Origin of the sequence: Bacillus sp. MUM 13 (genome assembly GCF_001866725.1) — a bacterium.
Taxonomy (GTDB): domain Bacteria; phylum Bacillota; class Bacilli; order Bacillales; family DSM-1321; genus Peribacillus.
Window position 1 is genome coordinate 1 of the sequence record NZ_MLYQ01000018.1, and the last position, 57,671, is coordinate 57,671.

61 protein-coding genes (1 of these 61 running past the window's edge) are annotated in these 57,671 nt (G+C 43.7%); 9 read left to right on the forward strand and 52 right to left on the reverse strand.

Going from position 1 to position 57,671, the window contains the following annotated elements; all coding sequences use genetic code 11:
* Nucleotides 1-44: 44 nt before the first annotated feature.
* On the reverse strand, nt 45-1,853 hold the full coding sequence (locus BIV59_RS05905; RefSeq protein ID WP_071350539.1) for a M3 family oligoendopeptidase: 1,809 nt from the start codon (nt 1,851-1,853) through the stop codon (nt 45-47).
* 154 nt (nt 1,854-2,007) lie between these two features.
* Between BIV59_RS05905 and BIV59_RS05910 the strand changes: the two genes are divergently transcribed.
* Entirely contained in the window at nt 2,008-2,349 is a 342-nt protein-coding gene (locus tag BIV59_RS05910) for a hypothetical protein (RefSeq protein WP_071350540.1), read from the forward strand.
* A gap of 519 nt (nt 2,350-2,868) precedes the next feature.
* Here BIV59_RS05910 and sigK read toward each other — a convergent pair.
* The 14 genes from sigK to BIV59_RS05975 all read right to left on the reverse strand — a co-directional run bounded on the left by sigK (nt 2,869) and on the right by BIV59_RS05975 (nt 15,052).
* Nucleotides 2,869-3,582 (reverse strand): RNA polymerase sporulation sigma factor SigK, encoded by a 714-nt coding sequence (gene sigK, locus BIV59_RS05920; protein WP_071350542.1) that lies wholly within the window; start codon nt 3,580-3,582, stop codon nt 2,869-2,871.
* A gap of 167 nt (nt 3,583-3,749) precedes the next feature.
* Nucleotides 3,750-4,361 (reverse strand): NAD(P)H:quinone oxidoreductase, encoded by a 612-nt coding sequence (wrbA, locus tag BIV59_RS05925; protein ID WP_071350543.1) that lies wholly within the window; start codon nt 4,359-4,361, stop codon nt 3,750-3,752.
* 501 nt (nt 4,362-4,862) lie between these two features.
* Nucleotides 4,863-4,997 carry a YrzI family small protein gene (locus BIV59_RS22710; RefSeq protein WP_083392063.1) on the reverse strand — a complete coding sequence of 45 codons (135 nt, stop codon included), beginning with the start codon at nt 4,995-4,997 and terminating at the stop codon, nt 4,863-4,865.
* 102 nt (nt 4,998-5,099) lie between these two features.
* Entirely contained in the window at nt 5,100-5,240 is a 141-nt protein-coding gene (locus BIV59_RS24370; RefSeq protein WP_083392064.1) for a YrzI family small protein, read from the reverse strand.
* 54 nt (nt 5,241-5,294) lie between these two features.
* Complete coding sequence (locus tag BIV59_RS23545; RefSeq protein WP_170846094.1) at nt 5,295-5,432, reverse strand: YrzI family small protein; 138 nt, start codon at nt 5,430-5,432, stop codon at nt 5,295-5,297.
* 418 nt (nt 5,433-5,850) lie between these two features.
* Nucleotides 5,851-6,090 (reverse strand): YrhC family protein, encoded by a 240-nt coding sequence (locus BIV59_RS05935; RefSeq protein ID WP_071350545.1) that lies wholly within the window; start codon nt 6,088-6,090, stop codon nt 5,851-5,853.
* Nucleotides 6,091-6,519: 429 nt separating this feature from the next.
* Nucleotides 6,520-7,488: a sugar phosphate isomerase/epimerase family protein gene (locus tag BIV59_RS05940; protein WP_071350546.1), complete on the reverse strand. Its 969-nt coding sequence runs from the start codon at nt 7,486-7,488 to the stop codon at nt 6,520-6,522.
* Nucleotides 7,489-7,508: 20 nt separating this feature from the next.
* The gene (locus BIV59_RS05945) at nt 7,509-8,549 is read right to left on the reverse strand and encodes a Gfo/Idh/MocA family protein (RefSeq protein ID WP_071350547.1); all 1,041 of its coding nucleotides are present in this window, start codon (nt 8,547-8,549) and stop codon (nt 7,509-7,511) included.
* Nucleotides 8,550-8,572: 23 nt separating this feature from the next.
* Nucleotides 8,573-9,601, reverse strand: coding sequence for a Gfo/Idh/MocA family protein (locus tag BIV59_RS05950; RefSeq protein WP_071350548.1), 1,029 nt, complete (start codon nt 9,599-9,601; stop codon nt 8,573-8,575).
* A gap of 35 nt (nt 9,602-9,636) precedes the next feature.
* Nucleotides 9,637-10,362, reverse strand: coding sequence for a ThuA domain-containing protein (locus BIV59_RS05955; RefSeq protein WP_071350549.1), 726 nt, complete (start codon nt 10,360-10,362; stop codon nt 9,637-9,639).
* 18 nt (nt 10,363-10,380) lie between these two features.
* Entirely contained in the window at nt 10,381-11,208 is an 828-nt protein-coding gene (locus BIV59_RS05960) for a carbohydrate ABC transporter permease (RefSeq protein WP_071350550.1), read from the reverse strand.
* 24 nt (nt 11,209-11,232) lie between these two features.
* The gene (locus BIV59_RS05965) at nt 11,233-12,603 is read right to left on the reverse strand and encodes an ABC transporter permease subunit (RefSeq protein WP_083392066.1); all 1,371 of its coding nucleotides are present in this window, start codon (nt 12,601-12,603) and stop codon (nt 11,233-11,235) included.
* 114 nt (nt 12,604-12,717) lie between these two features.
* Entirely contained in the window at nt 12,718-14,031 is a 1,314-nt protein-coding gene (locus tag BIV59_RS05970; protein WP_071350551.1) for an ABC transporter substrate-binding protein, read from the reverse strand.
* A gap of 31 nt (nt 14,032-14,062) precedes the next feature.
* Complete coding sequence (locus BIV59_RS05975) at nt 14,063-15,052, reverse strand: LacI family DNA-binding transcriptional regulator (protein WP_071350552.1); 990 nt, start codon at nt 15,050-15,052, stop codon at nt 14,063-14,065.
* Between the two features lie 255 nt (nt 15,053-15,307).
* Here BIV59_RS05975 and BIV59_RS05980 point away from each other — a divergent pair, with 255 nt between their 5' ends.
* Complete coding sequence (locus BIV59_RS05980; RefSeq protein ID WP_071350553.1) at nt 15,308-15,511, forward strand: hypothetical protein; 204 nt, start codon at nt 15,308-15,310, stop codon at nt 15,509-15,511.
* An 18-nt stretch (nt 15,512-15,529) separates the two neighbouring features.
* On the forward strand, nt 15,530-15,718 hold the full coding sequence (locus BIV59_RS05985; protein WP_071350554.1) for a class I SAM-dependent methyltransferase: 189 nt from the start codon (nt 15,530-15,532) through the stop codon (nt 15,716-15,718).
* A 118-nt stretch (nt 15,719-15,836) separates the two neighbouring features.
* On the opposite strand, the gene BIV59_RS05990 is transcribed toward BIV59_RS05985, so the two are convergent.
* The 4 genes from BIV59_RS05990 to BIV59_RS06005 form a co-directional block, all read right to left on the reverse strand.
* Nucleotides 15,837-16,973 carry a bifunctional cystathionine gamma-lyase/homocysteine desulfhydrase gene (locus BIV59_RS05990; RefSeq protein ID WP_071350555.1) on the reverse strand — a complete coding sequence of 379 codons (1,137 nt, stop codon included), beginning with the start codon at nt 16,971-16,973 and terminating at the stop codon, nt 15,837-15,839.
* 2 nt (nt 16,974-16,975) lie between these two features.
* A complete protein-coding gene (locus tag BIV59_RS05995) occupies nt 16,976-17,899 on the reverse strand; it encodes a PLP-dependent cysteine synthase family protein (protein ID WP_071350556.1) in 924 nt (307 codons plus the stop codon).
* Nucleotides 17,900-17,990: 91 nt separating this feature from the next.
* Nucleotides 17,991-18,686 carry a 5'-methylthioadenosine/S-adenosylhomocysteine nucleosidase gene (gene mtnN / locus BIV59_RS06000; RefSeq protein ID WP_071350557.1) on the reverse strand — a complete coding sequence of 232 codons (696 nt, stop codon included), beginning with the start codon at nt 18,684-18,686 and terminating at the stop codon, nt 17,991-17,993.
* Nucleotides 18,687-18,700: 14 nt separating this feature from the next.
* Nucleotides 18,701-19,339 carry a class I SAM-dependent DNA methyltransferase gene (locus BIV59_RS06005; protein WP_071350558.1) on the reverse strand — a complete coding sequence of 213 codons (639 nt, stop codon included), beginning with the start codon at nt 19,337-19,339 and terminating at the stop codon, nt 18,701-18,703.
* Nucleotides 19,340-19,578: 239 nt separating this feature from the next.
* On the opposite strand from BIV59_RS06005, the gene BIV59_RS06010 reads away from it, so the two are divergent.
* Nucleotides 19,579-19,785: a DUF2536 family protein gene (locus BIV59_RS06010; protein WP_071350559.1), complete on the forward strand. Its 207-nt coding sequence runs from the start codon at nt 19,579-19,581 to the stop codon at nt 19,783-19,785.
* Between the two features lie 62 nt (nt 19,786-19,847).
* Here BIV59_RS06010 and BIV59_RS06015 read toward each other — a convergent pair whose 3' ends face one another.
* The 22 genes from BIV59_RS06015 to cymR form a co-directional block, all read right to left on the reverse strand.
* Nucleotides 19,848-20,540, reverse strand: a complete 693-nt coding sequence (locus BIV59_RS06015; protein ID WP_083392067.1) for a YrrS family protein — start codon at nt 20,538-20,540, stop codon at nt 19,848-19,850.
* A 97-nt stretch (nt 20,541-20,637) separates the two neighbouring features.
* Nucleotides 20,638-22,398, reverse strand: a complete 1,761-nt coding sequence (locus BIV59_RS06020) for a penicillin-binding transpeptidase domain-containing protein (RefSeq protein WP_071350560.1) — start codon at nt 22,396-22,398, stop codon at nt 20,638-20,640.
* Nucleotides 22,399-22,481: 83 nt separating this feature from the next.
* Complete coding sequence (locus BIV59_RS06025) at nt 22,482-22,853, reverse strand: hypothetical protein (RefSeq protein WP_071350561.1); 372 nt, start codon at nt 22,851-22,853, stop codon at nt 22,482-22,484.
* Nucleotides 22,854-22,868: 15 nt separating this feature from the next.
* Complete coding sequence (locus BIV59_RS06030) at nt 22,869-24,896, reverse strand: DUF6792 domain-containing protein (RefSeq protein WP_071350562.1); 2,028 nt, start codon at nt 24,894-24,896, stop codon at nt 22,869-22,871.
* 24 nt (nt 24,897-24,920) lie between these two features.
* Entirely contained in the window at nt 24,921-25,508 is a 588-nt protein-coding gene (locus BIV59_RS06035; RefSeq protein ID WP_139194319.1) for a hypothetical protein, read from the reverse strand.
* Between the two features lie 277 nt (nt 25,509-25,785).
* Nucleotides 25,786-26,043 (reverse strand): SunI/YnzG family protein, encoded by a 258-nt coding sequence (locus BIV59_RS06045; protein WP_071350565.1) that lies wholly within the window; start codon nt 26,041-26,043, stop codon nt 25,786-25,788.
* Between the two features lie 159 nt (nt 26,044-26,202).
* The gene (gene greA / locus BIV59_RS06050) at nt 26,203-26,679 is read right to left on the reverse strand and encodes a transcription elongation factor GreA (RefSeq protein ID WP_071350566.1); all 477 of its coding nucleotides are present in this window, start codon (nt 26,677-26,679) and stop codon (nt 26,203-26,205) included.
* Between the two features lie 326 nt (nt 26,680-27,005).
* The gene (gene udk / locus BIV59_RS06055) at nt 27,006-27,641 is read right to left on the reverse strand and encodes a uridine kinase (RefSeq protein WP_071350636.1); all 636 of its coding nucleotides are present in this window, start codon (nt 27,639-27,641) and stop codon (nt 27,006-27,008) included.
* Between the two features lie 285 nt (nt 27,642-27,926).
* Complete coding sequence (locus BIV59_RS06060; protein WP_071350567.1) at nt 27,927-28,565, reverse strand: O-methyltransferase; 639 nt, start codon at nt 28,563-28,565, stop codon at nt 27,927-27,929.
* Nucleotides 28,566-28,721: 156 nt separating this feature from the next.
* The gene (gene mltG, locus BIV59_RS06065) at nt 28,722-29,870 is read right to left on the reverse strand and encodes an endolytic transglycosylase MltG (protein WP_071350568.1); all 1,149 of its coding nucleotides are present in this window, start codon (nt 29,868-29,870) and stop codon (nt 28,722-28,724) included.
* Nucleotides 29,871-30,164: 294 nt separating this feature from the next.
* A complete protein-coding gene (locus BIV59_RS06070; RefSeq protein ID WP_071350569.1) occupies nt 30,165-30,449 on the reverse strand; it encodes a DUF1292 domain-containing protein in 285 nt (94 codons plus the stop codon).
* A 10-nt stretch (nt 30,450-30,459) separates the two neighbouring features.
* Entirely contained in the window at nt 30,460-30,885 is a 426-nt protein-coding gene (gene ruvX, locus BIV59_RS06075; protein WP_071350570.1) for a Holliday junction resolvase RuvX, read from the reverse strand.
* A gap of 3 nt (nt 30,886-30,888) precedes the next feature.
* Nucleotides 30,889-31,158 (reverse strand): IreB family regulatory phosphoprotein, encoded by a 270-nt coding sequence (locus BIV59_RS06080; RefSeq protein WP_071350571.1) that lies wholly within the window; start codon nt 31,156-31,158, stop codon nt 30,889-30,891.
* A 78-nt stretch (nt 31,159-31,236) separates the two neighbouring features.
* Nucleotides 31,237-33,876 carry an alanine--tRNA ligase gene (gene alaS, locus BIV59_RS06085; protein WP_071350572.1) on the reverse strand — a complete coding sequence of 880 codons (2,640 nt, stop codon included), beginning with the start codon at nt 33,874-33,876 and terminating at the stop codon, nt 31,237-31,239.
* Between the two features lie 369 nt (nt 33,877-34,245).
* Entirely contained in the window at nt 34,246-35,337 is a 1,092-nt protein-coding gene (locus tag BIV59_RS06090; protein WP_071350573.1) for an AI-2E family transporter, read from the reverse strand.
* Nucleotides 35,338-35,444: 107 nt separating this feature from the next.
* Entirely contained in the window at nt 35,445-35,633 is a 189-nt protein-coding gene (locus tag BIV59_RS06095) for a hypothetical protein (protein WP_071350637.1), read from the reverse strand.
* A 25-nt stretch (nt 35,634-35,658) separates the two neighbouring features.
* Entirely contained in the window at nt 35,659-36,126 is a 468-nt protein-coding gene (locus tag BIV59_RS06100; protein ID WP_071350574.1) for a PRC-barrel domain-containing protein, read from the reverse strand.
* Between the two features lie 288 nt (nt 36,127-36,414).
* A complete protein-coding gene (gene recD2 / locus BIV59_RS06105) occupies nt 36,415-38,829 on the reverse strand; it encodes an SF1B family DNA helicase RecD2 (protein ID WP_071350575.1) in 2,415 nt (804 codons plus the stop codon).
* A 28-nt stretch (nt 38,830-38,857) separates the two neighbouring features.
* Complete coding sequence (locus tag BIV59_RS06110; protein ID WP_071350576.1) at nt 38,858-39,529, reverse strand: tetratricopeptide repeat protein; 672 nt, start codon at nt 39,527-39,529, stop codon at nt 38,858-38,860.
* A gap of 624 nt (nt 39,530-40,153) precedes the next feature.
* The gene (mnmA, locus tag BIV59_RS06115; RefSeq protein WP_071350577.1) at nt 40,154-41,269 is read right to left on the reverse strand and encodes a tRNA 2-thiouridine(34) synthase MnmA; all 1,116 of its coding nucleotides are present in this window, start codon (nt 41,267-41,269) and stop codon (nt 40,154-40,156) included.
* Between the two features lie 20 nt (nt 41,270-41,289).
* Nucleotides 41,290-42,432: a cysteine desulfurase family protein gene (locus tag BIV59_RS06120; RefSeq protein ID WP_071350578.1), complete on the reverse strand. Its 1,143-nt coding sequence runs from the start codon at nt 42,430-42,432 to the stop codon at nt 41,290-41,292.
* A 66-nt stretch (nt 42,433-42,498) separates the two neighbouring features.
* Nucleotides 42,499-42,918, reverse strand: a complete 420-nt coding sequence (gene cymR, locus BIV59_RS06125) for a cysteine metabolism transcriptional regulator CymR (protein WP_071350579.1) — start codon at nt 42,916-42,918, stop codon at nt 42,499-42,501.
* Nucleotides 42,919-43,102: 184 nt separating this feature from the next.
* On the opposite strand from cymR, the gene BIV59_RS06130 reads away from it, so the two are divergent.
* Nucleotides 43,103-44,383 (forward strand): replication-associated recombination protein A, encoded by a 1,281-nt coding sequence (locus BIV59_RS06130; RefSeq protein WP_170846097.1) that lies wholly within the window; start codon nt 43,103-43,105, stop codon nt 44,381-44,383.
* A 65-nt stretch (nt 44,384-44,448) separates the two neighbouring features.
* On the opposite strand, the gene BIV59_RS06135 is transcribed toward BIV59_RS06130, so the two are convergent.
* The 8 genes from BIV59_RS06135 to BIV59_RS24210 all read right to left on the reverse strand — a co-directional run bounded on the left by BIV59_RS06135 (nt 44,449) and on the right by BIV59_RS24210 (nt 51,874).
* The gene (locus BIV59_RS06135) at nt 44,449-45,369 is read right to left on the reverse strand and encodes a DMT family transporter (RefSeq protein ID WP_071350581.1); all 921 of its coding nucleotides are present in this window, start codon (nt 45,367-45,369) and stop codon (nt 44,449-44,451) included.
* A complete protein-coding gene (locus BIV59_RS06140; RefSeq protein ID WP_071350582.1) occupies nt 45,366-45,779 on the reverse strand; it encodes a MerR family transcriptional regulator in 414 nt (137 codons plus the stop codon). The genes BIV59_RS06135 and BIV59_RS06140 overlap by 4 nt, the downstream gene beginning before the upstream one ends.
* Before the next feature lie 276 nt (nt 45,780-46,055).
* Nucleotides 46,056-47,030: a nuclease-related domain-containing protein gene (locus BIV59_RS06145; protein ID WP_071350583.1), complete on the reverse strand. Its 975-nt coding sequence runs from the start codon at nt 47,028-47,030 to the stop codon at nt 46,056-46,058.
* 132 nt (nt 47,031-47,162) lie between these two features.
* Complete coding sequence (locus BIV59_RS06150) at nt 47,163-47,714, reverse strand: hypothetical protein (protein WP_071350584.1); 552 nt, start codon at nt 47,712-47,714, stop codon at nt 47,163-47,165.
* Nucleotides 47,715-47,808: 94 nt separating this feature from the next.
* Nucleotides 47,809-49,746, reverse strand: coding sequence for a ribonuclease YeeF family protein (locus BIV59_RS06155; RefSeq protein ID WP_071350585.1), 1,938 nt, complete (start codon nt 49,744-49,746; stop codon nt 47,809-47,811).
* A gap of 421 nt (nt 49,747-50,167) precedes the next feature.
* Nucleotides 50,168-50,506: a DUF5412 family protein gene (locus BIV59_RS06160; RefSeq protein ID WP_071350586.1), complete on the reverse strand. Its 339-nt coding sequence runs from the start codon at nt 50,504-50,506 to the stop codon at nt 50,168-50,170.
* A 380-nt stretch (nt 50,507-50,886) separates the two neighbouring features.
* Nucleotides 50,887-51,549, reverse strand: a complete 663-nt coding sequence (locus BIV59_RS06165) for a DUF2306 domain-containing protein (protein WP_071350587.1) — start codon at nt 51,547-51,549, stop codon at nt 50,887-50,889.
* A gap of 190 nt (nt 51,550-51,739) precedes the next feature.
* Entirely contained in the window at nt 51,740-51,874 is a 135-nt protein-coding gene (locus BIV59_RS24210) for a hypothetical protein (RefSeq protein ID WP_276205124.1), read from the reverse strand.
* A gap of 284 nt (nt 51,875-52,158) precedes the next feature.
* Between BIV59_RS24210 and BIV59_RS06170 the strand changes: the two genes are divergently transcribed.
* The 3 genes from BIV59_RS06170 (at nt 52,159) to BIV59_RS06180 (ending at nt 55,047) form a co-directional block, all read left to right on the forward strand.
* On the forward strand, nt 52,159-52,887 hold the full coding sequence (locus BIV59_RS06170; protein WP_071350588.1) for a ZIP family metal transporter: 729 nt from the start codon (nt 52,159-52,161) through the stop codon (nt 52,885-52,887).
* A 235-nt stretch (nt 52,888-53,122) separates the two neighbouring features.
* Nucleotides 53,123-53,863: a class I SAM-dependent DNA methyltransferase gene (locus BIV59_RS06175; protein ID WP_071350589.1), complete on the forward strand. Its 741-nt coding sequence runs from the start codon at nt 53,123-53,125 to the stop codon at nt 53,861-53,863.
* 200 nt (nt 53,864-54,063) lie between these two features.
* Nucleotides 54,064-55,047 carry a DUF3231 family protein gene (locus BIV59_RS06180; RefSeq protein WP_071350590.1) on the forward strand — a complete coding sequence of 328 codons (984 nt, stop codon included), beginning with the start codon at nt 54,064-54,066 and terminating at the stop codon, nt 55,045-55,047.
* A gap of 73 nt (nt 55,048-55,120) precedes the next feature.
* Here the strand turns inward: BIV59_RS06180 and BIV59_RS06185 are convergent, their stop codons facing one another.
* Together BIV59_RS06185 and BIV59_RS06190 are read right to left on the reverse strand one after the other, a co-directional pair.
* Nucleotides 55,121-55,486, reverse strand: coding sequence for a VOC family protein (locus tag BIV59_RS06185; RefSeq protein ID WP_071350591.1), 366 nt, complete (start codon nt 55,484-55,486; stop codon nt 55,121-55,123).
* 172 nt (nt 55,487-55,658) lie between these two features.
* Nucleotides 55,659-56,240 (reverse strand): YitT family protein, encoded by a 582-nt coding sequence (locus BIV59_RS06190; RefSeq protein ID WP_071350592.1) that lies wholly within the window; start codon nt 56,238-56,240, stop codon nt 55,659-55,661.
* A gap of 280 nt (nt 56,241-56,520) precedes the next feature.
* Here BIV59_RS06190 and BIV59_RS06195 point away from each other — a divergent pair, with 280 nt between their 5' ends.
* Nucleotides 56,521-57,054: a hypothetical protein gene (locus BIV59_RS06195; RefSeq protein WP_071350593.1), complete on the forward strand. Its 534-nt coding sequence runs from the start codon at nt 56,521-56,523 to the stop codon at nt 57,052-57,054.
* A gap of 424 nt (nt 57,055-57,478) precedes the next feature.
* On the opposite strand, the gene BIV59_RS06200 is transcribed toward BIV59_RS06195, so the two are convergent.
* A protein-coding gene (locus BIV59_RS06200) for a TrkH family potassium uptake protein (protein ID WP_481747416.1) crosses the window boundary here: on the reverse strand, nt 57,479-57,671 show its 3' portion. 1,154 nt of this gene lie beyond the right edge of the window; only the last 193 of its 1,347 coding nucleotides appear in the window; its start codon lies beyond the right edge, outside the window; its stop codon occupies nt 57,479-57,481.

Genomic DNA, 57,671 nt, shown 5'->3' on the forward strand with positions numbered 1-57,671 from the left:
AACATTTGGGGTGCAGTACACAGGCGGCATTTTTTTATACTTCATTATGCCTGTTTAACAAGAGGGTTGGTAAGGTCAAGAAACTCTTCAATATCCTTCAGGCAAGCGCCTACCGCATCCTCCCAGAATCCGCTTGACGCCAGGTCAACGTTCAGGTGCTTTTTGGCTAGGTCCTCCACCTTCATGCTTCCTGTATCGCGAAGCAGGGCGATATACTTTTCTTCAAAACCTTCTTCCTCCTTCAACGCCTGGGCATAGATTCCCAGGGAGAACAGGTATCCAAATGTATACGGGAAGTTATAGAAAGGCACACCGGTAATGTAAAAATGCAGTTTTGATGCCCAGAATGACGGATGATACTCGCTGAGTGCTTCTCCATAGGCTTCTTTTTGTGCTTCTTCCATCAATTCATTCAGGCGTCCGGCGCTGACCATTCCTTGTTTTCTTTCTTCATAGAATCTTGTTTCAAATAAAAAGCGGGCATGGATATTCATCAAAAGTGCGACAGACCGCTGAATTTTGTCTTCAAGAAGTGCCAGCCTTTCTTCATCATTTTTCGCTTCCTTAACAGCCGCATCCGATACAATCATTTCAGCCAGGGTGGATGCTGTTTCAGCCACATTCATTGCATAGCCCCGGTTAAGGGGATGCGTCTCCTTCAGGGCAAAAGAATGAAAGGCATGCCCCAGCTCATGGGCAAGCGTTGATACATTGGAGGGTGTCCCGGAATAAGTCATGAAGATCCTTGATTGCCCGCTGACAGGAAAACCTGTGCAAAATCCGCCAGGCCTCTTGCCTGGACGGTCTTCCGCTTCGATCCAGCTGTCCTCGAAAGCCTTTTCTGTAAAGGACGCAAGCTTTTTCCCGAATTTGCTGAAATGCTTGAGAATGAAGGCCGCTCCTTCCTGATAATCCATCACCTTTGCTTCTCCTGAGGAAGAAAGCGGCGCATCCAGGTCAGACCAGCTTAATTTCTCAACTCCAAGAAGCTCCGCTTTGCGGTTCAGAAATTTAACCAAAGGCTCTTTTTGGCTGGCAATGGCTCCCCACATGCTGTCCAGAGTCTCTTTTTGCATTCTGTTTATATCAAGCGGCTCCTTCAGCACATCCTTCCATCCGCGCTTTTCGTAAACACTCAGCCGGAAGCCAGCAAGATGGTTCAGCGTTTTAGCCAAAAGATCGCTCTTTTCCTGCCATGCCTGCTCCCACGCCTTGAAAATGCTGCTTCTTACCTTAGGATCAGGATCAGAGAATTTATTTGCTGCCTGGCCAACAGACAGCTCCTGTTTCTCCCCGTATTCTTCAAAAGGAATCCGGATGGAGCCGACAATTGTATCATAAAGCTGTCCCCAGCCATGGTATCCATCCACCTCGAGCTGGTTAATCAATGATTCTTCTTCAACAGACAGCATGCTGCCCGCCTGTTCTCTGCGTTCATTCAGTATGTATTTCAATTCCTTTAAGGGTTCTTGCTTAAGTATGGACTGGAAGAATTCTTCATCAAGCTGGACCAGCTTTTGATCAAGCTTTGTCAGGGCATTTTGAAATGCCGCAAAATCCTGGGTAATTGCCGAGCGAAGTTCATGCGCTTTTTCATCAGCCATATCCTGGGCTTCCAGACAGCTGATAAAAGCGCCGGCCTGGCTTATTTTCATGCGGGTTTTCTCAAAAAGCTCCATGGCATTGATCAGGAGATGCTGATCTTTTTCTTCTGACCTGACTCTCCATCCGCTTACAAGGCTGTCTAATTCCTGGATATGCTTTTTTACCTCCTGCAGAAATTGCTGAAATTCTTCTGAAGAGCTTCCGCCTTTAAAAAACACCTCTAAATCCCAAGTTAACGAATATGTCATGAATTTGTTCCCCTTTCTGTTCCATATTTCTATTATAGGGGTTTTTGCGGATTTTTCAATTTAATCGAATGATTCTGAAATTTAAACTTTTTCCTTATTGTATTTTTTATAAAAGGTGATATGATGGGATTACTTCTAAAAAGGAGGGATCAGGTTGAAGAGCAAAGCGCTAATCACTCATTTATTGCTGATTGTTTTTGCAGCCTATGCGGCGCTGCACATGTTCACCGGATTTACCGTGCACCACTCTTCCGGAGACCACAGGATCCTAAGTACCTTTGAAGATGATAAGGTTCAATACTCAGCAGATGAACAGGATAAAAAGGTTCCATTGCCTGCTATTGTTCCTCCGGTATCAGAAATCAGTTTCGTTATTGTATTGATCTTGTTTATTTACAGCCTTTCATCCGTAAAACTGATCCGGCGCTTTCTATTTTTGGATCCGGTGCATTACAGCTCCAAGTATGTGGCTAATTTCCTGAATTTTAAAGGGTAAAAAACTTTAAAACGAAGGAGTGGTATCCATGTGGATCCGTTTTTTAATGGTGGGCGTCTTTTCAGCAACAGCTTCAAGTCTATTAACCTTTCAAGGAATTGAAATTTACCATGCTTTTTTAGATATGATAAAAGGCAAATATTAAAGCTATAGTAAAACTCACTGAATGCGGAGAGAAAAACAGCTGTTTTTCTCTCCGCTTTTTTGTATTTTTTTATGGCTCTTTTCTTAAAGATTGTTGTTACTAATTAATTTTCGAGGCAATTCCATTGTTATGGCAGGTTGATTGGAGCGGAAGGTGCGGAGACTCCTGCGGGATCAGCGTGACAGATGAGACCCCGCAGAAGCAAGTAGAGGAGGCTCAGCGCACGCCCCGCGGAAAGAGAAGCACCCTGGAGCGGAAATCAACCCCTTGTTCCACAGCAACAAAGTTTACGAAAACAGCCTTTTTAAAAAACCCAGCAGTATTCCACGAAGCAAAAAAAGCTGCCTGGTTTATTAACCTGGCAGCTCGACGGTTCAGCTCTTCTTTTTCTCTTTTTCTTCCCGGTAAAATTCATGAAACATTTTCATAAGGGCCCTTTTTTCAATCCGGGAGACATAGCTTCTTGAAATTCCGAGCTCCTTGGCGATTTCACGCTGTGTTTTTTCCTTTTTCAAATCCAGCCCGAATCTTCCTACGATCACTTCTTTTTCCCGGTCGTCGAGGATGTCAATATATTTCTTCACTTTTTCAATTTCCATATTGAGCTGAATCGTATCAATAACGTCCTCTGATTCAGATTTCAGTACATCAATCAATGAAATTTCATTACCCTCTTTATCCTGACCGATCGGATCATGCAGCGAAACATCCTTTTTCGTCTTCTTCGTAGCTCTTAAGTGCATAAGGATTTCATTTTCGATACACCGCGCCGCATATGTGGCAAGCTTCGTCCCCTTGCCCTCTGAATAGCTTTCAATCGCTTTGATCAGTCCGATGGTACCGATAGAAATCAAATCCTCTGTGTCTTCACCGGTGTTTTCGAACTTCTTGACAATATGCGCAACCAGCCGCAAGTTGTGCTCGATCAAAATGTTTCTTGCATCACCGTCACCCTGGGCCATGAGCTGCAGATATTTCCTTTCGTCCTTTGCTGATAGCGGCTGGGGGAAAGCATTGTTTTTTACATAAGAAACTAATAAGTAAAATTCTTTGACCAGGTAGCCAATTGCTGTCAGTATGTCTGGCATGTTTCTACCTCCCCTAATTCATTGGGCCTTTGCCTATGTTTCATACCTATGCGGACGGCAGCATGTTTGTGTCTGTACCACTTGAATTTAGGGAGGTATTTATTTTACTGCAATATATTTTTCAGTGATCTGGTTTGACGCCTTTTCATGCAAACAAGGAGATTGTTTTACTGATTGCCTTTTTTCACCCATTCAGCCAATGTAATGGTCCGTTTCGCCTGATACTTGACGGCCGCTTCAACGTCTTCCTGCATGTTTCCGTTTTGATCCACTGACACACTTGTTCCATATGGGTTGCCTCCTGCCCCGAATAAAACAGGATCCGAATAGCCTGGCGCTGCCACAATTGCTCCCCAATGAAACATGGTTGTGTATAGTGATAGAATGGTGGATTCCTGTCCGCCATGAGGATTTTGGGCAGAGGTCATTGCGCTCACAACCTTGTTTACCAGCTTGCCTTTACTCCAAAGCCCGCCGGTGGTATCAAGAAATTGCTTCATCTGTGAAGGCATATTTCCATACCTCGTCGGGACACTGAAAATTATTGCGTCTGCCCACTCAAGATCTTCCAAAGTGGCTTCGGGCACCTGCTCCGTCGCTTCTAAGTGAGCTTTCCAAGCAGGATTTCCTTCAATCACGGAACTTGGTGCCAGTTCTGGCACCTTCATTACCTTCACTTCAGCCCCCGTTTCTTTCGCACCTTCCTCAGCCCAGCGCGACAGCTGATAATTCGTTCCGCTCATGCTGTAATAAATGACAGCTAAATTAATGTTTATCATGACTTCCTCTCCTTTATTTTTGAATTTTCTATATTCCACTACATACCCCATTCAGTACTTTTACATGCATTTGTACGAATTATTCCGTTCCAATCAGCATAGTGCAGAAATAAGCCATTCACTTTAGCAACGCAAAAAAATGCTTACAGCATAAAGCCATAAGCATTTTTCCGATTTACATGTCGATTAATACTTCCGTTGCTATTACTATTCCTATGATAGTGGCAACAACCAGGGATATCACAATTGTAAACATAACTGTGCACTCCTTTATTTGATCCTTCATAAAAGGTAACATGCATTCTATGCTTACATCTCTCCGAAATTTGTACATTTTTCATACAAATGATGTCAAGATTGTGAAATTCCCTTTTCTTCTCCGAAAAACAATACGTTAGCCGGTATCCTTCTGATGCCAGATGCACCCTTTGGTTTCCATTCCTGCTGCTCCACTTCTATTCATAATACTTCATCCTCTCTGCATTTATTTGTTCATCGCTGTTAATTTCTGTGCATTAAACCGCGGACGATATATTCTTCACGCAATTTTTTCATTTCTTCACGATGTTTATATTCTTCAGCCGTTATGTTCTTTCGCTTGATGATAATCGTAAAAAACAGCATATTCACTATCATATGTTTTCACCCCCTTACAGGCAGTCATTCCCTTTTCCATTCCCCGGCCAAAACCTTTTTTCCCTATCATTTATCAGCATCATATTCTCCCCTTCCTTAAAATTAATTGATGTTTCCATGCATTAGCCCGCGGTTTCTGTAGTGGTCCCTCAGGCTGCGTATATTTTCCTGGTGTATAGATTCTTCCTTGGTTAAATTGCTTTTTTTAATTGTAATTGTGAGAAAAATAATATTTAATTTCATTCTTTGTCACCTCTTTTGCTTCTTAACAGCATTCATTGTACTTTTAGCCGACTTTTACATTCTTCGATGCATGAGGGCACGATCGATATGTTCCTTGCGGATCTTCATAGATTGATCTGCCTGGATACATTGCTGTGCCGTTATTTTGTGTTTTTGAATGGTAACCGTAAAAAACAGGATATTCAGTGTCATGGTTTCACCTCCGATTTTTGGACAGAAAAAGGCCGCAGAAAGAATAGGCCTCCTGCGGCTGTTTTGGGCATAAAAAGGCCGCAGGATAACGAATCCTCCTGCGGCCGGGATTATCTGCATCATTCATTAAAAGCAAAGTATTGCCTTAAAGAAAATCTGCTCCGTACAGGTCGAATTCATTTTTAAATTGTGTTGTTGCACAGGAAAAACTTGCAGCTCTGAATTTAGCAATGATATAAGTCATTTTCTTCGACCTCCTTTAGCAGTTTTATCTTACATTGGTAAGTATATCCAAAATATACAGTTTTGTAAACCTGTTTTTTGCCTAAATTTCAGAAATTTATTGCACAAAAAATCCTGCACCACACTAAACATTACTTGTTCAGTATATGGTGCAGGATTCAATTTAGAATATATATCATCCGATTTCATCTAAATGCCGTTTATATGTTTTAGCTTTCATGAAAAAGAAAACAGACACTAGCAGGCTTGCTGTGCTGGTTATCATGTAAGCATACGTATTAGCCATGGTCATATTTTGATCTGGAAGGATGGTTCCTATATAAAAGAACGAACCAACACAAAGCAGGATCATCGCAAAGCGTTTAAAATCATGCATTTTTGCCATAAGCACCTTCGTTTGTTCCTTCGTATTCATACAGACACCTCCAAAATTCTCACAATCTATCACTAGTCCCATTTTACCATACAAAGAACAGCAATCCCGATTGTAAATTATGTAAAAAGCATAAGACGCATTAGAATAGAAGGCGCCCTTTGCCTTCTGAGGTCAAAACATCTTTACTCTATGACCTCTAAAAGACAAGGCTCTTTTCTTAATATTGTTGTTTTTTAATTGTTCTGTGAAGCGAACCTGTTGTTAAACCGGGTTGATTGGAGCGTAAGGTGCGACAGTGCGGGATTAGCGGGAAGGTGAGACCCCGCAAGCTTGCTTGTGAGGCTCACCGCCCGCCCCACGGAAAGCGAGCATCCTGGAGCGGAAAACAGCCACCTTGTTTCATAGCAAGAAGGGTTACGAAAAAAGCCAAAGAAAAAGGGGACTCAGTTTGGAGTCCCCGGATTGTTATTATAGCCACCACATGGAGGATGGGTTTTCATTGATTAATACGGATTGCAGGTTTTTCACTGCACGCATGAAGCCTTCGTTAATTGACATCAGCGGGTCTTCGTGTTCGATGGATACTGCGTAATCATATCCAAATGTGCGAAGCGCGCTCATCATGTCAGACCATTCCTGCAAGCCATGTCCGCAGCCTACAGAACGGAAGGACCATGCCCGGGTTCTTACACTGTCATATGGCTGCATGTCTGTAAGTCCGTACATGTTTACATTTTCCTGGTCGATGTATGTATCCTTTGCGTGAAAATGGTGAATGGCGTCTTCTTTGCCAAGGATCTTAATTGCTGCAACCGGATCGATTCCCTGCCACCAAAGATGGCTCGGATCCAGGTTGGCGCCAATTGCCTTGCATGTTTTCTCCCTAAGCTTCAAAAGAGTATAAGGGGTATGGACCAAAAATCCTCCGTGAAGTTCAAGGCCGATCTTCACATTTTTTTCTTCTGCAAATTTCCCCCACTGCTTCCAGTAAGGAATGAGTTTTTCTTCCCATTGCCATGTCAGCACATCACCATATTCATTCGGCCATGGAGCAACAGGCCAGTTTGGATGCTTGGCATCTTCCTGATCCCCAGCTACACCTGAAAAGCAGTTTACGACTGGTACATTCAGGAGTGATGCAAGCTCTACGGTTTTAACAAATGTATCATGAGAAACTGCAGCAAATTCCTTATCCGGAGACAGCGGATTGCCATGGCAGCTGAAAGCGCTGATGATCAGGCCCCTTGAAGTCACTTGCTTCAGGTAATCCTCCCGCTTTTCTTTGCTTTCCAGAAGCTCATCCAGCGGGCAGTGGGCATTGCCCGGATAATTGCCTGTCCCGATTTCTACCGCATGAAGACCGGCTTCCTTGACAGTATCCAGCATTTCTTCAAAAGATTTATCTGCAAACAATACAGTAAATACTCCTAATTTCATTCTTATCCGCCCTTCCTAATTTATATCCTCACACTGCAGCCTTTGCTGCTGCTTTCATATATCGCTTCAATAATCTGAGTTACCTGAAGGGCTTCCTCTGCTTTAACAACCTGCTCTGCCATACCAAGGCAGGAAAGCACAAAATTTTCCGCCTGAGGGAGGCTCGGATCATCCGCACCAGGCAGCCATTCGGCATTGCTGTTGAACAGCATGCCATGCTTTGCGTAATTGAGGCTGAACGGGAAAACCTCAAGCCCGCCCTTATCACCAGAGATGCTAACGTTTTCGATGACATCTTCTTTAATATTGCTGCTCCAGGAGGTTTCAAGCAGCAGGGATGCTCCATTTTGAAAACGGATATACCCTGATACATGGTCATCCACCCCAAAGGTTTGATGGTCGAAAGAGCCCCATTGATTAACCTGTCCGGGAATTCTGCTCAATACGTCATAGGTTGTTCCGCTAATTTCGGCCGGCTTGGGATTTCCGATCAGCCAAAGTGCCAAATCAAGCAGATGGCAGCCATAATCCATCAGGCTTCCGCCTCCCTGGAGCTCCTTGTTGATGAATACACCCCACCCGGGAACCTTGCGCCTGCGGAGCGCCTGTACCCGGATTACAAGCGGAGTGCCGATTTCGCCTTCATGAATGACCTTTTTGGCGGCAATTGCTTCCTTCATGAACCGGTAATGATAGGCAATGGACAAAATCTTGCCTGCCCTGACAGAAGCGGCAATCATTTCTTTGCCTTCTTCTGCAGACAATGCCATCGGTTTTTCGCACAATACGTGGCATCCAGCATTCAAGGCTTCGATTGCCAGCTCTGAATGGAATTTGTTTGGCGTGCAAATGACAACAGCATCCGCGAATTCAAACAACTCTGCAAGAGTCTGGGCAACTTGCGGAATATCGTGTTCTGCCGCCACTTGCCTCGCTTTTTCAAAATCCGTGTCATACAGGGCGCAAATAGAAACCTTGTCCGCTAATTTCAGAAACGTAGGGATATGCCGGTTTTGGGCAATCCCTCCAACCCCGATAATGCCCACTTTTAGAATTGTCATAACAAAACCTCCTGATCAAGAACCTATCCGACTCGAACAATGCTCTTTGTTTCGTTCGATTTCAAAGCGGCGAGGACTACCATCAGCGACTTCATGCCTTCTGATCCGCTTACAGCTGGCTCTTTGCCAGAAAGAATGCTCTCAATGAATTTGTCAATGACTTCAGAGCTGTTTTGGCCGCCTTCATCGTTGGATTGTATTTGTCCAAGCTCATAGTTTACTGTTTCCCCTGATTTATATTGAACAATTAATGAATATTCCGGATGATCTTCAATTCTCACAATGGCATGCTCGCCGTAAAGGATTGTCGAATTATCCTCCTTCGCTGTGTAAGACCAGCTTGCAGCCAGTGTACCGATAATTCCGCTTTCAGTTTTTAAAATACATACAGCATTATCATCCACATCGCTGTTTTCTTTGGCAGAGCCTTCTACAAAGCTTCCAACCTCCGTAATTTCTTCATTCAGCAGATAGCGGAGCAGATCGGTTTTATGTACACCGAGGTCGCCCATGGCACCGATGAATGCCTGGCTTTTCTTAAAGAACCAGCTATTCGTGCCGTCAGCACTCCAGCCTTCAGGGCCTCCATGGCCAAACGCCGTTCTGAAGCTGTACAGCTTTCCGATTTTTCCGCTTTCAATCAGCTGTCTGGCTTTCACATGTGAAGGTACAAAACGCTGATTATGAGCAATCATTAATTTTTTGCCGCTTTCCTCAGCTGCTTTAATCATCGCTTCTGCATCTTCCTTGGAGGTTGCCATTGGCTTTTCGCACAGCACATGCTTTCCTGCCCTCAGTGCAGCAATCGTGATTGGTGCATGGAGATAATTCGGCGTACATACAGAAACTGCATCAATCGAATCATCGGCAAGGAGCTCCTCATAGATTGTATAAGGCTTTGCCTGATATAGAGATGCTTTTTCTTCTGCACGTTCTTTCACAATATCGCACACTGCTGCAATTTCAGCCTCCGGATTCGCCGCATACTCCCGCAAATGCCTGTGTGTGGCTATACTTCCGCAGCCTATTACGCCAATTCTCAACTTCCTCATCCCTGCATCTCCTCTTATCTCTAATATTTATTGTCTTATTTGCGTGTGCCGATCGCTTCTAACGGCTTTGCATTTCCATAAACAGGACGCTTGCGCAGTACAGGCTTTGCCCAGTTCACGGCATTAACGATAACCTTCTGGATATCCTTGTTATGATAAGTTGGATATGTTTCATGGCCGGGGCGGAAATAAAAGATTCTTCCATTTCCCCGATTATACGTGCAGCCGCTCCTGAATACTTCTCCGCCTTCAAACCAGCTGACAAAAACAAGCTCGTCCGGAACAGGGATATCAAAATGCTCGCCGTACATTTCTTCTTTTTCAAGCTCAATGCTTTCTCCAATTCCTTCTGCAATCGGGTGTCCAGGGTCCACCACCCATAGCCTTTCTTTTTCATCCGCTTCTCTCCACTTCAAGTCACATGAGGTCCCCATCAGCTTTTTGAATACTTTAGAAAAATGGCCGGAGTGAAGCACGATTAATCCCATTCCGTCCAGCACTCTCTCTGTGACGCGCTCGACGATCTCATCGCTGACCTCATCGTGTGCGATATGCCCCCACCAAAGCAGGACATCGGTATCTGCCAAAACATCTTCAGTCAGGCCATGTTCCGGGTCGTCAAGGGTGGAAGTCCGGACATTGAAGGGTTCTTCACTTAAGAAGCTTGCCAGCTGGCCGTGGATTCCTTCGGGATAAACTTCCCTTACCTTGGGATTTTTCTGTTCATGGCGATTTTCATTCCAAACGGTTACATTCAGCATATTAGTCAATCTCCTTTTTTATTCTTTTACAGATCCTGATGTGAGTCCTGAAACAATACGGCGCTGGAAGATAAGAACCATAATGACAAGAGGTATGGTCACAACGACTGTCGCTGCTGAGATTTCGCCCCACGGAATTGTGAATTGCCCCTGGAACATCGCGATGCCTGTTGGAACGGTTTTAAATTTTTCATCCGTATTGATGGTCAAAGCGAACAGGAATTCATTCCATGCTGCGATGAATACCAGGATAGCAGTAGTGAAAATCCCGGGTACCGCAAGCGGCAAAATAACCTTCCAGTATGTCTGCATCAAAGTGGCTCCATCAATTTTCGCAGCTTCTTCCAGATCAAAAGGAATCTTGCGGAAGAAGGTCACAAGCAGCCAGATGGATAATGGCAGCGTAAAGGTTGTATAAGGGATAATTAACCCCAGATAGGAATTCGTTAAACCCAGATTTTTCAAGATAATATAAATTGGTGAAATAGTTGCGATTTGAGGAAACATCGTCACTGACAAAACCAGCCCCAGGATGAATGTTTTCCCCTTGAACTGAAGCCTTGCAATCGCATATGCCGCAAAGGATGCGACCAAAACGGTATAAACCGTTGTAATGGTGGCAACAACCGTACTATTCCATAGATATCGCAAAAATGGATAATTTACGAATACAGAAACAAAGTTTTTAAAGGTCGGGTGCTCCGAATATGGAGTAAAGGCCCGATCCCCAAACAGCTCGGAAGCCGGTTTGATTGAACTGATCAGCATCCACAAAAACGGAAACATCACGAGGAATACAAACACAACCAGAAATACATAAAATAACGGGCTTGCTTTTTTCTGCATGGTGCACACTCCTTTCACGGCTCTTTATCTGCCTGATCCCTCACCTAAGAGATCTTTTCCCAAAAATTTAATGTAAATCATTGAAATGACCGCTACACAGATAAAGACAATTACGGATAAGGCCGAGCCGTTGCCGAAGTTAGTCTGGGAGAACATGACCTTATATGCAAGAATCGAGATGGTTTCTGTCGAGTTGGCAGGACCGCCTCCCGTTAATACGTAAACAAGGTCAAATACCCGGAATGCATCAAGCGTCCTGAATAAAAGGGCAACAAGAATGCTGGATTTCAGCAGCGGGAGGGTAATGGACACAAATTGGCGCCATTTTCCTGCTCCATCGATCGCGGCAGCTTCGTACAGGGAGGACGGTATGGTCTGAAGCCCTGCAAGCAGCAGCAGTGACATATAAGGTGTTGTCTTCCAGACGTCTGCAAAGATGACCGAGAACATTGCGCCGGTATCGGTCACAAGCAGGTTTTCCATTTTATCGACAAGGCCGATGGATGAAAACAATTTGGCAATGATACCGTTTTGCCCGTCATACAGGAACTTCCACATCATGGCTGAAACGGCTGTCGGAATTGCCCAGGGAATCAGAATGCTTGCCCTGATAAGCCCCCTGCCGACAAATGCTTTATTAATTAATAGAGCAATAGCAAGCCCGATCACAAATTCCAGCACCACCGAGACTACGGTAAATGTCAGCGTATTGCCCATGGCCTTCCACATTCTGCTGTTCGTTAAATCATCTTTATAATGCTGAAAACCCACGAAGTTCGGCTGCTGTACCACTTCTTTATAGCCTGCGGCAAGCCCGAGTATTTTCTTTTCCTGAGTTAGCTTCGTTTCTTTTGAAATCGATTTCAGTTCCTTGTTAATGGATTCCCCCGTTTTACGAAAATCCTCAGCAAGGCTGTTATCAATCTTTGCAATGCTTTCTTTGTTTCCTACTTGTTCGAAATTCATGAGCTTATCGTTTACAGCCTGATATTGCTCTTTAAGTGCTGAATCATTTTGCAGTTTTTTATCCATATCTTCAAGCTCTGTTTTCACCTTTTGAAGCTGATTCTTTTCAGTGCTTGTCTTTATTTCGCTATCAATTGCTCCAACGAGGAATGGATAGTTGTTCAGGTAACGGTCGAGATCGATATTATGGCTTAGATGGACCTCGGACCTTGTCGGATCATTCAGCTTCAGGTCAAACAAGCTGAAGTAAAAGGATTGCAAGACAGGCCAGATGGCAATCACGAAGATCAAAAGCAGGGACGGAGCTACAAGCAGATAGCCGATCTTTTTTTCGGATAGTTGCTTTTTAGGCTTCTTATTTTTTTTAACCGGGGGTGCAGGGACACCTCTTCTTGGTTCATTCTCTACTCCAGCTGAGCCATTTTTCATATATCATTCTCCTATACTATGAAAAAATCGAAGATGACCCATGGAATTCTCTGCTTGTATATATCACAGATTCCTTCACAGAGTCATCTTCTTCTTGCTTTTTGTGAACGAAACTTAGGATTTAAGTTTTGCCTTCATTTCTTTTTCCATATTTTGTACAGCCTGTTCAACTGTTTCCTGTCCTGCAATCGCTTTGGAAACGTGGATTTGAATGATTTCTGAGATTTCTGGATAGTTAGGAGCAACCGGGCGTGAAACCGCAGCCTTTAAGCCATCCTGGAAGCCTTTATCCGCAAAAGTAGGGTTTGCTTTGATAACGTCCTGGTCATTGTAAAGGCTAAGAATTGTCGGTGCGTGCCCGCCATAAATGGCATCGATTTTTTGCCCTTCAGGTCCAGCCATGAATTTCAGGAATTCCCATGCTTCTTTTGGATGCTTGGAGTTTTTGTTGATTCCAGCCATCCAGCCGCCAAGTGCAGCGCCTGATCCTTTGTCACCGGAAGGAAGCGGAGCGATTCCGACTTTGCCGGCAATTTTTGATTTTTCTTTATCATTGGCACTTGCATATTCATACGGCCAGTTGCGAAGGAATGGAGTCTGGCCTTCAATGAACGCCTGGTCGCTTTCAATTTCAGTGAATGTTGTTACGTTGCCTGGCACTACTGATGATTTTGCCACTTCAACCATTTTCTTTAAGCCTTTGATGGTCTGCGGGCTGTTTACAGTTACTTCGTTTTTCTCGTTGATGAATTGGCCGCCGTAAGCAGAAACGAATTCAACAGCGTTACATACAAGGCCTTCATATTGCTTCGCCTGCATGATATATCCAAACTTAGTGCCGCCTTTTCCTTTCAATGCCTTTGCCTGTTTAAGCAGGTCATCCCATGTTTTAGGGACATCGCTGTCTTTTACAAGATCTTTGCGGTAGAAAAGAAGTCCCGCATCAATGAATTTTGGAAGCGCCCATTGTTTCCCGTTGAACTGGGATGCAGCAAGTGCACCCTGGTTGTATTGGTTCAGGTCAATATGGTCAGCCTGGATAAAGCGGTCAAGCGGAAGCACATAGTCTGCCTGCGCGAATTCTGCCGGCCAAATTACGTCCATATCGATGACGTCAATTTCAGATGACTTGGCGTTGAATGCCGTAATATATTGGTCATGCTGCTGTCCAGTGTCAGCAGGCATCTGTTTGAAGTTGATTTTGATGTTTGGATGGGATTTTTCAAACGCCTCCACCATTTTGGTTGTGCCCTGTGTCACGTCCTTGCCGCGGGCATATGTCAATGTTACTTTTTCATCTTTACCCTTGCTGGAATCCTTCTCTCCGCCCTTGTCTGTTGAGCTCGTATCGCTTGAACTGCAAGCTGTCAGTGCAAGTGAGAGTGTAGCAAAAACCGTGAGCCATTTCATTTTCATGGACTTTTTCATGTATGGTCCCCCAATAATTTTATAGTCGGTTTCATTTTGTAGAGCCTCGCACAACCAATTCAAATGGCAATAATGTATGCTTCATCGCGGAATCATTTTTCCCATTGATAGCATCAATGATTTTCTCCATGGCGATCCGGCCCATTTCCCCGACCGGCTGTTTTATAGTGGTAAGCTCCGGATCCATCGCCCTCGATATCGGCTGGTCATCAAAGCCCATCACGGCAAAATCCTGCGGGATCGAGATTCCGCTTTTTTTTGCTTCGACAAGCATGCCCGCAGCAACCTGGTCACTTCCTGTGAATACAGCTGTCGGCTTGTCTGGAAGATTCTGCAGATAGTGGAATACCCTGCACCCGTCTTCCATGTTAAAGACGTTTGAGACACGCCATTCCTGGCGTACATTGATTCCGTATTCATTCAGCGCCTTTTGGATTCCGCGGTCCCTGTCCCTTGCCAGGCTGCTTTTCCCGCCGCTTGTGATGGCTACTTTCTTATGTCCCATTTTCAGTAAATGCTTTGTGCCTAAGTATCCTGCCTCGAGCTGGTTCAGCCGGACAGTCGGAATGTTCGCGCGCCGGTCATATTCATTGCATAAGACCATGGGGCCGCATGAGGTATACTCCTCAATTATTTCCCAGTCATTTTCAATGGATGTCAAAATCAGGCCATCCACCTGTTTCGTTTTGAGCAATTGCAGAAATTTGAGTTCTTTCTTTTTGTCGTACCTCGTCTGGCAAACAAGGAGCTGCAGATTGTTCTGTGTTGCAACAGTATCTATTGCCTCAAGAAGATATGCAAAAAAAGGATTAGTCAAGATTGGAATTAAGATAGCAATAGTATCTGTTTTTTGGTTCCGCAGCCGCTGGGCTGATGAATTAGGAAAATAATTAAGTGCCTCCATCGCTTCCCTGACTTTTTGTTTTTTTTCTTCAGTCACATTGGGATGATTATTAATCACACGCGATACAGTCGCATTGGAAAGCCCCGCCAGACTGGCTACATCCGCAATCGTTGTCAAAAAAACGCCTCCTTTTCCCTCCTTATAAAAAATTTGCAGCGCTCTTGTAAACGATTTCTGAAATCGTTTACAATTACACTTTAAAACATATTTTCATAATTTTCAACCATTTTCACAAAAATATTTTATAGTTTCATAGACTTTCCTTAAGACGCAGACGATCATGGTGCAAAAGCAGAATTTAACTTAAACGCCGATTATACTACAGGATTTTTTGCTGTCCTAGCGAATTACCAATCATACGCAATAGAAGCTATGAAAAGCGGTGAGATTATTATTTATATTGATAAAAAAACAGAAAAGGCAATCGCAGCAAAACTTCGCCATGCTGGCTGTGTTTTTGCCGAGGACGAAGCAAGACCGCTTGTCTCAGAGGCACAGTCAATGGAATCTCTTACTGCCATGGCAGATAGGAGGGCAACTGGGGTACCGCTTGAATATGTTCTTTTGCTGGGCTGATTTCTGCGGAGGATAGCAGTGGAGCATGGAGTCTTTGTTCCCCGCCGGCGTACAGAATTTTTAGTTAAACAGGCGGCCCGCTGCGGCATGCAGTGGGCAATTGTTGCAGACATTTGCTGCGGTACAGGCGCAGTAGGCGCGGCACTGGCCAAAGCCCTCGGCGGGATTGAACTGTACGCTGCAGACTCCTGCTGGTCTCGACTATGACATGGCCAAGAGGAACAAAGCCTGTCCTCTGACATGCTTATAGGGGTGCTGCCTGCACGAAGCGGCATAAACAAAACAGGACTCCTCCAAAGGGAAGAATCCTGTTTTGTTTTGCCTTTTAAGCTTCAAGTGCAGTCTTTAAATCTTCGATCAGGTCTTCGGCATCTTCAAGGCCGACAGAAATCCGGATCAAGCCATCAGTGATGCCAAGCTCTGAACGGCGCTCCTGCGGGATGGAAGCATGTGTCATAAGAGCCGGAATTGAAATTAGGCTTTCTACTGCCCCAAGGCTTTCAGCAATGGTGAAGTATTTAACCTTGCTTAACACTTCTGCTGCTTTTTCCGCGCTTCCGACATCAAAGGAAACCATTCCGCCAAAACCGCGGGATTGCTTTTTGGCAATATCATGGTTTGGATGGCTTTCAATGCCAGGGTAATACACTTTTTTCACCGTTTCATGCTGAAGCAGAAAGTCCACGATTTCCCGGGTGTTCTTTTCATGCTCTTCCATGCGCACACCAAGTGTTTTGATGCCGCGCATCAGCAGCCAGGAATCCTGCGGCCCAAGAATACCCCCTGTAGAGTTTTGCACGAAATGAAGATCTTCCCCGAGCTTTTCGTCATTTACAATGGCAAGCCCTGCTACAACATCGCTATGGCCGCCAATGTACTTCGTAGCGCTGTGCAGCACAATATCTGCACCAAGCGTCAGCGGATTCTGCCAATAAGGCGTAGAGAAGGTATTATCAACAATCGTCAGCAAACCGTGTTTTTTGGCGATCTTCGCTGTTTCTTCAATATCGGTGATTTTTAAAGTTGGATTTGTCGGCGTTTCCAAGAACAAAGCTTTTGTGTTTTCTTTGATTTCCTTTTCAATGCCTGATAAGTCGCTTGTATTGATGAATGTAGCTTCAAGGCCGAAACGGTTCAGCACTTTTGTGATTACACGGTAAGAGCCTCCATATACATCATCAGTCAGCAAAATGTGGTCTCCCTGGCTGAACAGCATCATGACAGCCGTCATGGCAGCCATCCCGGAGCCAAATGCAAACCCGCGCTTTCCGCCTTCGAGGTCCTTAATGAGTTCCTCCAATGCGTGGCGTGTCGGATTTCCGGTTCTTGAGTACTCATAGCCCCGGTGATTTCCCGGACCATCCTGTTTATAGGTGCTTACCTGGTAAATCGGTACAGACACTGCACCTGTTTTTTCATCGCCAAAAATCCCGCCATGTATCAGCTGTGTTTTCTTTTTCATTGTTAAATGCCCCCTTGATAAATTTTCTTGCTTAAATATCGTTCGCTCGAATCCGGGAAAATTACTGCAATATTTGTCCCTGGTTTGGCTGTTTTTGCTTCCTCTAAGGCTGCATATAATGCAGAACCTGAAGAACTTCCAGCAAGCAGCCCTTCCTTGCGCGCCAATTCACTGACAAGGAAAAATGCATGTTCATCGGATACGGTATGGATGCCGTCAAAGTATGATTCATCCATATAAGAAGGAAGGAATTCCATGCCCGTTCCCTCTGTCTTATGAGGTCCAGCTTTCCCTCCATTTAAAATGGAGCCTTCTGGTTCGACAATGACGGTTTTCACTTCAGGATTTTGTTCCTTCAGATATCTAGCTGTACCCATAAATGTTCCGCCTGTCCCTGCTCCAGCCACGAAAACACCAATCTTACCGTCAAGCTGGTCATAGATTTCAGGTCCCAGTGTTTTATAATAGGTGTCAGGATTTGATGGGTTTGCAAACTGCTGCGGACAATAGGAGCCCGGGATTTCCTTAAGAAGCTGCTGGGCCTTTTCAATAGCTCCCTTCATCCCGTCCTTTGTCGGAGTATTGATGACTTTAGCTCCAAGTGCCCTCATTAGTTCCTGCTTTTCTGCACTGAACTTTTCCGGCACGCAAAAAATAACATCAATCCCTTTATTGATGGCAGCAAGTGCAAGTCCGATTCCTGTATTGCCGGCAGTCGGTTCAATGACAGTGCCGCCTTCTTTCAGTTCCCCGCTTTTAAAGGCTGCCTCAAGCAGCTCTATTCCAAGGCGATCCTTCACACTTCCCCCAGGATTGAAATACTCAAGCTTAGCAAATATCCGGACACCCTCTGGAAGAGGAAATTGAGTGATTTCAACCATTGGCGTTTGGCCAATCAATTCATGAACGCTTCCATAAACCTTCATTTCTCAACGCACCTTTCACGGCTGATCCGTATCCAAGCCGCTGTCTTTATATAACAGGGGCGCGTTTGAAGCTTTTTTTGCCCCCTGCTTATTACTTCATCCGCTTTATCATGTGTAAAATAAGCTCCGTGGAATTAAGCGCAGCCGTTTCTAAAAACTGCTCAAAGGAAATATTTGATTCCTTTCCTGCAATATCAGAAAGTGACCGGATAATCACACAAGGTACTCCAAACTGGTACGCCACCTGGGCAATGGCCGCTGCCTCCATTTCCACTGCTGCAAGGTCAGTGAACTGGCTGCGGACAAATTCAACACGCTCAGGATCATGCATAAAAGAATCACCTGTAACAATCAGGCCTTTTGCCACCTGGATATCACTTATTTCCTTTGCAGCTTCTTCAGCAATCTTCAGTAGAGCCGGATCAGAAGTAAATGCTGCCGGCATTTGAGGGACTTGCCCATACTCATATCCAAAGATGGTTACATCCACATCGTGATGGCGCACTTCTGTTGAGATAACTACATCGCCTACATTTAATGAAGGAAGATATCCGCCTGCAGAACCTGTATTGATCACTGCGTCAGGCTTGAACTTTTCAAGCAGGATCGCCGTTGACATCGCCGCGTTTACCTTACCGATTCCTGATTTTAATAGAATTACTTCTATACCGTCCAGCATTCCTGTATTGAATTCGCTGCCTGCGATTGTTACCTGTTCAAGATTTTCCAGCTTATCACGTAAAATAGTTACTTCTTCTTCCATTGCTCCGATTATGGCTGCTTTCATTATTAAACCTCTTCCTATAATTTTTCCGCTTCCATAATCCAGACAAATTGGTTGCATCGGTCAAAGCTTACTTCAAAGCCGTTTGCTTCTAATACAGATTCAAAAAACGGAATGGTTGTATAGTACTCTGTCTGCAAATCATTTGCCAAATTATGAAATCCTGCTTCCTGTGCTTCGCGTATAGCTTGGCTGTAAGCTTCTTTGGATTGATACATAGTATCTGCAAACACTATTTTACCACCACTTTTCAGTAATTTTCCATAGTCGGCCAAAGCTTTTTCCTTTTCGTCATCTGTCAGATGATGAAATGCATATGTGCTGACGATGGTATCCACCTTTTCAGGACAGATAAAGTCAATGAAATCTCCATCCTGGATGTCTGTTCCAGCAGGAAGCTTCTCAATCGCTTTTTCCCTCATAGCAGGTGATGGCTCCACACAGGTAACACTCAGGCCTGCCTGCAGCAGCTTTTCAGTAAGATTTCCTGTTCCGGCCCCAAACTCAATAACATGGCCATGAGCCCGCTTGGCCACGCTTTCTAGGATCAGTTCGTAATTTTTAAATACTTCCTGATATTCTATATCTTTTCCCACCACTGTATCATCATACGATTTCGACCATTCTTCAAATAAATCCAGAAATTCTCTTCCCATTATTATCACCTTTTTTATTATAAAGTAAATAATTCCTATGAGTATAGTATGTTTTAGCGCGAAACTGTTCTAAATTTACCACATGACAAAGATTCCATCAAGTAATTCGCATTTTTCTGTAACTGTATTTTTGATAAATATAGAGGGAGCGATTACCCAAAAACATGATACACTTATCTGTGAAGTATCCTATGCTACGCGCATAGCATTTGTGATGAACAGATTACGGAGGGATAGATATGAATTTTCAGCTGGACTTCATTCAGGATAAAGTAGAATTTTTTGAAGCAGAAAGCCTGAAAGATCTGGAGAAAAAGGTAGAAGCACAAATAGAAGTGAACAAGGCCATTTTGCTTGGTGTACATGCTGTTTCCCATCAAATGCATGTAACGGAAGAAGGCAGAAGATTTTACAGCGCTGTCGTACATTTTAAAGCGAAAGCCTGATCAAATATACCAGGCAGGAAATAAAAAAAAACCCGGGTCAATGCCCGGGCCTTTTTGGGAAATCATTTTTTATCGTTGCTTTTCAGCTTTTCAATCTTAACCGGTTTCCAGCCCGAGCCATCTTCCCACTGAAGATAAACACGGTAAGTTTGCGGATCATTTTTGGCTGAAACCGTTCCGACTGCCGTATTCGGAGAGCCTCCGTTTTGAAGCCACCATGTTGTCATATTGCTTTCATCAATTCCAGCACCGTAGGCAAGAGCCTTCGTCATCTCTTTCCAGTCTGCAGAGCCTTTGTCAAAGGAAGTAGTATGCTGCCCGGTCTGGGTAGTGCCTACTGTTTTCCAGTCTTTGCTTTCATAGGCTTTGTCAACATTCGAATCGCTCTTATCCTGCACTTCTTTTAAATCGGCTTTCTGGTTTTCATCTGCGGTATCCTTGGTATCTCCGGAATCATCCGTGCTGTCATCAGCAGCAGCGCTATCTGTTTCTTCCCCTGAAGCCTGAACGGAGGAATCATCCTTGTTTTCTTTTGCAGGGCTTTCCTTTTTTGTTGTGCTATTTTTATCTTTTGCGGCGCTCGGGGCTTTCTCAGGTGCAGCGCTTTGATCTTTGTTGCCAATGAAAATGGTAGCTCCTACAACAATGATTAATAAGGACACAACCACAATCAGCACGTTGTATATTCGATTCATCTTTTTTTGCTTCACTTTGCTAAGTCTTGAATTATTCTGTATGGGCTTAAAATCACTCAATTCACATATCCCCCTAACTTATTGCGTACAGCTCCATTTTAGCATGTTCTCTTTAGAGTTTGAAGTGAATCCTATCCCAGCTTGTTTTCTCCGTGTTTCATTCTTTAGTCCCGTCATTTACTTGTTTTTGGTCTTCTTTATAGACTTCTTTCACAATATCGCCGAATAATGGAGTCATTGTTTCGCTTTTTTCATCCGTATCCAGGCTTACCGCGACAAGTGCATATTTCGGATTTTTATATGGAAAATATCCAGCAAACCATTTATTCAGCCTCTTCCTCTTGATATCAGTCTGTGCAGTGCCGGACTTTCCAGCTACCTCATATGGCAGATCAGCAAGAGGGGCTCCCGTTCCTTTCGGGCTTGTGACAACACCGCGCAGCAGCTGCTGCAGCTTCAGAGCTGTATAAGGCGAAATGGGTTTTCCGCTAATTTTCATATCAGGAAATGAAACGATGGAGGTCCCGTTATTGAACTCGACCTTTTTCACGGCCTTCACCATTTCCTTTTCCCCTCCACGGGCTATAGTCGCCATCATATTGGCAATGGCAAGAGGGGTTGCCTGAACATCCTGCTGTCCTATCGAGCTTTTTGCCACCATCCTTGGATCTTTTTTAAGCTTTTCATCTTGCCAGATCTTCCCTTTATCCTCCTGATCCAGCTGTTCAATCGGGGTATGGTAGACATTCCCTTTCCACCCTGAGCCTCCGATCACATTCAGCTTCTCGGCATATTGCTTCAAAAAGTCCTGATTCTTTGCAGAAATTTCCTGGCCAAGCTCGGCAAATGCCCTATTACAGCTTTGAGCAAAGCTATTTTCAAAGTTCAATGGTCCGTAATCATGCTTTTTATCTTTTTTTCCTTCAATGGTCAAGCTGCAGTTAAAGGTCTTGTTTTTTGCAGCCTGATAATCAATCGCAGCGGCAGCAACGACTGTTTTAAAAACAGAACCGGGCGCTGCCTGCCTGAACATGAGGTTCACTGAGCCTTCGGCATCAGGATTTCTCTTTTCCATGCTTGGCCGTGATACAATCGCCCGGATTTCACTTGATGCAATATCAATCAGGACGATCCCTCCTTTTTTTATACCATGCTCATCAACCAGCTTTTCCGCCTTGTCCTGAAGCCCTTTATCAAGTGTTGTGATTACTTTGACAGGGTATAAGGGGTTGGCAGGTTCGACATATTTAACATCTACCCCGAACATCGGTCCCCCGTTAGCATCCACATGGTACACAAGCTTTGAGTCGCCGCCTGAAAGCAGGAATTCATCAAATGTCCGCTGAAGCCCCCGGTAGCCTACCCTCGTTTCAGCCGACAGCTTTTGATCCGGATATCTCGGCACCTTCAGTGACCCGTACATAACAGTGGAGCCAATCAATTGAGCAGCCGGTATGCTGTTTTGGTTAAATTTTTCTTTCACGGCAAATACACCTGGTATTTTCAATGAATTGATCGCTGCTGTCTGCTCATCTGTTAAGATAATCGGTTTTTTTCCTCCAAAAGCAAATGGCTCCTTTGCCATCTGAACGGCATTCTTCAATGCCTCTTCATCTCTTCCGATAATACCCGCCACTTTATCCGCAGGCCAGTCCATTTTTTTCAAAAAAGGAAAAAGCACCAGTGTAGGAACTTCTTCATGTGCAAGAGGCACACCCTTCACGTCATAAAATTTCCCTCTTCCATCATCGAGCGTAACCGTCTGGGTTCTCTGCTTCACACTGGCTTCTATTAAATTCACATGATGTGCGGAAAAAGACTCTGTACTGATAAGCTGGATTTGTACAAGCCTTGCGGCAAGCAGGACCAAAAGCAGCATGATAAAACATGCAAGAAAGGCTATTCTTTTTTTCATCATATAAAAACACCTCATCACCATTGTTGACGAGGCATCACTTTTTAATCCCGGGCACAGACCATTTTTCGAAAGTTCTAATAATTTTATCGTGTATTGCTGTGCCTGCTCTCTCCAGATCCCTGTTTCCCGTTCGGAGGCATGGCGCTCTCTTCATAATAAATAGTGATATTCTGCGTTTTCATGTCATTCATAAGCCCGCTGTAGAGGACCGCTTTATCATGCATGACTTTTACACTTTGAGTGATGTGGATCTGCAGCTGGCTCAGCTCTTTTTTCAGCTCTTCATTCATGCTGTCCACCATTTCCCCGGAACTGCCTGCAAGTTCCTTTTCGGCCGCAAGCTGCATTTCGTGGGCCAGGCTTCCGAGCTTGCCAAAGAGATCGATAAATCCCCTGGCCTTACCTGTCAGATCTTCGTATGGTTCAAAATCATATCTTTTAGCCAAGCTTCCCATGTCTGCCTCCTTTTTCTACCGCAGATCAAACATACTGGACACTTTTTCATCTTTATTAAAAAGCTGTTCGATGGATGAACGTATTTTATTGATTAAATCCCTGCTTTTAGCCTGCTCGGTTTCATAATAGTGAAACGCATCCTCGAATGCATTTGTGAAGGATGCATCTAACGGTTTCATAACTTCATTGACAGTGATATTTGTGATTTCGGCATTTTCCATGTGAAGAAGGTATCTGTATCTCTGAGGATGGGTTTCCATGTCGCTGAATTTCTGAAGCAATTTCTTTTTGCGGATGTCATAGTCTTCGAGGTATTCCTTTTTATACATATTCTTAAGCTCTTTCAAATGGCCTTCCTGTTCATGAAGGGAATCAGTTCCCAGCTGATAAATCCGGACAGCAGAGGAAAGATTGATTTCTATTTTTCTGCTTCCGCTTCCAGCGGATAAAAACATGTCATTTCCTTCATAGCGTTTGCCTTCACCGGAGGCAAGCACGCTCGTCAACTGGCTGATGCTATGAGCATCAGCTGCTTCTCCAAAGCCGGAAAAAAACGTTTTAGCTTCCTTAAACATGTCTCCGCATGCTTCTCCCATTTTTTTAATATTCCAGACTGCTTTGGCTCCATTGATAAAAATCACCCCGGCCAAATCATCATCCACGCTGTGATTAGGGTTAAACATGTCAACTGCCAGTCTCTTTCCTGTATCAGCCGCAATCTCCAGCAGATTTTTCGCATGCTCCTTCAGCTTTTCAAAATGCGGGGCAAGCTTATCTTTTAGCGGCAGCATAGCGGTTAAGAGAATATGCCCGAAAAGAGGCAGCTGTTTTGCCAGATTCGTAACCTTCGATCCCATTTCGATAATCCTTGCTGTAAGATTGCCGATGGCACGGGTAAGCTCGGCAGGCATCGCAGGCACCGCAATAAGCGGAAATTTCACGAAACCGGTATAGGGAGCATGCACATCAAGATACTTTCCCTCCCAATCCGGACCATTTCTAAGAAAGTTCCCAATCTCCCTTTTCACATCATTCACGCACTCAGCGAAACTGGAATCATAGCCTGTCATAGCCCTGATCAGCGCTTCAGTACCTCCTTGCTCATATGCAGGGCCAAACTGCCCCAGGAAAGTCTGCAGTGCCTGGAGGTCTTTATCCGAAAGATGCTGCACGACATTCAAAATGCCATCAAAGTCAGGATTTGTGTCCACATACTTCCTGTCGCCAAGATCAATAAATCCCCTGATAATCGAGGCTGCATGAAGCATATCTTCATTTGCGGTCAAATGGTGAATATTCTTTCCTTTATCCCTATAATACTCTTCTGTGAAGGCTTTCAGCTCGGATGGCGGGATGGAGTAAAGCTGCTTATCGTCCTTGACGTTCCTATTAAATTCGTGCTGCAGGGCAAATTGAAATCCTTTATCGGCCAATACAAGCTGGTAGGCGCTTGGCGGGCAGTCATTGATGGCATACACATTACGGAACCCCCCATCCTTCAGCTGCAACATTTGAATCAGGTTTCCGCCGAGGGAGTGCCCAATTCCGGACTTTTGCAGCGGAATATCCTGAATCTCTTCTCCGTTTTTCCTTCTCCTTTCCATATCTCTTTTAACAGAATCATTAATCTCACTCGTTACGATTTGATCAAACATACTCGCATCCTTTAACTGATTTTGCGCCTTTCCTTCAAAAATCCCAAATAAATTGTATAGCCAGTCATTCGGACCCCCATTTCCTCCGTCTTCGGCATTCTCGCTTCCTCTTGTAATGGTGTATGTCTGGTTGATACCCTTTGCCGGATCATAAAAATGAAGAACCGTACCATCAAACCCCGAGTCTTTCCCGTTGCGTTTATCCTGATTAATCTCCTTTATATCATCAGAACGGTAAACTTCAATTTTCCCCGGAGGCTCTTTCCCGCATTCTTCAATATAAATTTTCCTGATTTGTTCTATGGTGATTGGCCCGTCTTTTTCATACTCCAAATTTGCGATTCTTGCCCGGAGGATATCATTCTTTAACACTTCTTCATTGCCCATTTTCGTCACCTGCAGCTCTTTAGTTCAATCTTTAAATTCTACTGACTTCATCAATTTTAAAAATCTTTCCTCGCTTTGCCTGGAACCTGCTGTGCATTTCCTTTGTTGATCCATACAGGAATCTGAAGCCACATAACTAATGGCTTTATCACTTTTATTCGATTTGATATAACTAAAAAATCTGTGGTCTGCATTTCCTTTATATGTGAACGTATTTTTAGCATAATAAAGGGTTTTTTCACCATCATTGATTTTTTTATATTCACCCTCGTAATCGGCATAACTGGAAAGCTGGGCTAAATTAGCCTCAATATTTCTTGAAACAGCTCTATTATCAAATGTGATTTTATATTCATTCATGATATTTGACTCTTCGCTGGATTCACTGAATTCATAGGTTTCAAAAAAGTCGCCATTTATTTCAGTACTTGATTCTGAAATCGAGGCATCTGCTGGAAAAAGCATCGTATAGCCATTGGTTTTTGACTGAAGCTGATAATATCCTTTTTCTTTTTCTTTAGGGGACATCAAGTACTCTTTTGTATAGGCATCGCTTAAAGCTTTTGCTTTTGGCAATGCTTTTTTTCCGGCTCCATCGTTGTTCTGATTCATCACGCAGCCTCCTAACGCAAGTAAAATTAAAATGAGGATCCACATATGTATGCTTTTTTTCAAGATAGCGTCCCCTTTCAAGAATATGAAAAGCTCATATTCCATTACTACCACATATTCCCACAGGGGTACAATGAAACACACAACATTCTGACAATAACAAAACTTTTTACCCAGAAGAGAATATCAGGGATAGGCCTATTACCGTTGTGGATTCTGCGAAATCCTTCAAAGCGGCTAACAAAAAACACCCCTCCGCTGCCGGAGAGGGGCACTGTCATTTCACTTCTGTTTGAAGGATCCTGAGGAATTTAGGGCTCTCGTTAGTGAACACAAGGTACTTGTCATGCCGGGTCTCAATGAGCAGGCGATCTGTGCTGGCATACGGAAAACCTAGCCTTACAGTGGCAGATGGATCGCCGGCATAGGTATCATCCTGCTTAATAGAAAGAATGTCATTCTTCGGAATTTCAATATGTGACAGCTGCCATTTTAAAATAATGAAGTCTTCTTTATCCATGATTTCTACAGTCATTGCAATTGCCCCCTTAATATTTTATCCCGCATAAAACATAGTACCATATTTTTACAAAAACAAGGAGTCTTCCTTGCATAAACAACAATCATGAAAGGGCCTTCATGGTATTCAGGCAGAAAAAAAGCGGAGCAATCAGGCATCGCTCCGCTTTTCATCTTATTTAATTGTAACGATTTTCACTGTCATATCTCCGCCTGGAGTCAAGACTGTAACCGTGTCGCCTACTTTTTTGCCCATAAGGCTTGCAGCGATTGGAGAGTCGTTTGAAATCTTGCCTTCAAACGGATCCGCTTCTGCACTTCCGACGATTGAATAGGTTTCTTCGTCGCCATTTGGAAGCTCAACAAATGTGACCGTCTTGCCAAGTGTTACTGTATCTGAATTCGTATCGCTCTCTTCAATGATCTTTGCATTGCGGATCATGTTTTCTAAAGTGGTGATACGGCCTTCAACAAAAGCCTGCTCGTCTTTTGCAGAATCGTACTCAGAGTTCTCGGAAAGATCGCCAAAGCTTCTTGCGATTTTAATTCTTTCCACAACTTCTTTCCTTTTTACCGTCTTTAAGTTTTCAAGCTCTTGCTCCAGTTTCTCTTTTCCTTCTTTTGTCATGGGAAATACTTTTTCTATAGCCAAAACCCTTCACTCCTTCAAGTCCTCCGCATCCCGCCTTAGCAGCATGCGAAATATTATGTAGTCAGCTGCCTGAGCAGCCATTAATCGTCCGGACGCGTAAAGCATCAGGTCCATACAGCGGAGAATACATAAGTGCGCGTCCTTACTGAAGGGCGCGCATTGACTAAGGAAATACCTTAGTTTATCAGCTGCATCTTTTAACATGCAGACAGCTTAATGATTCTGTTTCTTAAGATAGAGTATTTCCTTTTCCGGAATTTGTCCAGTATTTAACAGAAAATAAAATAAATAAAAAAATATCTCTTACCTTTATCTATGCCATGTTATTACAAAAATGACTTTTGTTCAAGGATGGTTTGAATTTTAGTCACCATCAGGTCAATGGCAACATGGTTATGGCCGCCTTCTGGAATGATGATATCAGCATACCGCTTTGTAGGCTCGATGAATTGGTTGTGCATCGGACGCACCACGTTCACGTACTGGTCAATGACAGAATCCATTGATCTGCCGCGTTCCTTAATATCACGGGACATTCTGCGGATAATGCGCAGGTCGGCATCTGTATCGACAAACAGCTTGATATCCATTAAATCGCGGAGACGCTCATCCTCTAAAATGAGAATGCCCTCAAGGATGATCACTTCTTTTGGGTCTACCGTGATAATTTCTTCTGCCCGTGTATGGATGGAATAATCGTATACAGGCTTTTCAATCGGCTCATACTTCAAAAGCTTATGGATATGTTCGATCAATAAGTCGTTATCAAACGCAAGCGGATGGTCATAATTCGTTTTAAGGCGCTCTTCATATGGAAGGTCGCTTTGATCTTTATAATAATAATCCTGTTCAAGCATCAAAATGGAATGCCCTTTAAAGCTTTCAAAAATTGCTCGTGTTACACTTGTTTTACCAGAACCCGATCCCCCGGCTACACCGATTACTACAGGTTTATTCCCCATGTTCGTTCTCCTTCCGATTCTCTCCAGGCTTGTCTGTCCAAAGGAATCTCTGTCATGTTCCTTTTTTAAGCACCTGATCTGCATGCTGGGCACAGTGTTCAATTCCACTTCATCACCCGTCAACACGGTCATGGATCCTGTATGAATCCTTATTGGGTAAGGATTCTACTTGCGAAATCGAAACGAGTCTTTTTGCTAGGGTTCCCAAACTTGGATGGATTATACTCCCGGGGATCCAAGTAAAAAAACTGTTCTTCCTTCGTTTTCCACTGCCGAAACTCACCTTTATTTACGCTTTGAGATGGCCACTCCGTCTCCAATAGGAAGAATCACTGTATGATATTCCGGATGATTCATAAGCCATATGTTATAATCCTTTATTTTACGGACTAAATTGCGAATCCGTTTTGGTTCAATTTCTTCTTCATTCCGAGCAACCAGGCCTTTAAAGAGAACATTGTCCGTAATAATGATGCCATCACGGTTTAGAAAGGCTTCATAAAGTTCAAAAAAACGCTTATATTGCCCTTTAGCTGCATCAATGAAGATGGCGTCATACATATGGAGGCCTGCTTCTTCACCGGTCTCAAGCGCGTCGCCTTCAATAAGCGTGATATCTTCCTGCTTGCCCATTTTTTTGATATTTTCACGTGCAAGCTGGGCCCGTTCTCCGTCTCTTTCAATGGTCACGATTTTCGTGCCAGGAAGGGCGTCTGACATCCTGAGTGCTGAATATCCTATGGCAGCCCCTACTTCAAGGATCCTTTCAGGGTTTTGCAGCCTTAGTATCTGCAGCAAGGCCTCCATGCCTTCCGGCTCCATGATCGGTACTTGATGTTCTTTTGCGTACTCCTCCATTTCGGCAAATTCGCCGTTTCTGGCCGGGAGCAGGGAATGAAGATATTCCTCCAGATTCTCCTTCAAGCTGATTCCTCCTTGGCTTATGTAACACTCTTTCTTTCTATCGCAGAAAAAACCCGGCAGCGGCCGAGCAGGACATTATTCTGAAAAAAATCACTTTGACTATTTTACCACAAAAAGAGGGAGAAAGTGAATATCTCTCCCCCAAAAGACGAATGATTAATTTTTGTCAGTAATATGCTCTGCCTTTAAACGATTATGTTCAGCAAGAGTTTTCGAATAGAGGACCCTTCCGTCTCCTGTTGCAAGGAAATACAGATAATCTGTTTTAGCAGGCTTTAAAGCTGCCTCAATGGATATCTTTCCTGCATTTGAAATCGGCCCGGGAGGCAATCCTTTATTTTTATAGGTGTTATAAGGAGACAGAACTTTAAGGTCTTTGTAAAACACCTTTTTCTGGTGCTGGCCTTTTGCATATAGCACGGTCGGATCGGTCTGCAGCGGCATGTCTGCTTTAAGGCGATTATAAAAAACAGAAGCTATCTTGCTGCGGTCCACCTGCTCCGTTGCTTCTTCCTCTATTAATGAAGACATCGTCAAAAGCCTGTGCGGAGTGAATTTCTTTGCCTTCATATCATTTTGGTAAGGACGAAGTGAATCATCTGTTTTTTTGAGCATTTGGGAAACAATTTCATCCAGTGAAGGTTTTGTTATGTAAAATTCGTATGTGGAAGGATACAGATATCCTTCTAACGGATACATCACGTTTTTATTGTAGATTTCATCCTTCAGCAAATTCGGATATTTTTCCCTCATCTTCAGTACGAATGCTTTATTGTTCATCTCTTTAAATACTGTATCCGGCTGCCGGCCTGTTTTATCGGCAATGATTCCCGCAATCTGCACCAGCTGCTTGCCTTCTGGAATCGTAATTTTCAGCGCAGCCTGCTTCATGACCTTCCCGGTTTTGATGCTGCTGACAATTTCCTTAAAATTCATGGAAGGTGACAGCTTATACTTCCCTGCCTGGAATCCGGCTTCGTTGCGGAACTTGATGTAATACTTAAATACACGCGCGTTTTTAATGATACCTTTGCTTTCAAGTATCTCTGAAATTCCTCCGATTGAAGAATTGATCGGGATTTCAACTACTTTGACGCTCTTATCATCTGGATTTGCCGGCTTAAGCGCCGAACTGACGTAAAAGTACCCTCCTATGCCGATAGCGGCTCCAAGAAGCACAATCACAGCAACAACAATCAAAATGACCTTCCTCACTACACGCGCCTCACTCTGGCGCTCCAGCAAGCCATCCCGTATGTACTGCTTCTTCGTTATCTTATTTTTCTCTTTATCATCCATTCCCATTACCCCCTGCACGTCCAAACATTCACGCACCTGCAGTCCTTCTGACAGGAAGCCTGCTCGATTATTATACTAAAAACAGCCAAAAAATACATACAAATCACAAAATAACAGCAAATCCAGCAAATTTCACTCCTCTATTAATGACAAACAACCCCGCACTTTGTCAAGAAAACGTTTTACATGCGGGACAAATACGGGGTCAGACCCCTAAAAATAGTACAAATTTCTAAAAATAATACAAATCAAGCGCATGAAAAAAGCAGGCTCATTTGTGAGCCTGCTTTTTCTGCTTTGTTACTCGCCTTCTTCTTCTTCAAGGTAAGTGTTCAGCATTTCTTCGATCATGTCCCATTCTTCGTCCGTTTCAACTGGAGATAGCTCTCCGTCTTTGTTGTCTTCGCTTGGAACGAATGATGATGCGTGGATCTCGATTTCTTCTTCATCATCGTCAGCAGAGATCGGGTAGTATAGTACATAAGATTTTTTGAATTCATCAGAGTCAAATGTGAAAAGAACCTCACAAAGCTGTTCGTTTCCGTTATCGTCTACAATTGTAATATTATTTTCGCCATGTTCCATATTATTCACCTCATAATGTATTGGCTTGTCTGTCAAGGAATCCCTGAAGAATCATGACAGCCGCCATTTTATCAATTACTTTCTTACGCTTGCTTCTGCTGACATCCGCTTCTAACAGCACCCGTTCAGCAGCCATTGTCGTAAGGCGCTCGTCCCAGAGGAAGACAGGAAGCTTGAACTTTTTCTCCAGGAGCTTGCTGAACTCCTGGCTTGCTTCCGCCCGCGGGCCCTCTGTTCCGTTCATATTCTTAGGAAGGCCGACAACGATTTTGGACACCTCATGCTCTTTGATGATTTCCCCTAATCGCTTAATGCCGAAATTCCTTTGATCTGCATCAATTTTCACGGTTTCTATACCCTGTGCAGTCCAGCCCATCGCGTCGCTTACCGCAACGCCGATGGTTTTTGAACCTAAATCAAGTCCCATAGTGCGCATGTATTATTTTCCCTCTCGATGGTGCTTCAAATACGATTTAACCAATTCCTCGATGATTTCATCCCGTTCCAGCTTGCGGATGATGTTTCTGGCATCCTGGTGGCGCGGAATATAGGCCGGGTCACCTGACAAAAGATACCCTACAATCTGATTGATAGGATTATAGCCTTTTTCCTGAAGGGCATTATGCACCTGGAAAAGGACCTCTTTTACATCTTGTTCAAACGGTTCTTCGGGAAAATTGAATTTCATCGTTTTATCAAAGGAACTCATATAATGCACCTCTCTTTTTGCGTTCAACAGCAAGAACGGGTTCGGACTCCTGATTCAATTGTACAACACTTCCTATGCTTATGATATGGATTTTACCCATTCCTCAACAAAATTAAGCGCTGCATCCAATTTTTCGGGATCTTTTCCGCCTGCCTGAGCCATATCCGGGCGGCCTCCGCCTCCGCCGCCGCAGCGGGAAGCCACTTCTTTGATCAATTTGCCGGCATGATAGCCTTTTTCGATATAATCCTTTGTAACTCCTGCAATAAGATTCACTTTTTCTCCTTGTGCAGAGCCTAGTACTATAATGACAGAATTCAGCTTCTGCTTCAAATCATCAGCCATTGCACGAAGATTATTCATATCTGTTCCCTGTACGTTAGCTACAAGCACCTGTACGCCGTTGATTTCCTTCACGCTGGATACAAGATTAGCTGCTTCAATGTTGCTTAGCTTTGAAGACAGGCTTTCATTTTCCCGCTGAAGGTCCTTCATTTCGCCAAGGATGCCGTCAATGCGGACAGAAAGATCTCTCGGGTTCGCCTTCAATTTTGCACTGGCTTCCTTAAGCAGGGAGATTTGGTCGGCCATTTGCTTATAAGCAGATGCACCAGTAACAGCCTCAATCCGGCGTGTGCCTGCACCAATTCCGCTTTCTGAGACAATCTTGAACAGCCCGATTACAGCTGTATTTGGCACATGGCATCCGCCGCACAGCTCAAGACTGTAATCCCCGATGCGGACTACCCGCACGACCTTGCCGTACTTTTCGCCGAACAGTGCCATGGCGCCCATGGCTTTTGCTTCCTCGATGTCTTTATAATTTATGTCCACATCAAGGCTTTGCCAGATCTTCTGGTTCACGATTTCCTCAATTTGATCTAACTCCTCAGGCTTAATTTGGCCAAAATGAGAAAAATCGAAACGCAGACGGTCCTTTTCAACCAAAGATCCTGCCTGATTGACATGTGTTCCTAAAACATCCTTTAAAGCCTGATGCAGAAGATGTGTGGCTGTATGGTTTTTCACTATGCCGCCTCTGTTTACCTGATCCACAACAGAAATGATTGTATCATCCTGCTTCAAGGTGCCAGCTGCAACACTGACTCTATGAAGATTTTGGCCATTCGGCGCTTTTTGGACATCAAGGACATTGAGCTTAACATCTTCGTTTACCATTGTGCCCCTGTCCGCAATCTGTCCGCCGCTTTCCGCATAGAATGGCGTTTCGCTCAAGATGACCTGAACCTCTTCCCCTTCATGCGCTTCAGTGACAAGCTCGCCGTTCTTAATAATGGCTGCCACGGTTCCTTCTGCTTCAAGCTTATCGTATCCGACAAATGTGCTTTCTGCCTTCACATCGCCTAACACTCCGCCCTGGATCTGCATAGAGTCCACATCCTGGCGTGCTGCACGCGCCCGCTCACGCTGTGCTTCCATTTCACGCTCAAAACCTTTCTGGTCGATCGTCATGCCGCCTTCTTCTTCAGCATACTCCTCTGTTAATTCAACAGGAAAACCGTATGTGTCGTATAGGCGGAAAACGTCTGCACCTTGAATGATGGTGCTTCCTTTTTCTTTTTCCTTTTTCATCACGTCAAAAAGGATAGCCAGTCCGTCATGAAGTGTTTCGTGGAATCTTTCTTCTTCATTTTTCACTACTTTAGCAATAAATTCGGCTTTATCCTTCACCTCAGGATAGAAATCATACATGATTTCTCCGACAACAGGAACCAATTCATACATAAACGGCCGGTTGATGCCGATTTGTTTCGCATAGCGGACAGCACGGCGCAGCAGGCGGCGCAGTACATATCCCCTTCCTTCATTTGACGGGAGAGCACCGTCTCCTACAGCAAAGGTAACAGTACGGATATGGTCAGCAATGACTTTGAACGCCGTATCTTTTTCATTCTCCACGCGGTACTTCTCGCCGGAAATCCCTTCAACAGCATGAATGATCGGCATGAACAAATCTGTATCGAAGTTTGTCGGAACATCCTGGACAACAGATGCCATGCGCTCCAGTCCCATACCTGTATCAATGTTTTTCTTTGGCAGCGGAGTGTAAGAACCGTCCGGATTATGATTAAATTGAGAGAACACCAGGTTCCAAACCTCAAGATGGCGCTCATTTTCTCCACCCGGATAAAGCTCGGGATCGTTCGAGTCGTCGCCGTAAGCAGGTCCGCGGTCATAGAAAATTTCTGTATTCGGACCGCTTGGGCCTTCACCGATATCCCAGAAGTTTTCTTCCAATCGGATAATCCGCTCAGCAGGAAGGCCGATTTTTTTGTTCCAAAGCTCATACGCTTCTTCATCTTCCGGGTGAATGGTTACAGCAAGCTTCTCCGGATCAAACCCGATCCATTTTTCATCAGTCAAAAATTCCCATGCCCATGTGATGGCTTCTTCTTTGAAGTAATCGCCGATTGAGAAATTGCCGAGCATTTCAAAAAATGTATGGTGGCGGGCCGTTTTTCCGACATTTTCAATATCGTTTGTACGGATCGCTTTTTGTGCATTTGTAATTCTTGGATTTTCCGGTATGACCCGGCCGTCAAAATATTTCTTCAGTGTTGCGACACCTGAATTAATCCAAAGCAAAGATGGATCATCATGCGGAACAAGCGGAGCACTTGGCTCAACATTGTGGCCTTTTTCTTTAAAGAAATCGAGATACATTTGGCGTATTTGTGCGCCTGTCAGCTTCTTCATCATTTTATCCTCCCTAAAATAGACACGTTGCGTCCCGTCCTGGCATGGGTTTGATGCAGCAAAAAAACCGCAAACAAAAAACTCCCATCCCCTGACAGGGACGAGAGTTAGCTCGCGGTACCACCCTGATTATGAGCCAAGTTGCACTCATCACCTTCATCATAGCCTTAACGCGGCGTAACGGCAGGTTTTAGCTGCACTCCGGACTAGCTTTCTGCTGTTCTTCATCTGGAATTCCTCTCAGCCATGGAAATTCCTCTCTTATGTGCAAAGCACGAAGATGGTCTACAGCATACTCGATCCTTCAACGATTTTTCATTCTTATGTATTGGATTATATTCACAACATCCCGCTTTGTCAACACCGCAGTTATTTTCCCCTGCTTCCTGCCGGGCCATACTTTGTGCGCTGAATAAAATGATATCTTGCATGAAGCACAAATACTTTGATCACGGCCAGGATCGGCACAGCCAGAATCATGCCGAAAACCCCTGATATTTCCCCTCCGACAAGCAAGGCGACCATAATGAAAATGGGGTGCATGTGAAGGCTTTTCCCGACAATTAGAGGAGAGAGAATATTTCCCTCTAAAAACTGAAGCACAAGCACGATCAGGATAACGAAAATCATCATCTTTACTGACATCGATGCAGCAATAAGGACGGCCGGCACCGCCCCAAAAATTGGCCCAAAATAAGGAATGACGTTGGTAATGCCGATAATGATCCCAAGAAGGAGCGGATATTTAATTCCAATCAGCCAAAACAGGAGCGCTGAAATGGCGCCTATGCTGATGCAAACAAGAATCTGGCCCCTGATATATCCCCCAAGTGATACATCCACATCCCTCAGGAAGGCCATCCCCTGTTTACGCCACTTTTTCGGAGTTAAGTACCAGGCCATTTTCTTTACCAGGGCAAAGTCCTTCAAAATATAAAAAGCAATAAAAGGTATCAGAGACAAAAGCACAATAAAATCAAATATTCTCATTAAATAACCCATCATAACACTCATCAGGTCATTCAAACGGCTTTCTAGCAGCTTCACACTATCCTCAAGGCGCTCATGAAAGCCAAAAGGCCAGGAAGCTGTCTTTTTCTCCAGAAGATCCATTAAGTAGCGGTACTGCCTGATCACATCTGGCGCACTGTCTGACAGCTCGCGAATCTGCGTGGTCATTGCAGGTATGCCTTTATATAAAGCAAGTCCCAGACCTCCGAAGAAAATCAGGTAAATAATCACAATCGACCATCCCCGCTTCATGCCCCTGTGATGCAGGATCTCGACGACAGGATGAAGCAAATAGGAAATAAACGCCCCGATAAACAGCGGCAAAAGCACCGTAAAACCTATCGTTACAACAGGCTTCCAGATTGGCTCAAGCTTCATGAAAATATAAAGGACAAAAAATAATAGCAGCAGAAAACCAAGCCGGTAAAACCACTTAAGCCGAATATCCATTGAATCCGCCTCCTGGCAGTAGTTTTTGTGACTTTATAGATTTTCATGCAAACCTCGGCCACTAATCGCGGATAGCATAAAAAAACCCGTCCATTGGACAGGATTTTTTACATGCCGAACATCCGATCATTTTCTTCAAACAAGTCATCAAGAGAGCTCAAGCTTCCGTCCTCTTCTACTTGATGAGTATTAATCATTCCATTTGACACGGACAATTCTATAAAACAATTCCAGCAATAATACTGGTTTACGCCAATTTTTCCGATATCCTTGCTTCTGCAATTCGGACATTTCATTTCCAAAGCAAACACCTCACAGATCTTAGACAGAAACAATAATGGCGTCCTTGCCTAATGCTGGAGGAAGCACGCATTCGACCATGCGCCGTCCCTCCGAAATTTCCGAAAAGAAACCATCTGTCGTTTCATATGCTACAATCGTGCCCATTTTTTCCTGGAAATATACGTCATGTAAAAGACCCAGCTCTTCTCCCGATTCTGTCATGAGCATTTTCCCAAACAAATGATCTCCGCTGAACTTTTTCAGATTCTGCGGACATTTTATCTGCCGGAGTGAGGAATCATACTCTTCAATCACTACTCCATGCTCTCCAAATGAATAAACCTGCCCGAGCGGGATATAATAGGTTTTCTTAAAAAAAGCCTGCTGATGGACAATCACACCCGCTACATGCCCGTCTCCTGAAATAGCCAGATCACATATCATGCCAACCCGCTCTCCATCCTTAGAATACACAGGCAGCCCTTTAATTAAAGAAAATGTGCACATCATCCCGCCTCCGTTCAAGTTTTTCTGTTACATCGCCCCTAAGCGCCTCTCTAAAAGCTTTACCATGATAGTATCCGTGATTTGCCTGCAAGAAATAAGGTGAAAGGTTTTCCATAGGGATCTGTACGAGTATTATTTTCCATACAAATGGATTATCACACCGGATTTACCCTTATTCGAGCCAAATTCATCATGATTAGAGCGAAATCCGGCATGAATCGAGCGAATCAGCCTTCATTAGAGCCAATTCAAAAAAGGACCACTATGTGCACAAAAAAAATGCCCCGCCTACATAAAGTCATAAGGCGTGACATTTCCCATTCCGATCATTGGATCTGTTTTCATGAGCGCTGCTGCGTAATCTTCAGCTGTTTCTGCCGAAATCTCAGCAGGTACGCTACCGTTATCCGTGTCCTCATTTTCATGCATGCTTTCCTGGAGCCGTGTGAGCAGCGTTGTTTTTCTTATTTCATTATTCCGCTCAACGCCCATGCGAAGGGCATCTTCTTCACCGCAAAGGATGAGGAATTCCTTGCTCCGGGTGATTCCTGTGTAAATCAGATTACGCCGCAGCATCCGGTAATAGCTTTTTACAACAGGAAGAATGACAATCGGGAATTCGCTTCCCTGTGATTTATGGATTGAACAGCAATACGCGTGGGTAATCTGCGAAAGCTCCTGTTTGGTGTAGCTGACCTCAATTCCTTCAAAGGAAATAATGGCCTTATCCACTGAATCTGTATTTTCCTTGGCAAAAAGGATAGAAACGATCTCACCCATATCACCATTAAACACGCCGTTTTCAGGCTGGTTAACGAGCTGAAGGACTTTATCACCTGTCCGGAAAATTACATCGCCAAACTTTAATTCTCTGCGCTTTTCATTTTTGTTGCTGTTAAAGACTTCCTGGAGCATTTTGTTTAAAGCGTCAATACCTGCAGGCCCCTTATACATCGGAGCCAAAACCTGAATGTCCCTTGCTGTGTATCCTTTTTTACGGGCATTCTGTACGACCTTTTCTATTACCTGTGAAATCTGTCCTGTACCGCATTTAAGAAACGAACGGTCACCCTGCTGCTTTTCCACATCAGGAGGAAGGCTGCCGCGCTTGATATCATGGGCTAGCTCAATGATAGAGGACCCTTCTTCCTGGCGGTAGATATGCTCAAGAGCCACTGTCGGCACACAATTCGACCCAAGCAGATCCTTCAGCACCTGACCTGGTCCGACAGAAGGCAGCTGGTCTTCATCTCCGACAAGAATCAGCTGGACATCATCAGGAAGGGCCTTGAACAACTGCTGCGCAAGCCAGGTGTCGACCATGGAGGTTTCATCAATGATGACAATCCGGCCATTGATCGGGTTGTCTTCATCATGGGAAAATCCCTCGCTTCCATTCCATCCAAGCAGGCGGTGAATTGTGACAGCAGGCAGCCCGGTTGATTCGGCCATCCTTTTGGCCGCCCGCCCTGTTGGAGCAGCAAGCACAAACGGAAAAGGATCATCTTCTTTTATGTAATCTTTTATCTCCATGGACACTCCATGAAGCTCACTGTATAATTCAACAATCCCTTTAATGACCGTAGTTTTCCCTGTACCGGGCCCTCCAGTCAAAATGAGCATCGGAGACTGGAGCGCCGTCTGGATCGCTTCCTTTTGCGCAGGGGCATAGTCTACACCAAGGCGTTCTTCAAGCTTTCCAAGTGCAAGCAGAAATTCAGACTCCGGAAACTGATCCTGATACTGGGTTTGCCCGAGAATCCGTTTAATATTGGTTACAATCCCTTTTTCAGAAAAATAAAGAGAAGGAAGGTAAACCCGCATACCATCCGTGATAATCTTTCCTTCTTCTCCCAGTTTGACGATTTCCGAGGAAATATCAGTAAACTCTATACGGTCCCGTTTATTTTCTTCCAAAAGTTTTTTGACACTCTCAAGGAGTGCCTCCGCTTCAAGATATGTATTTCCTTCCTGAAGGCACTGCGATTCTAGGGTATATAGACAGGCCGCCTTGATTCTGTCCGGATGGGAACCAGCTATTCCAAGCTGATATCCAAGCTCATCGGCACGCCCGAAACCAATCCCCTCGATATCTTCTACAAGCTTGTAAGGATTGCTTTGAAGCATGGAAACAGTGTCCTGCTTGTACATCTGATAAATCTTCATCGACAGCTGCGGGCCAAATCCATATTGATTCAGGGCAATCATCACCTGTTCGAGCCCCTGATGCTCAATCAGCGTGTCATAAAATGCCTTCGCCTTTTCGCCGGATAGCTTTGGGATTCCATCCAGCAGGGAAGGCTGTGCAAGGATTTTTGAAATCGCATTCTCCCCGACAGCCTCCACGATGCTTTCGGCTGTTTTTTTTCCGATTCCCTTAAAGAGATCGCTTGATAAATAATTAATGATTCCTTCTTTCGACTGCGGCATTTCTTTCCGGAAATGCTCGACATGAAACTGCATCCCGAACCGGGGATGCTCTTTTAAAATCCCGTAAAAGGTATAGGTCTCATCTTCATGAATACGAGGGAAGTAGCCTGTCACAACTGCTTCCTTTTCATCATAGTTCAAATTGGTCTCATCAACACGGATCCGCACAACCGAGTACATATTGCCTTCATTATGAAAAATAGTGACAAGCTGGCGCCCCTTCATAAACGGTTTTTCTTCTGAGAACAAATCCAGCGAATCCTGCTGTCCCATAGCGCTTCCCTCCTTCCATGAGAATGAATTAATTTTCTTCTGTATCAGAAAGCGACTTAACCAGCTTCACACCATGTGCTGCAAGCATATGGTCAGGCTGAACTTCAAGCGCTTTTTCAAAATACTCCAAAGCCTTCTCGGCATCTTCAAAATATCCGGCATAAGCAACTCCCAGATTATAATAAGCATCACCATGATTAGGATCCTGCTCTACAATCTGTTTCAGCTGATTAACCAGCTCATCATAAAGCTCAAGTCCAGCCAGGCTTAATGCAAACTGGAATCTTGCGTCAACATCGGCCGGATTCAATTCAACGGCACGCTGCAGATATGGCATGGCCAGCTTCTGCTGATCCAAAGACATGAGTGAAAGTCCCAGCATAAAGTATGCATCACTGTTATCCAGGCCATTTGAAACCGCCTTTTGAAACATTTCAGATGCCGCTTGAAATTTTTCTGTATCATAATATAAATTGCCAAGCGAATAATAAGCAGCCGCAGCTTTTTCATCAAGTCCGATAGCTTTTTGGTAAAAATTCTCCGCTTTATCAAGCTCGCCTACTGCGGTAAGCACATTCCCGAAATTAATATATGCCACAGGATCCTTCGGGTTTTCTTCAATCGCCTCTGAAAATACCTTCACAGCTTCTTCGTACTTGCCTTCTTGCATAAACTGAATTCCTTGCTGATTTTTATCCATAATATCTCACGCTCCAATTTTTCTACATTGAATTATACCATAAAATTAAAAAACAAAGCTCCCTCGAAGATGTGCTTCCTCATTTATAAAACGACACATCAAAAAAACCTCATTTAGATTTTAGCTCACTGAAAATCCTGCATTATTTTGATTGGCCGGTGACCTTCATAGATTCTGACACTATTAGAAACTGTTCAAAATCTCTTTTATTATTAAAAATCGCACTCGTTATTTTCCAGTTAATTGGATAATCGATTCAATTATGTTTCGATTAGAGTGAAATCCTGTCCCATTCGAGCCAGACTCCCAAGGATTCGAGCCAAACCGAAATTCCGGCCTGAAATAACTGCAACATATCCGGATCGTGAATCGGCCTCATAAATCCCATTCCGATAGATAATCCCCATTAAATAACAAAAAAAGCCAAATTCCTCAAGTAAGGAATTTGACTTTTTTAACGCAAAAGACTGATTGGAGCCTGTTTGCAAGACACCTGCGGGCTCAACGCACGCCCTGCGGAAAGCGAAGTATACCTTCGCTCCAATCAACCGGCCAATATAACAAAGTCTAAACTTTAAAGACTTTTTCAGCAGCCGCTGATGTCACTCAGGAGTTCGCCCGGTATTAACCCACATAGGTTAATTTTTTGCCGTCTTTAAAGATTTCATCGATCGTTCCGCCGCCAAGACATACTTCACCATCGTAGAAAACGACAGCTTGTCCTGGAGTGACTGCACGGCTTGGTTCGAAGAAAATCACTTCCACATCTCCGTCCTCTTTCACTTTGACAGTTACCTTGCTGTCCGGCTGGCGGTAGCGGAATTTGGCAGTGCATGTGAATTCTTTAGCAGGTGCATGGCCCGCCACCCAGCTTACATTCACTGCGTTAATGTAATCCGAGTAAAGTTTTTCATTGTCAAAGCCTTGTCCTACATACAAGATATTTTTCTTAAGATCTTTTCCAATGACAAACCATGGTTCCCCGCTTCCGCCGATTCCAAGTCCGTGGCGCTGGCCGATTGTATGATACATCAATCCGTCATGACGGCCCATGACTACGCCGTCAAGAGTTTCCATATTGCCTGGCTGTGCCGGAAGATAGCCGCTGAGAAATTCCTTGAAGTTTCTTTCGCCGATAAAGCAGATTCCTGTTGAATCTTTTTTTGCGGCAGTGGCAAGGCCTGCTTCCTGGGCCATTTTACGGACTTCTTTCTTATCAATTCCCCCAAGCGGGAACATCACTTTTTCCAGCTGGCTTTGAGTTAATTGGTTCAAGAAATACGTCTGGTCCTTATTTTCGTCCACACCGCGGAGCATTTTGTAGTCTCCATCGCGGAATTCCACCTGGGCATAATGGCCGGTAGCCAGATAATCCGCACCAAGGCTGACTGCATGCTCAAGGAAAGCCTTGAATTTGATTTCCTTGTTACACATAACATCCGGGTTCGGTGTTCTTCCTGCTTTGTATTCATCCAAAAAGTAGGTAAACACTTTGTCCCAGTATTGTTTTTCGAAATTTACTGCGTAATATGGTATGCCGATCTGGTTGCAGACGGCAATTACATCATTGTAATCTTCTGTTGCGGTGCACACACCGTTTTCATCGGTATCGTCCCAGTTTTTCATGAAAATCCCGACTACATCATAGCCCTGGTTTTTCAGCATGAGAGCTGCAACAGAAGAATCGACTCCACCAGACATGCCGACTACGACACGGGTGTCTTTTGGCGCTTTATTCATCTTTCTGCTCCTTTAATACTTTATTTTAACAATCTGCCAATGATTTTTGCGGTTTCCTCCGCTGCCATCCTTACTTGTTCTTCTGTATTATTCAAACCGAAGCTGAACCGGATTGAATTTTTCGTGCGTTCGGAGTTTTTTCCGAACATCGCTACAAGAACATGTGAAGGATCAATCGAACCGGCTGTGCAAGCAGATCCGCTGGATACTGCTACACCTGCCAAATCCAGGTTGACGAGCATCGATTCGACATTCGTTCCCGGAAAGCTGATGTTGATTACATGCGGCAGCGTATTTTCCAGTGAGCCATTCAGCTCATACCGGACGCCATGTTCATTCATAACAGAAAGCATAATGTTCTTAAATTCTCTGTACTGCTTAGCTTTTTCTTCTCTTGAAGCCTGGGCAATGGCGGCTGCTTTTGCAAAACCTGCTATCGCCGGCACACTTTCTGTGCCCGCTCTCCGCTTGCGCTCCTGATCGCCGCCATGAAGATGGGGCTGGTGTTTGACACCATTTTTCACGTATAAAAAACCAATTCCCTTAGGGCCGTTGATTTTATGCGCCGAAACAGAAAGCAAATCCACTCCGAGTTCATTCACATCCAAATCCGTTAAACCATAAGCCTGTACAGCATCAGTATGGAAATAAGCTGGGTGGTTCTTTAGAATCCTGCCTATTTCGCCGATAGGCTGCACTGCGCCGGTTTCGTTATTGGCATACATTATGGAAACAAGGATCGTATCCTCTCTTAACGCCTTCTTCAAGTCGTCTGGAGAAACGATTCCATCCTCGCCGACCGGCAGATACGTGACCTCAAACCCTGATTTCTCGAGAAAATGGCATGTATGAAGAATAGCATGATGTTCAATTTCGGTGGTAATAATATGCTTGCCCCTCGCTTGGCTGCTAAAGGCAATGCCGGTCAGTGCGGTATTATCTGCTTCTGTGCCGCCGCTTGTAAAAATGATTTCATTTTGCCCGGCACCTATGCTGCCTGCAATCACAGCACGTGATTCATCCAGAATATGGCGTGCTTGCCTGCCAAATGAATGGATGCTGGACGGATTACCAAAGTCTCCTTCCATCACCTTCATCATTGTACGTATGACTTCCGGGTGCATAGGTGAGGTCGCCGCATGATCCAAATAAATTCTTTCCACTTTTTTCAGCCTCCAATAAGAAAACCAGCCAGCACCCGGAAAAATCAAGCGCTGGCAGGTGTATCATTAAATATAATACATATACGAATCTTGCTCGCCGCTGTCATTATAATTGGCAAGGTCATCAAGCGTTGTGCTGTCTAAAACATCCTTTACAGCGTCTCTAATGCGGATCCAAAGCTGGCGCTTGACCGGCTCTTCATCCTCAATTCCTTCAACAGGGGTAATCGGACCTTCTAGAACCCGGATAATATCTCCGGATGTGATTTCCTTCGGATCGCGTCCAAGCACATAACCTCCGTAAGCTCCGCGGATGCTGCGGACTAGTCCTGCATTTCTAAGAGGTGCAATCAGCTGTTCCAGGTAGTGCTCGGACAAATCATGTGCATTGGCGATCGATTTCAGTGAAGTCGGCCCTTCTCCATGTTTTTTTGCAAGCTCAATCATAATAGTCAAGCCGTAACGGCCTTTTGTTGAGATTCTCATTGTTTTTACACCTCAATTTTTTTTGATGCTTAAAATCTATATATGTGATTCTTGGTTTAGTGTTTTAGAACCGCAGTCGGCACATGAAATTATAGCACACAACCGCCATAAATGCATTTCCCCTTCATTATATAGTATGATAAGGACAGAAACCTACTTGATTCCAGGAGAGGTGCTTATGAATATTAAACCGCTCGCTTTCCGTATGCGTCCCCATTCGATTGAAGATATCATCGGACAGGACCATCTGACAGGCGATGGAAAAATTATTAATCGCATGGTCAAAGCCAAACAGCTTTCCTCCATGATTCTATATGGTCCGCCCGGCGTCGGGAAAACATCGATTGCAAGTGCGATAGCTGGCAGCACCAAATTTGCTTTCCGCACGCTGAATGCCGTTACCAATAATAAAAAAGATATGGAAATCGTCGCAGCGGAGGCGAAAATGTCAGGCAGGGTCATCCTTTTGCTTGATGAAGTCCACCGTCTCGATAAGGCCAAACAGGACTTCCTGCTTCCCTATCTTGAAAATGGAATGATTACGCTCATCGGCGCCACAACAAGCAATCCGTATCATGCAATCAATCCCGCTATCCGGAGCCGCTGCCAGATTTTTGAATTAAAACCGCTTGAAACAGATGATATTGTGACGGCACTGGTGCGGGCCCTAGAGGATAGTGAACACGGTCTTGGCACTTATAAGACTGATGTCAGCAAGGAGGCACTCACACATCTTGCACAGGCTTCGAACGGAGATGTCCGCAGTGCGCTGAATGCACTGGAGCTTGCTGTCATTTCAACGGAACCTGATGAAGACGGGACAATTTCGGTAGATGTAAAAACCGCTGAAGAATGCATCCAGAAAAAGAGTTTTTCACACGACAAAGACGGAGATGCCCACTATGATGTGCTCTCCGCTTTCCAGAAGTCCATCCGCGGCAGCGATGTGAACGCAGCCCTGCATTATCTGGGCCGTCTAGCTGAAGCAGGCGATCTTGTCTCAATTGCCCGCCGCCTGGCAGTAATTGCTTATGAAGACATCGGCCTGGCAAGCCCGCAGGCAGGAGCGAGGACGCTTGCCGCCATTGAAACGGCTGAACGCCTCGGTTTCCCCGAAGCCCGGATTCCGCTCGCCAATGCCGTTATCGAGCTCTGCTTATCGCCAAAATCAAATTCTGCCATCACGGCCATCGATTCCGCCCTGGCAGACATCAGAGCAGGCAAAAGCGGTGATGTTCCAGATCACCTGAAGGACGCCCATTATAAAGGTGCAAAAGAACTCGGCCGCGGAATTGACTACCTATATCCGCACAATTATGAGAACGGCTGGGTCAAACAGCAGTATCTGCCAAACAAACTCCTCGGCAAACAGTACTATCAGCCCAAAAAAAGCGGCAAATTCGAGCAGGCTCTAAGTGCCGTATACGAAAAAATCGAAAAAGCCCCCCAATCCGGCAAACGCTGACCGGAATCGGGGGCTTTTTTTATATAAAAGGTTTCTGCGGATAAACCTTGGAGGATCCCTTCGGATTAGCTTTGCGGCACCGCTTTCCCTGAAGGTTTTTCCTTACGCTGCAGAATTCCCGACGCAGAGGCAACTCCTATGATAACCAGGCAGGCTCCAGACAGCTCGGCCATTGTAATGTGTGTACCGGTGAAAAATGAAATCAGCATAGTGACGACCGGGACGATGTTAAAAAACAGGGATGTTTTTGCCGCACCAATCTCTTTCATTCCTTTATTCCACCACAAATAGCCCAGCACGGTTGTGAAGATGCTCATACATGCAATCGCTACCCATACACCAATTGGGATCGAAGAAAAATGAATAGATTCAGAACTTGCCAGGGACACAGCAATCAGGCAGAAAGCACCAATTAACATGCTGTATGCGGCAGTTGCTAAAGACGTGCTGTTTTTCACAAAGCGGCGGCCATATACACCATAAAACGCCCAGCAGATATTTCCGCCTAAAATAATAAAATCACCTGCTGAAAACGACAAATTGGTCATCATTTTAATGGAGCCTTGAGTGAGAACAAAAAGGACACCACAAAGTGCAATACCCATTCCGGCTGCTTGCTGGAAACGGATTGTTTCCTTCAAAATAATCCGTGCTAGAATTGCTGTCACTAACGGATTGGTAGCCATGATCAGAGCACCGTTTAATGGAGATGTGAATTTCAGCCCTATAAAGAAAAGTGCATTGAATCCAAAGACCCCAATTACTCCGAGCACTGAATAAGACATGAAGTTACCCTTGATTTGCGAAGTCTTAATGCCCTCCCGGAATCCAAGGATAATCAGCATGATGGCAGCGGCCAAACCAAACCGGTATGCTGCAGCAAATGAAGCTGGAATATAAGCAATGGTGTATTTAGCCAAATTGAATGTTGCTCCGGTAAAAAGGGAAAAACCGAGTAACAAGAGATAAATTTTTGCATGCTTCATGGTTTTTCCACCTGCCCATCCATAAGGGAGTAATAAGTCTCAAGTTTGGATTTTGTCATCAAGATAATGGTATCCAGCTCTTTTCTTTGCTGCTCCATCTTTTCTAGATGCTTCGATAACAGTTTGATCCGCAAATTCAGCGAGGGCATGATTTCTTCTTTCGGCAGTGACTCAGTTTTCTCCAAAATACATCCATCCTGAACAAATTCCTGGATATCCGCCAGTGTCATACCCGTTTGCTTTAAGCTTTTTAAAAACTTCAGAAACGCAATATCCCCGTCTGTATAAAAACGCTGATTGCCCTGCCTTCTTTTAGGAGGCGGAAGTATCCCGGCCTTTTCATAATATCTTAATGTGTATGCACTGATTCCTGCCTGTTTTGCAGCTTCACTGATACTGAACAATTTCATCCCTGCTTTCCAATATTCTTACAATTAATCTACTACTTAGAGCAAACTCTAAGTCAATAGATTTTTATGAAAATGGGCTATTAATTGATTTTATTTAGGGGGTGAGCTGATTGGTACGCAGTTTTATCTTTATGAAGAAATGATTTTAGCGGAAATCATGCAGCTTTTCCCTAAAATCGTGCGACTTTGGACGAAAATCATGCAACTTTTAAAGGAATCGTGCAGCTTCTGAACAAAATCATGCAACGGCAATAAATAGAGAAAAATACAAACTCTTTAATTGTTAAGCAACCCCGCTAGGCTGTATCTTCTATCCTTAGTCGAACCTGTATAGGGAAGCTGCAAGGAAGAGAGCATTCTTGCTGCTATTGACGCTGAACTGATACCAAGAAATTCACGCAGCTCCTGGTTGCTAATCGTCTCTCCCCATAAAAGAAGGTAGTCCCGCAATGCATCTATATGGGCTTCTTTAGATGCTGCCCCGCATTGAGTACAAATCCATCTGCCGTACTCTCTTATCATTAAAAACGGAGAGCACTTTAGGCACACGGCTCCCTTAATGAGTTCATGTTTTGTGATTTGATATTTTTCCAAAACACTCCTGTTATCTGGGATTTGGTTTTTTAAGAGGATTTTTGAGAGTCTTGCAAGGGCTTTTTCCGTAAGTGCGTCATGCTTATGCTTGTTTTCGAGGTTTGATATTCTGCTGATGAGATTAGCGCTATGCGTGACAAGGCGTTTGACTTCCGCTGGGTTTTCAGGAGGCATGATGTAAGTGTAGGGATTGGAGATCACAACAAGAGTCTCTATGGGGATTTCGGAGATTTTCCGGATTTTCAGCCAATTTTTCAGCTGGAGCTGCTGACGTTTCACCTGTGTAAATGGATCCGGGAATGTTTCTTCCATATTGTTTATCTTTCTGACAAGCTGTTTAAAGGTTCGGTCAAAAAGCAGTGAACCGGAAAAATTCTTCACCCCTAGTATTAAAAAGAAACGGGTACACATTAACAAAGTATCTATCTGAAAAGTGTACTCTCCATCGGACAGCCTGATGTCATGGAAAATCCGTATTGATTTATCAGGAATCAGTCGTAAATAATAATCTAGCGACAGCTCTCCTTTAAAGCCCGACATTTTTCTTGAGAGCTCATCCTCCATTTCCTTTCGCTTTTCATGCTGGCCTGGGATACGCCTCAAAAGTGCTTCAAGCTTTTGAATATACAAGGGTGTGCTTTGAACTTTATTTATCAAGGCTCATTTCTCCTTTTAGTACCAATTATAAATCTCTCTGGTCATTGTGCATACAATTACTTTAAAAACCTTTCACCGTAAGCAAACAGGAAAGAAGCCCTTCCACAAAGAAGGGCCTCTCATCCAAATATATCAATGCGCCAATTCAGACTTGATTAATTCGCCAGTTGCAGTATCTATACTGAAATGCCAGGTGTTTCTTCCATACTTGTCTGATTGTGCAGGACTGCCCTCACAGACAACGGTTGGTTTTTTATCAACAGATGATAAATAGGAAAGCTTATATTCTGGAGGGGCAGCTGTTTCAAAAGCCAGTGTCCCATCTAAACGCCAGCCTATTAACTTGGTATTTCCCTGTCCGTCCGCGGCAATGGCCATTATAAGAGATTCCATGGTATACAATCTCGCATTTTCCAGGTGTTCACATTGAACCTCAATTATATTACCGTCATATTCCCAGGTGATCGATCCTGATGTTTTGTCATAGGCCAGGATTTCTTTTCCGTCAAATGTCAGGTAATGAATATTATTTTCGGAAAAATTTTCGCCGCATACAATGTATATATAGTTCTCTTCCGCATCTAAGTTGGCAAAGTTAATATTTGATAGTGCAACATGTACTTCTTTTCCCTCATATGTCCAGCCGGCACTTTCTAAATCCCAGGAAAAATCTATAATTTCCATACTCAAACTCCTTTATTTAATGGCTCTATTCAGCTTGTCTATTGATTTCCCTTCCCGTGCATAGGGGTCAACCGGCATCGAGCTTTAACAGAGCCTATTTATTAGGGCGAACTGAAACGATTTCGAGATACTTCATCTTGTCTTCTTTCCAGTCAAGCATGATTTGCAGCTGTGTGCCCCCGCCGGGCAGATATTTATCTGCCGCAAGGTCAATTTGCGGGCCAACCGGGCCTTTTAATACTGGCAGCTCCACTCCTTGTTTCACTCTGTATGTGACAACCTTGCCGAAATCTTCTTTCCAGTCCGATTTAATGGCCAGCTTATTTTTGGCATATTCGACACCCGAGATTGTGTCATATGTCCCGAAACTTCCTGGCTTATTTAATGGCTGTTTATTATCCAAGACCATTTCGAAGGTATCTCCGGATTTCAGGACAGATTTGACAGGAGTAAATCCTTCCGGCCATGGAGATTGCTCCTTAATCAGGTTAATATAAGAGTTTTTAATTTGTTCAACACTTTTATTCCCTTCTTTTGATGCTTCATAAAAGTCGTTCCACGTATTCCTCGAACCATGGTTTATGGCTTTTTCAATTTCGCCTCTTGTATTGATCCTGTCGTGCAACTCTTCTGCGGTAAGCGTGCCGTGCTTGTCTCTTAAATAATCCAGCCGGCTTTTCACAGGCCCCTTATCCAGCAGATCTGTTTCCACTTTAGCCATGGAAAGCAGCTGATTTTCTAATTCTGCACTGTTTACTGCATTAAAAGGTACACCTGATGCTGCCAAGGGCTTAGCAGGTGCATAGGGCAGCAGGCTGCGGATTGTCTTAGCCTTAGCAACTCCTTGAATAACGGCAGCCTTAGAAGTGGCCATGCCCGTTTTCGCAACCGCTCCTGCACCTTTCGTTCCGACAACAGATGATACGACAGTGCCAAGGGCGTAGCTTACCCAATGCGCCCGGGAATAGGCGTCGCCATGCACCATATCCCTCTCATACGAGTCAGAAATCGCCTTTGAAATATAATTATACGTTTTAATCGGGTGAGCAATTGCTGTGATTGTGCTTTCAATGGTTGCGCCAGGGTCTTTAACAAAATCCCAAATACCTGTCACCAAATCTTTTCCCGCATCGTAAAGGCCTGTGCCTATCCCTTTGGCGATTTCCGCATTCTGCTTGCTCATTTCGAGCTGTATAACAATTTGCTGCTGTTCAGGAGGCAAATTGTCCAGTCCAATAACGTTTGCAATTTCCAGGTATTCTTCTGTATTGGTTACAGTCGCAAGCTTCGCTTTTAAATCCTCAATCCGGCGTTTTTCCGCTTCTTCTTTCTTGATTTTCAAATAGGCCGTGTTTTCTTTCTTCCTATCCTGCAGCCCTTTGTACGCTTCACTATTTTGATAGGACTTGGCATCAAAGTATAGCGGAGAGACCTTCCCTCCTTTTGAACTGGATTCCCTTAGCTGCGCAAGCAGGGACACAATGGCAGCCTGGTCTGCCTCAGATTCTGCATATTCAGTTAGCCACCCGCTGTCCGTCTCATTTACCTTGTCTATCGTTTCGAAGCGTTTCCTGTCAGCCTCTGAAATTTGTTCCTGAAATTCCTCATCGGAGAATGGTTCCAGATGGATAATGTCTTCTATCCGGCTGAATATGGCCGTCAGATCACTTTTTTGGGCAGCGACAAGTTCCTTTGACTTCCTGTCTGCATGTGCGACTTCCCCTTCAAGAAACGGCACCTCAACAATGCTGTCCCCTCCGAGCTTAGCCTCTTCTGCATCTCCCTCTATTCCATTTAAAAAAGCAATATGCCGGTCAACAAGGGCTATCCAGGCATCTGCTGTGTCCATCTGTGCCCTGTAAAATCCTTTAATCGCCGCTGCACCATTCCCCTTCAGCTCATCATCCAGTTCCACGATGCCGCTGAATCCTTTTTTCAGTTCATTAAGCTGCTCTCTCAAATCGCGATATTGTTTGGAACGCTCCCCTGCAGCATGAATAAGTGCCTTTGCATCATAGATTTTCATTGACATCACGGAAAGTCCTTTCCAGTTTTTCGGCCGGTTATCTTAACTGGGAGAATTATTTCAATGAGAGGATTTTCATAGCTATGTTAATCTTGTCTGTTGAATTCTGCTGCAGATGCTCTCTATCAATCCATTAAGAGTAAAATCACCTGGACCTTGAACAGAATTAAATTTTTTGTCATTTTATAGTATATTAAAATCTTAGAAAAGATTTACCATTTTTGCAAGAATATAAAAGTGTTACCCAAATATTCAGGTATATTAAACCAATATTTTTCCTTATAAACCCATATTTCATTGTCACTGATTCCCAACTCCTGAAAATGGCACTATGGAGTTGAGCAGAAAAAGCCGGAAACGCTCGATAAATGACGTTTCCGGCTTTTTATTTTGTGTTTCACCCTAATAATACGGCCAGCCTATTAGGCTATTTTTTCCGAAAATCATAGGTGCTTTTTATGCTGACACTATCCCCATTTATCTGAAGATGCTCATTATCCAGCCAAGATAGTTTAAATTTTTCTCCAGGGAGTATAAATATAAGACTCTTACTATGATTCTTAAGATTTTCCATTTGTCCGATATAAGTATAATCTGTTCTTCCGAAAATACCTCCCCCGAGAAAAACACTTAATTTTTTATCTTTACCAGGCGAAACCAGCATATCTACTTTTTCAAGTTGTGATACATCGTATTTTGATAAATCTTTATTGCAGTAAGAGTTTATAAAGTACCAGGTGATTGTGATTGCGATTGTACATACCAATAAAATCCCATATCGTATTCTTTTTCATTGCATTTTGTCTCCTTTAATGAACCGTTTTATAAAAATTATATCAGAGCAGGCATTAGCCTCAGGATAGTTGATTGAATGTGAGATTGTGATTGCTGCTTCTAATGGCCCTATCAGCTGATACAGCACAGCATTAATCAGCCCTTGGGTTAGTTACATATGCAGCCTTCTTAGAAGGCTGCATGCCGGGCTGTTCGCTGCCGGCCCACTTCACTTTAGGAGTATCTGCAGTGAGTTCGAATTTAAAGCTTGCTGAACTATTAATTGCAGGTTTTTGCACTCTTGCGGACTAATCTTCCCGCTGTTTTTAGCGGTTTATTGGAGAATTATGATTGATATATTCATTGATGAAGTCAGACAGGTGTTGTTTTTGCGATGGAATTCTTGGCGCTTTTATTTTCCCTCCGAAGATGCCATTCTGCGAGGCTTAAATTAAGTGCAATAGAACAAAAGATTGCGGCTGGAAACCCAATTGAAAATCCAAGCTTCATGACAAACACAAAGATTGGCATAAAAATGCGGAAGGTCACGAATACAAGAGTAATGGCATAACTGCGGAGCATCCACTCCCGATGGCTTTTTATATCACGCTTAAGAATTTTCCTAAGGCCAGTAAATGTCGCGGCAAACCAGAAAATGTCCAGTACAAAGAAGCCAATCCCCGATCCGGCTCCTCCTGTTGCATAATAGGCCAGATACATCCCCGCAGGCACGCTTAGGAAAATGGCTGACATATACATTTTCCCTATTGTTCTATGCACCTTTTTATTCTTCCTGCTGAATTTCAGGAATTGAAAAGGTCCTAAAACGAGGGCAATGGCCCCTGTTACGATATGAAAGAATAAAATCATGATCCATAAATCATATGGAAAACCAGGGCTATTCTCCAGCTTGCCGGCAATAATAGCTGCATTTTTAGGATTATGCAACACATAAGACATTAAAATATAACCAATAAAAGCCGCAATAACCACATAACAGAGCAAGATTTTCACATTTATTTTTCGTTTTGCCACTAACATCTCCCCCTAATCTTAAATTCCCTTTCTATATAAAATACTGTTTTTAAACGATTTTCCATGCTGCTACCCGCATATTTGGCAGCAGTTTCCTCGGCTGTCTAGGAACATTTTATAGCTAACACTTAAAAGCTGCTGCAGGATACCTTACTTATTAGCAAAATAATTGCAGATGGGCAGCAGGGGACTATTCTATTTTATGAGCGATTTTCTTCATCAATACATGTTCGTATCCTTCTGCGGTAAATAACTGGACTGCAGCATTGATCATATCTTGCTTCATTTCTTCCACTTCCTTTTGCCGCTTTTCTTTTCTGCTCATAATGAAACAATCACTCCTGATTCTTAAATTAACTTAACGGCGTTAATTATACATATTTTACCATAATAAGCAACTGCATTTTATAATTATATTTCCGCGATTGCCCAGAAAGCGCGCTTTCTAATAACAGAACTTTAAATTTGAGGCTGCCCTGAAGATAAATGAAAGTACCCTGGCCGGCATGAAGCATTCCAAGTGCCTGCCATGCCTTTCTTCCCCTATTTTCATGCTAAGTTTATCCAAAACAGTTTTGGGTAGTAGTTTTTAAGAAAGGAGTGACGCTTATGTGGTCTGCCGCGATGTGGGGCGGGATATCAGGATCTGCCGTACTGTTAGGTGCTCTTTTTTCCATGTTTTTGCCCATTAAGACAAAAATAATCGGATACATAATGGCGTTTGGTACAGGTGTGTTAATGGGGGCAGCATCGTATGAGCTTCTCGGCGATGCGGTACATGATGGCGGAATTACACCGACTATTATCGGTTTTATAGCAGGTGCCGCTGTTTTTACTTTATTTGATTACCTGGTTTCCAAAAAAGGCGCCTCCCAAAGAAAGCGATCAGGCCAGAAAGCGGCTGCAGGGGGCGGCATTGCCATTTTTATCGGCACAGTCATGGACGCCATACCTGAGTCGATCATGATTGGATCCAGCCTGCTCGAAAAAGAGTCAGTCAGCTTTTTGTTAGTAGTCGCCATTTTCATCAGCAATATTCCAGAGGGGCTTTCAAGCACTGCCGGCATGAAGAACAGCGGCTACTCGAAAACCAAAATCATGCTGCTATGGATCACTGTATTAGCCATTTCAACCTTTGCTTCATGGGGAGGCTATTTTTTCCTTGATCATGCTTCAGGAGCTATTATGTCAGAGATAGGCGCTTTTGCAGGCGGAGGGATCATTGCGATGATTGCTTCTACAATGATGCCAGAAGCCTATGAAGACAGTGGCCCTCTGACAGGACTGATAGCTGCACTCGGATTGCTGGTGTCTCTTCTGCTCGATCACTATTCATAAAAAAGCTTTACATAATCAGAATTCAGGAGGGGTGCAAATGCCCCCCTGGCATTTTAGTTTACCCCGCCCTTTTCTGCTTTTTTTCATCCTTCTCCAGAAACATTTTCCTTGTAAACTTATCCCTTCCATTATTTTCTATGCTACACTGTCATTTAGGATTAACCTTTTAATCCACTACCAGGATTTCCCCGCGATTATTTTTTCGTTTCAAATAGCAATACTCAGGAGGGTTTTTATGGAATTCAGAGGTTCAAGTGTATACGATGAAGCGGAATTTTTCACAAACTATATAAAAAGAAGGGAAAGACCCGACAGCCCCAATACTGCGATTGAGGGGCCATTGATGTATGAGCTGATTGGCAGCTTTAAAGGCAAAAGAATTCTGGATTTAGGCTGCGGGGATGCATCGTTTGGCAGAGATCTGCTTAATGGGGGCGCGGCTTTTTATGCAGGTGTGGAGGGATCCCGGAATATGGCAGACCGGGCATTTTCTAATCTGGATGGAGTCAGCGGGACACTCTTCAATGAAACGATGGAAACCTATTCCTTCCCTCCAAACCAGTTTGATCTTGTGACATCACGGTTCGCCATTCATTATGTGGCAGATATAAACCAGTTATTCCAAAACGTCCGGGCGTCCCTTACAGAGGCGGGAAGATTCATTTTCAGTGTTCAGCACCCGCTTACTACCGCTTCATTTATCAGCAAGCAATCGGGAGAACTGCGCGGAAATTGGGTGGTGGATGATTATTTTCTTGATGGTGAGAGAAAGGAACCCTGGATTGGACAGGTTGTCGTGAAGTACCACCGGACTATTGAGCACTATTTCCATGTACTTACCCAATCAGGATTTACCATCACCGACCTTCGGGAAGGCTCGCCAAAACGCGAACATTTCAGCAATGAGAGTGAGTTCAGACGAAGACAAAGAATTCCTTTAGTCCTTGCATTTTCTTGTGTAAAAAGTCAGATGTAATACATCAATTTCAACCCGGCAATAAATTTTCGATACTCCTTTCCCCGCTCATTGTGCATTCTTCATTTGCTGCCCCGGCAGCCTTTTTTCTTTGGCAGGCACATTCTCCTAAATAAACGGCACAGCGAACTTTACTTGCATACATTTACAAACACACCACATACTACTTTTAAACAAACAAAACAAAGGAGATATCAAAATTGCACAAACAAAATAAAATGAGTTCAGCCGAGCTTGGGATATTGTGGATGACTTATCACAAAAAAACAATGATTCTCCGGATGGTGGAATATTTTATAGAGAAATCCGATGATCAAAAAGCTAAGGCCCTAATGCAGGGGATGGTAAAAAAACTAAATCCAGCGGTGGATGAAATAACAATCATGCTTCAAAATGACGGTGCAGCAGTTCCAATCGGTTTTACGAAGGAAGACGTTAATCTCGAAGCTCCAAAACTGTATGAGCATGGATTTGACATCATGTTCTGCCGAATATTAAAGGAAATCAGCATGGGCATGTATGTTTTACATACTACATTATCTTATCGGGAAGATATTATTATGTTTTATAAAAAACTTACTGACATAACGCAAAACTATTATAATCTGTTTACACAATATCTGCTTGAAAACAGGCTCCTTCCAACTCCAAACTATACAGAAATGCCAAAATCCAATGAGTACATTACTGACTCAAGCTACATGAAGGGAACAAATCTTTTTGGCCATAAAAGACCCTTAAATACGGTTGAATTTGGATTGTTATTTCATTCTTTAGAAACCAATATAACTGGTATGCAGCTGATGAAGAGCTTTGCACAGTGCGCAACGGACGCGGAAGCCAAAAAGTATTTTACAAAAGGGAAAAACCTTACGAAGGAAATAATAAAAGGTACCGAGAATATCCTTCTTGAAAATAATATCCACCCGGCTGCCACGACCGGGGGAGAGGTAACTACATCAACTATAGCTCCTTTTTCCGATAAGATGATGTTATTCTGCACCAATCTTTTGGGAGGGTTCAGCCTTGGAAGCCAAGGATTTGCCAATGCTTTTGTCCTGCGCAATGATATTATTGCAAAATCGGCGATCTATGCGAAAGATGTTTATGAATTCGGTCTTGAAGGTGCAAAACTAATGATGTCAAAAGGCTGGATGGCAGAACCGCCTAAAATGAACTCTTAATAATGAAGAGTTCGGTAAATAAAAATACTGCACATTCAATTTCAGGATAGGCTGTCAATGAATGTGCAGTTTTTCAGGCTATATATTGAATCATTTCCACCCTATTTCCGAAAGGATCCCTGAACTCGAATCGCTCATAACCTTGAATTGGCACTGAATCTAATATAACCACGCCATTTTGCTGAAGCCTGTTTCTCCAATAAGAAATATCCTCCACCAGATAAGCGATATGCGCTTTTGTTTTTAACCTTTCAAAACCATCCTCTGTCCCTACATGCACATCCATATCACCGGCTTTAACCCAAAAACCTCCCCGCCCCTTCAGCGATTCTGGCTTTTCAATTTCCTGCAGACCCAGCATGCCGCAGTAAAATTTCTTTCCCTCTTCGTCTGCGCCCTTAGGAATCGTAATCTGCGCGTGATGCACACCAAGAATCATACTGCTTTCCCCTTCCCTTTTTCATTGCTCTCCATAATAAAAGTATAGCTGGATTAAGCCATTAAGATAAATACCGATAAATTATACCTTTTAATAACCATTACTTATAACCGCAAAAAACAAGCTTTCTTTCTTCCACAACAAAAGAGCCGCGAAAGTGCAGCCCTCTGATTTACACATAAATGTTCACATTCCTGATTCCAGTTATAAGGGATGCCATTGTTCCGACAATTCCAATGATCAGCATGGAATATAATAAGCTCGCGTCTTTTAATATCAAAATTCCCGTTAAAATAATGATCGCATCTATGACTAGTATGATAATCCCGACATTGACCGAAAAAACTTTTGCCATGATCAGTGCCAACAAGTCCATTCCTCCAGGGCTGATATGCTCCTTCAGCATGCAGCCGACCCCGATTCCGATCAGTGTACCTCCAATCAGCACACTATATAAAACAGGCAAATGTATCAACGTCTGAAAAGGCTTAAGCAAATCAATCACGGTACTCGATATGATTACTCCTGCCATCCCGTTTACAAAATAGGCTTTATCATAGAAGCTAGCCGCTAAAAAAATCGGGGCATTTAAGCAGATGAATACAAGGGCCACATTATAATTCATCACATAATGCAATATCAGGCTGACTCCCCATATACCTCCATTCAAAAGATGATATGGTATAACAAATCCATTCAGGCCTACGCCTATGAAGATACTTGATAAAAGAGCTATACAAATTTTACGGATCATGCCATCATCCCTTGTCCATTGCTATAGACAATATATGTCATGGAGGAGTTATTATTCCGGTTAGTTCTTAGACTCGTTTTAGGATATTAGGATAGTTTCCATTTGCATCAAGTCCATACAGCCATATTTTAAAAAATCTTACTGAGACTTCGCCGCAAGAATCTTTCCGCCTTGCTTCCAATCCATTTACCGCAAGGCAGAGCAACGCCGCTTATGATAGACTAATGTTATCCATAATTACCATTCAATCTGCAAATGTGCAAAAGAAAGCAGGAGCATAATGAGCAAAAAACGATTTACTTTATATACTGCAATTATAGTAATAACCGTTTTAGCTTTTCTATATTTTAGACCATACTCAGAGAAGCTGACGAAATCTGCCAACCTTTCTAAGGAGTCGATAGGAGGAATGAAAATACACGAAAGTATACTTGAAGGCAGTTTTATAACAAGGTATGGAAAACCGCTAAGCCAGGAAAATAATGATTACTATGACTATTATCATTGGAAAGGCGGATTAGAAACTGCTTCTATTAATTCCGGCAAAAATAAAGGATCTCTAATGAGGCTAATAATAAGCGGTACGGAAAACAACTTATATGATAACCCACTACGAACTGAAAAAGGAATTAAACTGGGAGACAGTAAGGAAAAAGTGCTCTCTTTGTATGGAGAAAACTATTACAAGAGCAATGAGCAAGGAGCAGACATTATTGGCTATATTGACCATAAACATCACCTAACGTTAGAGTTTTGGTGTGTCAGCGATGGCAAAGTTGCCAAAATTCAATTAGATGATGCCAGTGTTGAGTAAAAAGTACTATTGCTCGGCTATTCCCGCCAGCCTGGATGGCAATCATAGCGGGCGGGCATCTCTCTCTTTCTGGAGCCTTTGAATGTGCAAATTGCTTCAATGTTCGCAAACACTTTTTCTGTAAAAGGCTGCCACAGGGGCGGCTTTAGAATGCGGAAAGTCGTTCATGCAGATACTCAAATACCACAAATTCTCCCTTACTTTTAGGCTGTTTTCGTAAACTTTGTTGCTATGATACAAGGTGGCTGATTTCCGCTCCAGGATGCTCGCTTTCCGCAGGGCAGCCGGTGAGCCTCCTCGGCTGCGACTGCGGCGTCTCACCTGATATGCTAATCTAAGCAGGAGTCTCGCATCTTATGCTCCAAAATCAACCTGACTTGACAATAAGAACGCCTCACCTAACATTAAAAATTTTAAACTGACCTCATCCAATCAATATTTTTTCCTCTGCATATCTGATTTTGGTTCCATTTCGTTTAGACATCCAGGCAAAAGCCATTGTTAAAGGTCCTATTCTTCCAATAAACATCATGATTGTGATAAGGATTCTTCCTGCTGGGGATAAGTGACTCGTTAATCCTGCTGACAAACCTACCGTCCCAAAGGCAGAAATCGTT

What these genes read in the sequence shown, in the direction of transcription:
- BIV59_RS06070 (WP_071350569.1), bottom strand. Translation starts at nt 30,449, where the DNA reads ATGGAACATGGCGAAAATAATATTACAATTGTAGACGATAACGGAAAC.
- BIV59_RS06100 (WP_071350574.1), bottom strand. Translation starts at nt 36,126, where the DNA reads ATGTGCACATTTTCTTTAATTAAAGGGCTGCCTGTGTATTCTAAGGAT.
- BIV59_RS05995 (WP_071350556.1), bottom strand. Translation starts at nt 17,899, where the DNA reads ATGAAGGTTTATGGAAGCGTTCATGAATTGATTGGCCAAACGCCAATG.
- udk (WP_071350636.1), bottom strand. Translation starts at nt 27,641, where the DNA reads ATGGGGAATAAACCTGTAGTAATCGGTGTAGCCGGGGGATCGGGTTCT.
- BIV59_RS05955 (WP_071350549.1), bottom strand. Translation starts at nt 10,362, where the DNA reads ATGCTGAATGTAACCGTTTGGAATGAAAATCGCCATGAACAGAAAAAT.
- BIV59_RS06195 (WP_071350593.1), top strand. Translation starts at nt 56,521, where the DNA reads ATGAGCAAAAAACGATTTACTTTATATACTGCAATTATAGTAATAACC.
- alaS (WP_071350572.1), bottom strand. Translation starts at nt 33,876, where the DNA reads ATGAAGAAGCTGACAGGCGCACAAATACGCCAAATGTATCTCGATTTC.
- mnmA (WP_071350577.1), bottom strand. Translation starts at nt 41,269, where the DNA reads ATGAATAAAGCGCCAAAAGACACCCGTGTCGTAGTCGGCATGTCTGGT.
- BIV59_RS05940 (WP_071350546.1), bottom strand. Translation starts at nt 7,488, where the DNA reads ATGAAATTAGGAGTATTTACTGTATTGTTTGCAGATAAATCTTTTGAA.
- BIV59_RS06140 (WP_071350582.1), bottom strand. Translation starts at nt 45,779, where the DNA reads ATGAAATTGTTCAGTATCAGTGAAGCTGCAAAACAGGCAGGAATCAGT.
- BIV59_RS06170 (WP_071350588.1), top strand. Translation starts at nt 52,159, where the DNA reads ATGTGGTCTGCCGCGATGTGGGGCGGGATATCAGGATCTGCCGTACTG.
- BIV59_RS06110 (WP_071350576.1), bottom strand. Translation starts at nt 39,529, where the DNA reads ATGGATAAAAATCAGCAAGGAATTCAGTTTATGCAAGAAGGCAAGTAC.
- cymR (WP_071350579.1), bottom strand. Translation starts at nt 42,918, where the DNA reads ATGAGAATCTCAACAAAAGGCCGTTACGGCTTGACTATTATGATTGAG.
- BIV59_RS06005 (WP_071350558.1), bottom strand. Translation starts at nt 19,339, where the DNA reads ATGGGAAGAGAATTTCTGGATTTATTTGAAGAATGGTCGAAATCGTAT.
- BIV59_RS06080 (WP_071350571.1), bottom strand. Translation starts at nt 31,158, where the DNA reads ATGAGTTCCTTTGATAAAACGATGAAATTCAATTTTCCCGAAGAACCG.
- BIV59_RS06030 (WP_071350562.1), bottom strand. Translation starts at nt 24,896, where the DNA reads ATGGGCAATGAAGAAGTGTTAAAGAATGATATCCTCCGGGCAAGAATC.
- sigK (WP_071350542.1), bottom strand. Translation starts at nt 3,582, where the DNA reads ATGCCAGACATACTGACAGCAATTGGCTACCTGGTCAAAGAATTTTAC.
- BIV59_RS06135 (WP_071350581.1), bottom strand. Translation starts at nt 45,369, where the DNA reads ATGAAGCATGCAAAAATTTATCTCTTGTTACTCGGTTTTTCCCTTTTT.
- BIV59_RS06175 (WP_071350589.1), top strand. Translation starts at nt 53,123, where the DNA reads ATGGAATTCAGAGGTTCAAGTGTATACGATGAAGCGGAATTTTTCACA.
- BIV59_RS06010 (WP_071350559.1), top strand. Translation starts at nt 19,579, where the DNA reads ATGAATTTTCAGCTGGACTTCATTCAGGATAAAGTAGAATTTTTTGAA.
- BIV59_RS06035 (WP_139194319.1), bottom strand. Translation starts at nt 25,508, where the DNA reads ATGAATCAGAACAACGATGGAGCCGGAAAAAAAGCATTGCCAAAAGCA.
- BIV59_RS06185 (WP_071350591.1), bottom strand. Translation starts at nt 55,486, where the DNA reads ATGATTCTTGGTGTGCATCACGCGCAGATTACGATTCCTAAGGGCGCA.
- BIV59_RS05980 (WP_071350553.1), top strand. Translation starts at nt 15,308, where the DNA reads ATGAAAAGCGGTGAGATTATTATTTATATTGATAAAAAAACAGAAAAG.
- BIV59_RS05970 (WP_071350551.1), bottom strand. Translation starts at nt 14,031, where the DNA reads ATGAAAAAGTCCATGAAAATGAAATGGCTCACGGTTTTTGCTACACTC.
- BIV59_RS24210 (WP_276205124.1), bottom strand. Translation starts at nt 51,874, where the DNA reads ATGAGCAGAAAAGAAAAGCGGCAAAAGGAAGTGGAAGAAATGAAGCAA.
- BIV59_RS06190 (WP_071350592.1), bottom strand. Translation starts at nt 56,240, where the DNA reads ATGATCCGTAAAATTTGTATAGCTCTTTTATCAAGTATCTTCATAGGC.
- recD2 (WP_071350575.1), bottom strand. Translation starts at nt 38,829, where the DNA reads ATGGGACAGCAGGATTCGCTGGATTTGTTCTCAGAAGAAAAACCGTTT.
- wrbA (WP_071350543.1), bottom strand. Translation starts at nt 4,361, where the DNA reads ATGATAAACATTAATTTAGCTGTCATTTATTACAGCATGAGCGGAACG.
- BIV59_RS06045 (WP_071350565.1), bottom strand. Translation starts at nt 26,043, where the DNA reads ATGACTGTAGAAATCATGGATAAAGAAGACTTCATTATTTTAAAATGG.
- BIV59_RS05960 (WP_071350550.1), bottom strand. Translation starts at nt 11,208, where the DNA reads ATGCAGAAAAAAGCAAGCCCGTTATTTTATGTATTTCTGGTTGTGTTT.
- BIV59_RS23545 (WP_170846094.1), bottom strand. Translation starts at nt 5,432, where the DNA reads ATGACACTGAATATCCTGTTTTTTACGGTTACCATTCAAAAACACAAA.
- BIV59_RS05965 (WP_083392066.1), bottom strand. Translation starts at nt 12,603, where the DNA reads ATGAAAAATGGCTCAGCTGGAGTAGAGAATGAACCAAGAAGAGGTGTC.
- BIV59_RS06095 (WP_071350637.1), bottom strand. Translation starts at nt 35,633, where the DNA reads ATGAAATGTCCGAATTGCAGAAGCAAGGATATCGGAAAAATTGGCGTA.
- BIV59_RS05935 (WP_071350545.1), bottom strand. Translation starts at nt 6,090, where the DNA reads ATGAATACGAAGGAACAAACGAAGGTGCTTATGGCAAAAATGCATGAT.
- BIV59_RS06155 (WP_071350585.1), bottom strand. Translation starts at nt 49,746, where the DNA reads ATGTCAATGAAAATCTATGATGCAAAGGCACTTATTCATGCTGCAGGG.
- BIV59_RS06025 (WP_071350561.1), bottom strand. Translation starts at nt 22,853, where the DNA reads ATGGGAAGCTTGGCTAAAAGATATGATTTTGAACCATACGAAGATCTG.
- ruvX (WP_071350570.1), bottom strand. Translation starts at nt 30,885, where the DNA reads ATGCGCACTATGGGACTTGATTTAGGTTCAAAAACCATCGGCGTTGCG.
- BIV59_RS06150 (WP_071350584.1), bottom strand. Translation starts at nt 47,714, where the DNA reads ATGGAAATTATAGATTTTTCCTGGGATTTAGAAAGTGCCGGCTGGACA.
- BIV59_RS05945 (WP_071350547.1), bottom strand. Translation starts at nt 8,549, where the DNA reads ATGACAATTCTAAAAGTGGGCATTATCGGGGTTGGAGGGATTGCCCAA.
- BIV59_RS05950 (WP_071350548.1), bottom strand. Translation starts at nt 9,601, where the DNA reads ATGAGGAAGTTGAGAATTGGCGTAATAGGCTGCGGAAGTATAGCCACA.
- BIV59_RS22710 (WP_083392063.1), bottom strand. Translation starts at nt 4,997, where the DNA reads ATGATAGTGAATATGCTGTTTTTTACGATTATCATCAAGCGAAAGAAC.
- BIV59_RS06020 (WP_071350560.1), bottom strand. Translation starts at nt 22,398, where the DNA reads ATGATGAAAAAAAGAATAGCCTTTCTTGCATGTTTTATCATGCTGCTT.
- mtnN (WP_071350557.1), bottom strand. Translation starts at nt 18,686, where the DNA reads ATGAAAGCAGCCATAATCGGAGCAATGGAAGAAGAAGTAACTATTTTA.
- BIV59_RS05905 (WP_071350539.1), bottom strand. Translation starts at nt 1,853, where the DNA reads ATGACATATTCGTTAACTTGGGATTTAGAGGTGTTTTTTAAAGGCGGA.
- BIV59_RS24370 (WP_083392064.1), bottom strand. Translation starts at nt 5,240, where the DNA reads ATGAAATTAAATATTATTTTTCTCACAATTACAATTAAAAAAAGCAAT.
- mltG (WP_071350568.1), bottom strand. Translation starts at nt 29,870, where the DNA reads ATGGGAATGGATGATAAAGAGAAAAATAAGATAACGAAGAAGCAGTAC.
- BIV59_RS05990 (WP_071350555.1), bottom strand. Translation starts at nt 16,973, where the DNA reads ATGAAAAAGAAAACACAGCTGATACATGGCGGGATTTTTGGCGATGAA.
- BIV59_RS06090 (WP_071350573.1), bottom strand. Translation starts at nt 35,337, where the DNA reads ATGGATATTCGGCTTAAGTGGTTTTACCGGCTTGGTTTTCTGCTGCTA.